At 67.9% G+C, this 55,699-nt stretch carries 55 protein-coding genes, 3 tRNA genes and 1 pseudogene (1 of these 59 cut by a window edge); 14 read left to right on the top strand and 45 right to left on the bottom strand.

Annotated features, from left to right (window positions below):
- From rplD to ACIBNA_RS00230, 14 genes are all read right to left on the bottom strand, one after another.
- On the bottom strand, positions 1–195 hold the 5' portion of the coding sequence (rplD, locus tag ACIBNA_RS00295) for a 50S ribosomal protein L4 (RefSeq protein ID WP_059424831.1). Its footprint begins 462 nt before the window's first position; the window shows 195 of its 657 coding nt (coding positions 1–195); it begins with the start codon at positions 193–195; its stop codon lies beyond the left edge, outside the window.
- A 4-nt stretch (positions 196–199) separates the two neighbouring features.
- The gene (gene rplC / locus ACIBNA_RS00290) at positions 200–844 is read right to left on the bottom strand and encodes a 50S ribosomal protein L3 (protein WP_033308969.1); all 645 of its coding nucleotides are present in this window, start codon (positions 842–844) and stop codon (positions 200–202) included.
- A gap of 17 nt (positions 845–861) precedes the next feature.
- On the bottom strand, positions 862–1,170 hold the full coding sequence (gene rpsJ, locus ACIBNA_RS00285) for a 30S ribosomal protein S10 (protein WP_003948644.1): 309 nt from the start codon (positions 1,168–1,170) through the stop codon (positions 862–864).
- A gap of 479 nt (positions 1,171–1,649) precedes the next feature.
- Positions 1,650–2,120, bottom strand: coding sequence for a hypothetical protein (locus ACIBNA_RS00280; RefSeq protein ID WP_399163063.1), 471 nt, complete (start codon positions 2,118–2,120; stop codon positions 1,650–1,652).
- A gap of 241 nt (positions 2,121–2,361) precedes the next feature.
- Positions 2,362–2,904, bottom strand: coding sequence for a barstar family protein (locus tag ACIBNA_RS00275; RefSeq protein WP_399163474.1), 543 nt, complete (start codon positions 2,902–2,904; stop codon positions 2,362–2,364).
- An 850-nt stretch (positions 2,905–3,754) separates the two neighbouring features.
- Positions 3,755–4,144, bottom strand: a complete 390-nt coding sequence (locus ACIBNA_RS00270; protein ID WP_399163062.1) for a hypothetical protein — start codon at positions 4,142–4,144, stop codon at positions 3,755–3,757.
- Complete coding sequence (locus ACIBNA_RS00265) at positions 4,141–4,890, bottom strand: hypothetical protein (protein WP_399163061.1); 750 nt, start codon at positions 4,888–4,890, stop codon at positions 4,141–4,143. The genes ACIBNA_RS00270 and ACIBNA_RS00265 overlap by 4 nt, the downstream gene beginning before the upstream one ends.
- Before the next feature lie 12 nt (positions 4,891–4,902).
- Positions 4,903–9,465: a DUF6531 domain-containing protein gene (locus ACIBNA_RS00260; RefSeq protein ID WP_399163060.1), complete on the bottom strand. Its 4,563-nt coding sequence runs from the start codon at positions 9,463–9,465 to the stop codon at positions 4,903–4,905.
- 258 nt (positions 9,466–9,723) lie between these two features.
- On the bottom strand, positions 9,724–10,191 hold the full coding sequence (locus ACIBNA_RS00255) for a hypothetical protein (protein ID WP_399163059.1): 468 nt from the start codon (positions 10,189–10,191) through the stop codon (positions 9,724–9,726).
- 11 nt (positions 10,192–10,202) lie between these two features.
- Positions 10,203–10,727, bottom strand: coding sequence for an SMI1/KNR4 family protein (locus ACIBNA_RS00250; protein WP_399163058.1), 525 nt, complete (start codon positions 10,725–10,727; stop codon positions 10,203–10,205).
- A complete protein-coding gene (locus tag ACIBNA_RS00245) occupies positions 10,642–11,136 on the bottom strand; it encodes a hypothetical protein (RefSeq protein WP_399163057.1) in 495 nt (164 codons plus the stop codon). Before ACIBNA_RS00245 ends, ACIBNA_RS00250 begins: the two co-directional genes overlap by 86 nt.
- A 55-nt stretch (positions 11,137–11,191) precedes the next feature.
- Positions 11,192–11,644 (bottom strand): hypothetical protein, encoded by a 453-nt coding sequence (locus tag ACIBNA_RS00240; protein WP_399163056.1) that lies wholly within the window; start codon positions 11,642–11,644, stop codon positions 11,192–11,194.
- A 35-nt stretch (positions 11,645–11,679) separates the two neighbouring features.
- Complete coding sequence (locus ACIBNA_RS00235; protein ID WP_399163055.1) at positions 11,680–12,327, bottom strand: hypothetical protein; 648 nt, start codon at positions 12,325–12,327, stop codon at positions 11,680–11,682.
- A gap of 48 nt (positions 12,328–12,375) precedes the next feature.
- A complete protein-coding gene (locus tag ACIBNA_RS00230) occupies positions 12,376–12,888 on the bottom strand; it encodes a hypothetical protein (protein WP_399163054.1) in 513 nt (170 codons plus the stop codon).
- Between the two features lie 135 nt (positions 12,889–13,023).
- On the opposite strand from ACIBNA_RS00230, the gene ACIBNA_RS00225 reads away from it, so the two are divergent.
- The gene (locus ACIBNA_RS00225) at positions 13,024–14,400 is read left to right on the top strand and encodes a S41 family peptidase (protein WP_399163053.1); all 1,377 of its coding nucleotides are present in this window, start codon (positions 13,024–13,026) and stop codon (positions 14,398–14,400) included.
- Here the strand turns inward: ACIBNA_RS00225 and ACIBNA_RS00220 are convergent.
- Positions 14,397–14,597, bottom strand: a complete 201-nt coding sequence (locus ACIBNA_RS00220; RefSeq protein WP_399163052.1) for a DUF397 domain-containing protein — start codon at positions 14,595–14,597, stop codon at positions 14,397–14,399. The two genes, ACIBNA_RS00225 and ACIBNA_RS00220, sit on opposite strands and share 4 nt — an antisense overlap.
- On the bottom strand, positions 14,594–15,472 hold the full coding sequence (locus ACIBNA_RS00215; protein ID WP_399163051.1) for a helix-turn-helix domain-containing protein: 879 nt from the start codon (positions 15,470–15,472) through the stop codon (positions 14,594–14,596). The genes ACIBNA_RS00220 and ACIBNA_RS00215 overlap by 4 nt, the downstream gene beginning before the upstream one ends.
- A gap of 152 nt (positions 15,473–15,624) precedes the next feature.
- On the opposite strand from ACIBNA_RS00215, the gene ACIBNA_RS00210 reads away from it, so the two are divergent.
- The 3 genes from ACIBNA_RS00210 to ACIBNA_RS00200 all read left to right on the top strand — a co-directional run bounded on the left by ACIBNA_RS00210 (position 15,625) and on the right by ACIBNA_RS00200 (position 17,825).
- Positions 15,625–16,035, top strand: coding sequence for an ATP-binding protein (locus ACIBNA_RS00210; RefSeq protein WP_399163050.1), 411 nt, complete (start codon positions 15,625–15,627; stop codon positions 16,033–16,035).
- A 271-nt stretch (positions 16,036–16,306) separates the two neighbouring features.
- Positions 16,307–17,164: a helix-turn-helix domain-containing protein gene (locus ACIBNA_RS00205; protein ID WP_399163049.1), complete on the top strand. Its 858-nt coding sequence runs from the start codon at positions 16,307–16,309 to the stop codon at positions 17,162–17,164.
- Between the two features lie 49 nt (positions 17,165–17,213).
- Entirely contained in the window at positions 17,214–17,825 is a 612-nt protein-coding gene (locus tag ACIBNA_RS00200; RefSeq protein WP_399163048.1) for a Uma2 family endonuclease, read from the top strand.
- A 495-nt stretch (positions 17,826–18,320) separates the two neighbouring features.
- Here ACIBNA_RS00200 and tuf read toward each other — a convergent pair whose 3' ends face one another.
- The 16 genes from tuf to ACIBNA_RS00120 form a co-directional block, all read right to left on the bottom strand.
- Complete coding sequence (gene tuf / locus ACIBNA_RS00195) at positions 18,321–19,514, bottom strand: elongation factor Tu (RefSeq protein WP_030839706.1); 1,194 nt, start codon at positions 19,512–19,514, stop codon at positions 18,321–18,323.
- A gap of 156 nt (positions 19,515–19,670) precedes the next feature.
- Positions 19,671–21,797: an elongation factor G gene (gene fusA / locus ACIBNA_RS00190; protein WP_399163047.1), complete on the bottom strand. Its 2,127-nt coding sequence runs from the start codon at positions 21,795–21,797 to the stop codon at positions 19,671–19,673.
- A gap of 39 nt (positions 21,798–21,836) precedes the next feature.
- Complete coding sequence (gene rpsG, locus ACIBNA_RS00185; protein ID WP_003998848.1) at positions 21,837–22,307, bottom strand: 30S ribosomal protein S7; 471 nt, start codon at positions 22,305–22,307, stop codon at positions 21,837–21,839.
- 2 nt (positions 22,308–22,309) lie between these two features.
- Positions 22,310–22,681: a 30S ribosomal protein S12 gene (gene rpsL, locus ACIBNA_RS00180; protein WP_003948652.1), complete on the bottom strand. Its 372-nt coding sequence runs from the start codon at positions 22,679–22,681 to the stop codon at positions 22,310–22,312.
- A 338-nt stretch (positions 22,682–23,019) separates the two neighbouring features.
- Positions 23,020–23,550 carry a DUF1707 and DUF4190 domain-containing protein gene (locus tag ACIBNA_RS00175; RefSeq protein WP_399163046.1) on the bottom strand — a complete coding sequence of 177 codons (531 nt, stop codon included), beginning with the start codon at positions 23,548–23,550 and terminating at the stop codon, positions 23,020–23,022.
- Between the two features lie 139 nt (positions 23,551–23,689).
- Positions 23,690–27,589: a DNA-directed RNA polymerase subunit beta' gene (locus ACIBNA_RS00170; RefSeq protein ID WP_399163045.1), complete on the bottom strand. Its 3,900-nt coding sequence runs from the start codon at positions 27,587–27,589 to the stop codon at positions 23,690–23,692.
- A 94-nt stretch (positions 27,590–27,683) separates the two neighbouring features.
- Positions 27,684–31,169, bottom strand: coding sequence for a DNA-directed RNA polymerase subunit beta (gene rpoB / locus ACIBNA_RS00165; protein ID WP_399163044.1), 3,486 nt, complete (start codon positions 31,167–31,169; stop codon positions 27,684–27,686).
- Between the two features lie 574 nt (positions 31,170–31,743).
- On the bottom strand, positions 31,744–32,133 hold the full coding sequence (gene rplL, locus ACIBNA_RS00160; RefSeq protein ID WP_399163043.1) for a 50S ribosomal protein L7/L12: 390 nt from the start codon (positions 32,131–32,133) through the stop codon (positions 31,744–31,746).
- Positions 32,134–32,247: 114 nt separating this feature from the next.
- Positions 32,248–32,778 carry a 50S ribosomal protein L10 gene (rplJ, locus tag ACIBNA_RS00155; RefSeq protein WP_274818423.1) on the bottom strand — a complete coding sequence of 177 codons (531 nt, stop codon included), beginning with the start codon at positions 32,776–32,778 and terminating at the stop codon, positions 32,248–32,250.
- A 294-nt stretch (positions 32,779–33,072) separates the two neighbouring features.
- On the bottom strand, positions 33,073–33,900 hold the full coding sequence (locus ACIBNA_RS00150; RefSeq protein WP_399163042.1) for a DUF1396 domain-containing protein: 828 nt from the start codon (positions 33,898–33,900) through the stop codon (positions 33,073–33,075).
- A gap of 93 nt (positions 33,901–33,993) precedes the next feature.
- On the bottom strand, positions 33,994–34,851 hold the full coding sequence (locus ACIBNA_RS00145) for a hypothetical protein (RefSeq protein ID WP_399163041.1): 858 nt from the start codon (positions 34,849–34,851) through the stop codon (positions 33,994–33,996).
- Between the two features lie 129 nt (positions 34,852–34,980).
- The gene (gene rplA / locus ACIBNA_RS00140) at positions 34,981–35,706 is read right to left on the bottom strand and encodes a 50S ribosomal protein L1 (protein ID WP_399163040.1); all 726 of its coding nucleotides are present in this window, start codon (positions 35,704–35,706) and stop codon (positions 34,981–34,983) included.
- Positions 35,707–35,782: 76 nt separating this feature from the next.
- Positions 35,783–36,217, bottom strand: coding sequence for a 50S ribosomal protein L11 (gene rplK, locus ACIBNA_RS00135; protein WP_006130605.1), 435 nt, complete (start codon positions 36,215–36,217; stop codon positions 35,783–35,785).
- 163 nt (positions 36,218–36,380) lie between these two features.
- Entirely contained in the window at positions 36,381–37,205 is an 825-nt protein-coding gene (gene nusG, locus ACIBNA_RS00130) for a transcription termination/antitermination protein NusG (RefSeq protein ID WP_274818417.1), read from the bottom strand.
- Positions 37,206–37,285: 80 nt separating this feature from the next.
- Positions 37,286–37,570: a preprotein translocase subunit SecE gene (secE, locus tag ACIBNA_RS00125; protein ID WP_399163039.1), complete on the bottom strand. Its 285-nt coding sequence runs from the start codon at positions 37,568–37,570 to the stop codon at positions 37,286–37,288.
- Between the two features lie 108 nt (positions 37,571–37,678).
- A tRNA-Trp gene (locus ACIBNA_RS00120) sits at positions 37,679–37,751 on the bottom strand.
- A gap of 306 nt (positions 37,752–38,057) precedes the next feature.
- On the opposite strand from ACIBNA_RS00120, the gene ACIBNA_RS00115 reads away from it, so the two are divergent.
- On the top strand, positions 38,058–39,284 hold the full coding sequence (locus ACIBNA_RS00115; protein WP_274818414.1) for a pyridoxal phosphate-dependent aminotransferase: 1,227 nt from the start codon (positions 38,058–38,060) through the stop codon (positions 39,282–39,284).
- Positions 39,285–39,418: 134 nt separating this feature from the next.
- The gene (locus ACIBNA_RS00110) at positions 39,419–40,450 is read left to right on the top strand and encodes an adenosine deaminase (protein WP_399163038.1); all 1,032 of its coding nucleotides are present in this window, start codon (positions 39,419–39,421) and stop codon (positions 40,448–40,450) included.
- Positions 40,451–40,762: 312 nt separating this feature from the next.
- Here the strand turns inward: ACIBNA_RS00110 and ACIBNA_RS00105 are convergent, their stop codons facing one another.
- Positions 40,763–41,353 carry a TetR/AcrR family transcriptional regulator gene (locus ACIBNA_RS00105; RefSeq protein ID WP_399163037.1) on the bottom strand — a complete coding sequence of 197 codons (591 nt, stop codon included), beginning with the start codon at positions 41,351–41,353 and terminating at the stop codon, positions 40,763–40,765.
- Between the two features lie 105 nt (positions 41,354–41,458).
- Between ACIBNA_RS00105 and ACIBNA_RS00100 the strand changes: the two genes are divergently transcribed.
- Entirely contained in the window at positions 41,459–42,091 is a 633-nt protein-coding gene (locus ACIBNA_RS00100) for an NAD(P)-dependent oxidoreductase (RefSeq protein WP_399163036.1), read from the top strand.
- Here the strand turns inward: ACIBNA_RS00100 and ACIBNA_RS00095 are convergent.
- The 9 genes from ACIBNA_RS00095 to ACIBNA_RS00055 form a co-directional block, all read right to left on the bottom strand.
- A complete protein-coding gene (locus ACIBNA_RS00095) occupies positions 42,088–43,143 on the bottom strand; it encodes a UDP-N-acetylmuramate dehydrogenase (RefSeq protein WP_399163035.1) in 1,056 nt (351 codons plus the stop codon). The genes ACIBNA_RS00100 and ACIBNA_RS00095 overlap by 4 nt on opposite strands.
- Positions 43,144–43,238: 95 nt before the next feature.
- The gene (locus ACIBNA_RS00090) at positions 43,239–43,619 is read right to left on the bottom strand and encodes a DUF3291 domain-containing protein (RefSeq protein WP_399163034.1); all 381 of its coding nucleotides are present in this window, start codon (positions 43,617–43,619) and stop codon (positions 43,239–43,241) included.
- A 100-nt stretch (positions 43,620–43,719) separates the two neighbouring features.
- On the bottom strand, positions 43,720–45,156 hold the full coding sequence (locus ACIBNA_RS00085; protein WP_399163033.1) for an MFS transporter: 1,437 nt from the start codon (positions 45,154–45,156) through the stop codon (positions 43,720–43,722).
- Positions 45,157–45,246: 90 nt separating this feature from the next.
- The gene (locus ACIBNA_RS00080; protein WP_399163032.1) at positions 45,247–45,801 is read right to left on the bottom strand and encodes a TetR/AcrR family transcriptional regulator; all 555 of its coding nucleotides are present in this window, start codon (positions 45,799–45,801) and stop codon (positions 45,247–45,249) included.
- 125 nt (positions 45,802–45,926) lie between these two features.
- Positions 45,927–46,355, bottom strand: coding sequence for a MaoC family dehydratase (locus ACIBNA_RS00075; protein WP_399163473.1), 429 nt, complete (start codon positions 46,353–46,355; stop codon positions 45,927–45,929).
- A gap of 8 nt (positions 46,356–46,363) precedes the next feature.
- A complete protein-coding gene (locus tag ACIBNA_RS00070) occupies positions 46,364–46,816 on the bottom strand; it encodes a MaoC family dehydratase N-terminal domain-containing protein (RefSeq protein ID WP_399163031.1) in 453 nt (150 codons plus the stop codon).
- 100 nt (positions 46,817–46,916) lie between these two features.
- The gene (gene rpmG, locus ACIBNA_RS00065) at positions 46,917–47,081 is read right to left on the bottom strand and encodes a 50S ribosomal protein L33 (protein WP_003948671.1); all 165 of its coding nucleotides are present in this window, start codon (positions 47,079–47,081) and stop codon (positions 46,917–46,919) included.
- Positions 47,082–47,169: 88 nt separating this feature from the next.
- A tRNA-Met gene (locus ACIBNA_RS00060) sits at positions 47,170–47,242 on the bottom strand.
- A 46-nt stretch (positions 47,243–47,288) separates the two neighbouring features.
- Positions 47,289–47,361: transfer RNA gene (locus ACIBNA_RS00055), tRNA-Thr, on the bottom strand.
- 236 nt (positions 47,362–47,597) lie between these two features.
- Here ACIBNA_RS00055 and ACIBNA_RS00050 point away from each other — a divergent pair.
- A complete protein-coding gene (locus ACIBNA_RS00050) occupies positions 47,598–48,857 on the top strand; it encodes an amidohydrolase family protein (protein WP_399163030.1) in 1,260 nt (419 codons plus the stop codon).
- 78 nt (positions 48,858–48,935) lie between these two features.
- A complete protein-coding gene (locus tag ACIBNA_RS00045) occupies positions 48,936–49,592 on the top strand; it encodes an NAD(P)H-binding protein (protein WP_399163029.1) in 657 nt (218 codons plus the stop codon).
- 19 nt (positions 49,593–49,611) lie between these two features.
- On the opposite strand, the gene ACIBNA_RS00040 is transcribed toward ACIBNA_RS00045, so the two are convergent.
- Entirely contained in the window at positions 49,612–49,824 is a 213-nt protein-coding gene (locus ACIBNA_RS00040; protein WP_059424760.1) for a hypothetical protein, read from the bottom strand.
- A gap of 80 nt (positions 49,825–49,904) precedes the next feature.
- Between ACIBNA_RS00040 and ACIBNA_RS00035 the strand changes: the two are divergent.
- Positions 49,905–50,235 (top strand): annotated as a pseudogene (locus ACIBNA_RS00035) (MFS transporter); the annotation flags it as partial.
- A 235-nt stretch (positions 50,236–50,470) separates the two neighbouring features.
- On the opposite strand, the gene rox reads toward ACIBNA_RS00035, so the two are convergent.
- Positions 50,471–51,901 carry a rifampin monooxygenase gene (rox, locus tag ACIBNA_RS00030; protein ID WP_399163472.1) on the bottom strand — a complete coding sequence of 477 codons (1,431 nt, stop codon included), beginning with the start codon at positions 51,899–51,901 and terminating at the stop codon, positions 50,471–50,473.
- A gap of 242 nt (positions 51,902–52,143) precedes the next feature.
- Here rox and ACIBNA_RS00025 point away from each other — a divergent pair, with 242 nt between their 5' ends.
- Complete coding sequence (locus ACIBNA_RS00025) at positions 52,144–52,638, top strand: hypothetical protein (protein ID WP_399163028.1); 495 nt, start codon at positions 52,144–52,146, stop codon at positions 52,636–52,638.
- A gap of 482 nt (positions 52,639–53,120) precedes the next feature.
- Here the strand turns inward: ACIBNA_RS00025 and ACIBNA_RS00020 are convergent, their stop codons facing one another.
- On the bottom strand, positions 53,121–53,417 hold the full coding sequence (locus ACIBNA_RS00020; protein WP_399163027.1) for a DUF1330 domain-containing protein: 297 nt from the start codon (positions 53,415–53,417) through the stop codon (positions 53,121–53,123).
- Positions 53,418–53,605: 188 nt separating this feature from the next.
- Between ACIBNA_RS00020 and ACIBNA_RS00015 the strand changes: the two genes are divergently transcribed.
- The 3 genes from ACIBNA_RS00015 (at position 53,606) to ACIBNA_RS00005 (ending at position 55,688) form a co-directional block, all read left to right on the top strand.
- Positions 53,606–54,508 (top strand): LysR substrate-binding domain-containing protein, encoded by a 903-nt coding sequence (locus ACIBNA_RS00015; protein WP_399163026.1) that lies wholly within the window; start codon positions 53,606–53,608, stop codon positions 54,506–54,508.
- A gap of 422 nt (positions 54,509–54,930) precedes the next feature.
- The gene (locus tag ACIBNA_RS00010) at positions 54,931–55,116 is read left to right on the top strand and encodes a helix-turn-helix domain-containing protein (protein WP_308884014.1); all 186 of its coding nucleotides are present in this window, start codon (positions 54,931–54,933) and stop codon (positions 55,114–55,116) included.
- A 59-nt stretch (positions 55,117–55,175) separates the two neighbouring features.
- On the top strand, positions 55,176–55,688 hold the full coding sequence (locus ACIBNA_RS00005) for a hypothetical protein (protein WP_399163025.1): 513 nt from the start codon (positions 55,176–55,178) through the stop codon (positions 55,686–55,688).
- Positions 55,689–55,699: the final 11 nt, after the last annotated feature.

Below are 55,699 nucleotides of genomic sequence, written 5' to 3'. Positions count from 1 at the left end.
CGGCTTCTTGCCACCGCCGCGGACCTCGCCACGGGTCTTGGTCTTGTGCGTGCCCTGGCGGGCAGCGGCCAGCTGTGCGACGACGACCTGGTGGATCAGCGGAATGCTGACCTTCTCAACGTCGAAGATCTCCGCGGGGAGCTCGACGGAACCGGCCTTGTCGCCCGCCGGCGAAAGGATGTCAACAGTGCTCATTACCTCAGGCCCCCTTGGCCGCGGTGCGGACCAGGACGAGGCCGCCGTTCGGACCGGGAACCGCGCCCTTGATGAGCAGCAGACCCTTCTCCGCGTCAACGGCGTGGACGGTCAGGTTCTGGGTGGTGACCCGCTCGTTGCCCATGCGACCCGCCATGCGGAGGCCCTTGAACACACGGCCCGGGGTGGCGCAGCCACCGATGGAACCGGGAGAGCGGTGCTTGCGCTGGGTGCCGTGTCCGGCGCCGAGGCCCTTGAAGTTGTGACGCTTCATGACACCGGCGAAGCCCTTGCCCTTGCTCTTGCCGGTCACGTCGACCTTGATGCCGGCCTCGAACACCTCAGCGGTGATCTCCTGGCCGAGGGTGTACTCGCTGGCGTCAGCGGTACGGATCTCGACGAGGTGGCGGCGGGGAGTGACGTCGGCCTTGGCGAAGTGGCCCTTGAGGGGCTTGTTCACCTTGCGCGGGTCGATCTCGCCGAACGCGATCTGGACGGACTCGTAGCCGTCGACGTCGTTCGTGCGGACCTGGGTGACGACGTTGGGGCCGGCCTTGACGACGGTGACCGGAACAACACGGTTGTTCGCGTCCCACACCTGCGTCATGCCGAGCTTCTCGCCCAGGATGCCCTTGATCTGCTTAGCCATCGTTCAGATCACCGGCCTCAGAGCTTGATCTCGATGTCGACACCGGCCGGGAGGTCGAGTCGCATCAGAGAGTCAACGGTCTTGGGGGTCGGGTCGAGGATGTCGATCAGGCGCTTGTGCGTGCGCATCTCGAAGTGCTCGCGCGAGTCCTTGTACTTGTGCGGCGACTTGATGACGCAGTACACGTTCTTCTCAGTGGGCAGCGGCACCGGGCCCGCGACCGACGCACCAGTACGCGTCACCGTCTCGACGATCTTCTTCGCCGAGCTGTCGATGACCTCGTGGTCGTAGGCCTTGAGCCGGATGCGGATCTTCTGTCCCGCCATGGCTACTCAGTAGTCCTGTCTCTCGTAACGCTCTGGAACCCGGTGGTTCCATGCCCTTCGTTCTCCGACCCACGCGGTCGGGCGTGTCGCACTCTCGCTGACACAGATGTCCCTTGTTCGAACATCCCTGCGGGATTGCACACGGCCCTGCCGGAACCGCGAGCCAGGGGCGGAAGGCCCACCGGGTGCCTGGCCGGTGCCGCACTGACACTTCCCGAAAGATTCCCGTACGTCCGCCCCAGCGCTGCCGTGTGGCAGTTGGGACGACGAGTACTGTGGGACTCGCTTCCGGTCCTCCCGGCGGGAGGCGCGCAGCATCAACACTCGACCGAGCAACTCGGACAGTCTGCCATACGGGGCATGGCGGACGCCAATCGAGCCGGAGAGAATACCCCGGGGGTGACGTAGGTCAAACAAGGGCTCTCACGGTCGGGCTCGTGTGCGGCGTCCCGCTCGGCCGCGACAGCTGAGATCCTCCCTCAGCGCCGCCGGCGCAGCGCCTTCCAGGCGTCACTGATCGCGTAGGTCGCCTCCAGCCGCCAGGCCTCCAGTTTGTCCCGCACCTTTGACGCGATCTTCCACCACTTGAGCCACTGCGGCAGCTGCCGGAACGGCACATGGTCGAGGGTGTCGTCGATGGCGTTCACGGCGATGCTCTTGCGGCCGGGGCCTTCCGCCCGCAGCGCGGCGTACAGCTCTGGCGTCAACGCGCCATTGAGCCGTGCCGCTGTACCGGCGGCGGTGAAAGCGAACGCGCGCTGAGCGACGTCCGGCAGCTGCGTCGCCCGGACAATCCGAGGCGACGCTTCCTCGAGCGAGCAGTTGAAGGCCAACCCGATCGCTGCTGTTCCGAGATGGTTTGCGCTCCGCTCGAAAGCGACATCCCACGCCGTCGGGTCGTCGATACCCAGTAGTCCTTCGCCGCTTTCCCAGTCCCATCTGGACGCCATGACCGGTGTTTCCTCCTCCGCCCGTCACCCGTCGCACCGGGACGGGAGCACCTTCTGCTTCTTCCTGCTGTGGACCATTCCGGCCCTGACGAGCCCGAAAGGCTTGCTCGGCCGAAGGGCCGCCGTCGACCACCTGCCGCCCGATCGCTTCGAGACGGCATTTCGGAAGCGGGATTCGATGCCCGTGCCCGTGGCTTCTCCGCGCTTGCGCAGCGCATGGCTTGGCCGGGAAGACCTGACGTCAACGCCACCCCTCGGGGCGGAGAGCGGCAGCGACGAACCTCTCGCCCGTCGTGACTGTCAGGTCAGGCTGCTCGACCCTCTGGGCGATCCTGTCGCGATCGAAAGCACGGAACTCGAAGACGAAGTGCTCGGCGATGGCCGGCCGGTCCAGGGCGAATCCATCGAGGTCCACCGCCGAATTCGCGCGGTCCGCGCCCTGGCAGAGGACGGATACGAAGAGTGGGAAGTGTTCCGCCTCCAGGAGTCGATCAGCATCGCGAATGACGCCCACGATCCCGACCCCTCCTGTCACGTCACCGCACAGGTCGTCCAGGCAGTCCACCAAAGCGTCCCAGTTCCGACCGAAATAGCCAGAAAAGCGCAAGGTCTCCGCGAACGAACGGCAGACTGCCTCCTCGGTCAGCAAGTCGCGGGAGTCGAAGTGGTAGACATGCCCGCCTGTCGCCTCCAGCTCGGACAGCTGCCGACGGAACTCCGCCTCTCTCTGCGGAACGAAGATGGCCCAGGGCTCCGCGGTCCCTCCGATATCAAAGCTCGTCATTATTGGCTGATCATCCTGCCACCAGAAGCTCCTCCAGCGCCTGGTCGTCGGCGCGGTAACCCGCCTTACCGGTCTCCGGTGCGTCTGAGTCGGGGCGAAGGATGCCCGGCAGATGGGCGCGGTGGGCTGATTTTGCTGGTCAGTCTCTACAGTGCCTCGTTCGGTAGGGCACGCCCACAGCACCGAACCCTGCCAGGAAGCGCCAGGCCGCGTCGTGGATCTCGAACTCACCGGTCTGCGGGAGGACGCCTCCCCAGGTCTCCGTGGGGACTGACCAGCCCGGGAACCAGCCGCCGGGCGCAGCACTCGGCCTGTCGCCGCAGAGACCAGCGCCGACTGACGTCCGGGCCGGTCTCCACGGTGCCCAGCGCCGCCGGAACGCATGCCTGGCCGCCGGCCCGCCAGTCCCATAGAGGAGTGACTGGGCACTCTGCACTGCCACCAAGCGGTCCAGCGCCTGGTCGGTCGTCGTGGACAGCAGTCCGCGCGGTCCCGCACGAGGTGGAGCGCCCGGTCCTCGGTGATACCCAAGAAGCCGGCGCCCTCGTCCGCCGCGCCCACGGGTAGAGGGACGCCCCCGCTCCGGACGGCCGACGAGGTGGTGATCGAGCCGGCGGGCCATCCGTACGTCACCAGGTCGCCGAACTCGGAGAGGAACCGGCGCGCGGCTTCGTGGGCGACGAAGGAGCCGCGTTCACGCAGGACCGATTCCCAGGTCTCGGTCGGCACCGAACGCCCGGGGCGCCAGCCCGCGCGGCGCAGCACTTCTTCGGTCTGCCAGGACCAGCCCCGGCCCGACCTCTGCCGAACGCTCACTCGCAGATCGTTCCGGCACCCGGCTGATGTGGCTTCACGGCCGGTCGTCCCAGGCACGTTCCCGGTCCGCGTCCCAGCGCACCCAGGGCAATGCCGTACGCCAGCCCGGTCGGCGGGCGGCCCATTCCAGCATGACAGGGATCACCAGATCGGCGCCTCCCTGGTCCGACGGCACGGTCACTTCCGCGCGATAGTGCGCGACGGCGCTTCCGTCTCGATATTCGAGCAGCAGCGTTAGATCGTCACGGAGCGCGATCTGCAGGTAGTGCTGCCCGAACTCGCCCTCCGGCACGTCGAGTCGCTCGAGCACGAGGAAGTGCCGACGCGCGTTGAGCCCGGCGAAAAGCCGCTTGATCTGCCAGTCGGAAGGGTCGTCCCAGACCTCATCGTCGGCCACGGTGACCCGCAGGCGGGGCTGCGTCATCGCAGGGACTGCTCCACGAATGACAACATGTCAGAAATGGCGAGAGCGTCCGGACCGCTGCCCTGCGTCTCTTCGGCGAGAGTCCAGGTTCGCTCCGAGTCCCACTCGATACGGAAAACGCGCCCTCGGAAGTTTTCGAACCGGACGAAACTGCCCGGCGCGCCTTCAAGTAGTTTGATCTCCCGGTACAGCGTAGTCTCCGCTGCGAGGATTCCGTCCGGGCCGTCAGTTCCCCCCTTAGTGACCGTGTTGTCGTACCAAAGCCTGAGAAACGGCACGGGTTCCCTGTTGAGATTGGCCGGCGAGAGGAACCGGATGAAACTCTCCCGTGCGTCTTCGAGTGAGTAGCGGCTCGGGTCCGCAAATTCACATGCATAGCCGGGAAAGACTGCCCATGTGACCTGCTGGAGCTCGGGCTGCTGAACTTCATGGTAGCGATGAACCCCGGGCCGTGCGGCCGCGAGGACTTCGAAGTCTCGCCCGGGGTGACGAAAGCCTTGGAGAGTGCTCAGCAGCGCACCTTTTTCCAGCAACAGCGAACTGTTTTCGCGTGCAGCCTGGAGAAGCGCACCCACCAGTTCCTGGTCGTACGTGTCGCGAGCATTCACCTGGAAGAGATGGCGCCCATCAGCACTAAGAGCTGCAGCGAAGTCCAGGCCTGGCACAGGGGACCAGTGCCAGGCATCAGGGATCCCCTCGAACTCCTCCACCCCGGGAAATGCCGAAACTACAGCAGCCGGATCCATGTTGACCTCCCCTTATGCGCCCTTGCATGAATAGTTAGGCCCGGTGTCCTGACGGTACCTGGGGGCGCGCGCACCATCCCGGCCATTGTCCGCCCGCGTCATGGGCTCCATGTCGGTCGTGTCATTATACCAAGCCTCACGTTCCGGATAATTCGTGTTGTAACCCGTCTCATTCCAGTGTTCGACAACTCGCGGATTGTGGTCATAAGTAAGGATCTTCGAATCCGCCGGAATTACTTCACCCGCATTGTTTCGCCATGTGAGCTGATCCCGTGGAATGCGGTTACCATTCTGATCGAGAGGCCAACCACCCGCTGCACGGCCCTCGTCGGTGAACCGGCTGACCATGTCCTCGTGCGTCTCGTCCCAGTACTTGTGGGGGTATTCCGAAGATCGGTTGTGGCGAGTCTCCGGGGCATCGGGATCCCGTACCCACCTTCCGTTTCCGCCGCGTGGCTGCGCCAGGCCGAGCGGATCGATGAAGCAGAACGGGTTCGGGACGTATCCGTAGTGATTCGGCTGCGGGGCAAGACCCAACGGGTCGGGGGTGAGATAGCGGCCGTTGTCGGGATCGTAGTAACGGGCGTGGTTGTAGTTCCAGCCGGTCTCGGCGTCGGCGTACTGGCCGGGGAACCGCAGTGGGCAGTCGGTCGGCGTGTCGGAGCCCACATTTGCTGGGCGTTGCTCCAGCTCTCGGCCCCACAGCTCGGTCCTGCGATGCCACGCCACGGCGCCCTCGGCGTCGACGAGTTCCGTGGGAGCTCCGACTGTGTCCGTGACCACGCCGTTGAATCGGACGCCGTCCGCCCCTCGATGTATCTGCGTCAGCGGGCGATGCGTGCCGGAAAAGTAGTCCCAAGTCGTCGCTTCTCCACAGCTGTTGATCTGCTCGGCGAGGCGCGTGCCGTCCCAGGTGAACCGCGTTTCCTCGACCACCGTGCCGTCGGCCCCCAACCGCACCTTGGCGCGGCGCCGTCCCGTGGGGTCGTAGCGGTAGCGCCAGTGGTCGCCGTCTGGCGTGACAGCAGCGGTGAGCCTGTCCTGCGCGTCCCAGGCGTAGGTGGCAACGCGCTTCTGCCCGTTCAGGAGCCGCTTGACGGCACGGACGGGCCGCCCCCGCTGGTCGTACTCGTAGCTGGTACGGCCGGATCGACGAAGCCGCGTCCCGGCGTACTCACGCGTGGTCGGCCGATCCCCCGAAGAGGGCGCGGTCGACTCTTGGATGTTACCGAGAGCGTCGTATGCGTAGTTCTCCGTCCAGTCCCGCGCGTGTACCGCTGTGACGCGGCCAACTGCGTCGAGGTCGAACCTGCGCTGTCCCGTGGTGAGTTCGCTGATTCCGGAGAGCAGACCATCCGGCCTGTAGGAGTAAGTGCGATTCTGCAGGAGCTCTCGGCCGCGGCCTCCGGTACCGCGTAGCTCCTGTCCGACCAAGTGCCCGCGCTCGTCCCAAGTCTGAGTGAGTGAGGCGAACGACCCGAACTTCCGGATCCGCTCCCGTCCGAGGGCGTCGAAACCGAAGGTGACCGTCTGCCCTCCCGCTTGCAGGGAGGCAGGGCGGCCAACAGCGTCATAGCTCCAAGTCGAGGTGATTCCGCTGGGCGTGCGGCGTGCCGTTCGACGGCCCAGCGCGTCATAGGCGTAGGTCGTCTCAGCACCGTCCAGTACCTCGCGCACCAAGCGTCCCGAGGAGTTGTAGGCACACTCCAGGGTGCTTGTGTCGCTCACCGCTCGAACCAGCCGCCCGGCCGGGTCGTAGGTGAAGCGCGACACCTGGTCGCCCGTGTGCTGTTCGACCATCCTGCCGAGTTCGTCGCGCAGGAAGATGGTCTCCTGGCCGTCGCCATCCGTACGACGAGCCAGGCGGCCGGCCGCATCGTAGGAGTAGGTGAGCGAGCGCCCTTCGAAATCAGTTTCGGCGATCAGGCGGTTGGTGGAGTCGTACAGGTACTTCCAAACCTGGCCCCGAGGGTTGATGACCTCGGTCAGGTTCACTTCGGAGTCATACGTGAACCGGTACTCGCTGCCGCTGCGGTCGATGCGGCTGGTCGGCTGGTGGAAGGGGCCGGTCTCGATGAGGGACCGCCTGCCGAGCTGGTCCGTGTGGGCGACCAGATCTCCTTCGCCGTCCCATTCCCAGCTTTCCCGGGAACCGTCGGCAGCGAGTCGCCACGCCGGCTGCCCCTCGACAGTCCACCCCATGACCTCGACCCGACCTTCGGCATCGACGACCCTCACCACGCGGCCGAAGGCGTCGCGTTCAGCGTGGGTCGTGTGTCCGAGAGCGTCGGTCTCTCGGACCGAGAGTCCGGCTGCATTGCACTCGATACGGGTCACATGACCGAGGACATCGGTGACCGCGGTGGTACGCCCTTGCTCGTCGTAGCTGTACTGGCGTGAGTTTCCCGATGGGTCGACGATCTTCAGCCTGTTTCCACACCTGTCGAAAGACTGCTCCCACAGGGCCCCGTCCGCCTCGACCAGACGAATGGGAAGATCGAGATCGTCGTACTCAGCCGTCGTTCGGAGACCATCGGGACGCGTGACGGCCACGAGGTTGCCGCGCGAGTCGTACTCAAAAGTGGTGGTATGGCCCAGCGCGTCCGTATAGGACAGCGGCCGGTTGTATCGGTCCCACTCCGTGCGAACCGCTTGGCCCGACGGATCGATCATTTCCGTACGTTGCAGGAACTCGTTGTACCGGTGGACCGTTGTGTGCCCGAGGGCATTCGTATAGCGAGTCTCGCGGGCATCGGTGTCGTAGGAAATGGCGCAGTTGAGGAAGCCCTCTGCCCCCTCACCTCGTATGCACCTGTCCTGGTCGTCGTAGGTGTAGCGATACCAGGATCCCTTGCGGTCGGTCCACGAAGTGACACGTCCCCGATCGTCATAGGTGAGCCGGTAGGGCAGGTCGCTCGAGTTGTAGATCTCGGCGAGGTGCCCGTCGGAGTTGTAGCCGTAACGCAGCAGTGTGACCCCGTCGGCTCCGGCCTGCGGGTCACGCAGTCGCAGCTGGGTGATGCGGGCGCCGTCGGTGACCACGTGCAGGTGGTAGCCGCCCGAGTGGCGTACGGCTACCGGGACACCACGCTCATCGCGGTCGATGTCTATCCGATGCCCGTTGCGGTCGGTCACTGCGGCGAGAGGGAGAGTGAAAACCTCTGCAGTGGGCGGCGGTTGGACGGTCGACGTGAAGTGACGCGTGCGCCCTGTGGCCGGGTCGGTGATGCGGATCGGGGAGCCGGGCTCGCCGTCCCAGTCGAGGGGCCAGCGGGGTCCTTCGAGTGGGACTACCGACTCCCCGGGGGCGGGGACCGGATAGAGGAGCACCATCCCGTCCTCAGCGGCAAACAGGACGCCCCCGCCGTCGAGTTCCAGTCGCTCGTCCAGTGTCGAGGCCCAGGAGGGACCGAACCACTGCCCCGAGGCGTAGGTCGACAGATGGGTGCGGCGCACGATCAGCGGCAGGAGACCTGGCAGCTCGACATCGGTGTGCTCCATCAGCATCTCGCCGGAGACCATGTCGACCGGGTCGCCACCCTTGCACCGGCCCTCCGCCGGTTTACTCTTGGCCAGGGCGTCGTCCGCCTCTCTGCGCAGACCGCTCTTGAGCCCCTTGGCCATGGCCTTGAGACCGCCCTTGCCCAGCGCCTTCATGCCCTTTGCGAGTTTGCCGAGGGTGGTCAGGCCCTTCATGCCGGGTATGCAGTCCATCGCGGCGAAAGCCACATCCAGCAACCCGGCTTGGCCTTTGGAGTACTTGTAGAGCGTGTCGGCAAGGACGACGAGTCCCGCTACCACCACGATCGCGGCCAGGATCGGCCCCCCGATGATCATCGCCACGATCCCGACGACCGCCACGACGACCTTGCACACCGCGACGATCGTGTCCCAGTTGTCGACGAACCAGTCGCCGACCTCCTCCCACCACGACCGATTCTGAATACCCGCATCCGAAGCCTCGTCGATCTTCGACTTCGCCTCACGAGCCGCCTCATCACGCATCTTGCGCGCGTCCTCGGCCATCTTCTTCGCCGCCGCCAGCGCGTCCTGCGCGTCGGAGACGTCCGACTGGGCCTTGGACTGGGCCGACTTGGCGTGCTGCACATCCCGCGTCGCCGCGCGGACCTTCGCCTCATCCGGCTTGTCCGCATCCGACTTACTGCCCGTCGGATCGTCCTTGTACTTGTCCGCCTCCTTGCCGGCCCGCGTCACCCACGAGTCCGCCGAAGTCAGACGAGACTGAGCCGTAGAGAGACTGTCCCGGGCCTCACGGCCCTTGCGCAGCGCCTTGTCCGCCAGCGACTGCGCCCGCTCCAGCTTCGGCCAGAAGTCCGCCAGCGCGTCCCCGCACATCTCGTAGGACTTCTTCAGCTTCTTGAGGTTCTTCGGGACATCCGCGAAGTCCTCCTTGAAGACATCCGCCGACTTGCCCGCCCACTCCAGAAGCGTCCCCTCCCCCGCCATGCCCTTGACCAGACGCAGCGCCTCGGAGACGTCATCGGCGAAGTCATGCAAATGCTTCGCGAGCGTGCGCACCCGCTGCGGATCACCAGGCGTCGGATCCTTGTCCAAGTCCAGGACATGCCAGTCCGAAGGCCTGTGCCCCGCCATACCGCAACCCCCGTCACGCGCACACCAACGTCAACAACCGTATGCACACGTGAACTTACAGGGCACAGTCGTTCGAGGTAAACGCGAGGTCCGACACCACGAACGGTCCCTGTGCGCGACTCGCCGCCAGGACGCGCGCTAAGAGAAACCGTCGCGCGGCATCGCAGGCCGTGAAGTGAAGCCGTATGGGCGCAGATCCAGGCTTGGAAAGGATCAGTGTCAGGAACGACGCCCGCGCCCAGCCCGCCACGCCTCCCCTACGGCGTCCACGGACCACAGCCACCAGCCCTCCAGCTTGTTCCGCACCGTCGCCTTCACCCACCGCCACTTGAACCACGGCGGCAGCTTGCGGAACGGCACGAAGCTCAGCGTGTCGTTGATGGCGTCCTCGGCCAGGCCCTTGGGCCCCTCCACGCGCAGCACCGCGTACAGCTCCGGCGTCAGCTCCCGGTTGAGTCGCGCTGCGGTACCCGCGGCAGTGAAGGCGTATCCCCGCTGCTCGGGGTGCGGCAACTGCGTCGCCCTCACGATCCGAGGCGAGGCCTCCTCCAGTGAACACTGGAGCGCCAACCCGATCGCCGCTGTACCGAGACGACTCTCACCGCGCTCCCACGCGGCATCCCACTCGGCGGGGTCGTCGATGCCCAGCAGGCCCTTGCCGTTTTCCCAGTCACGATCCGACGCCATGAGCAGTATCCCTACCGATACCAATCCTCGCCGTCGCTCTCCAACGCGCTGCGCACATAGTGCTCGAGGCTCGGCGCCACGAGAATTCTGCTGTCCGTCTCATGGTCCCAGACGAACACCTCGTGGCGCTCGGGTCGCCGGACGAAGGCGAACTGGTCTCCCTCGCCGTTGCCTCCGAAGAACATGAGCGAATCGAACTCCCTGTACAGGGACTTGTACTGTTCGTCGTTGCGAAACGCGAGATTGTCGCCGAGGATCCGCTCGGCAGACCAGATGACGTCGGTGCCGTATTCATCGGCCAGCCCATTGATCTCGAGAAGAAAGGCGCGGAGGTCACCCGGGAGCGGCTGGCACAGGACCGATTCGATGCGGTCGAGGGCACCGGGGTCTACGGGGTCACGGGGTTCCGCCGAGGGGAACGCTTCGACGAGCTCGCGCCACATACACCCGTCACCCGGGCGGCCCTCGCCATATACCTTGAACGCTTTCTTGAAGGACTGCGGGCTTGAGTCGTCCACCGGGTTGTCCATGTCCATCAGGGGGGAGGTTGATCTCGACCACGGAGATCTGCCGCTCGACGTGGTGAGCATTCCACTCCTCGACTGCGCGGAAAGAGCGCGACGCCGCGAAATAGGCGGGTTGAATGTGCGCGTATGCGGCCTGGACTTTCCAGTCTCCCTGGGCGTCCCTGGTCATGGGCCTGCCGGGCGGCACGATGATGAGGTTGTGCCAGCCGTCGCCCCGCCGGTTCTCCAGGATCTGTGCCTCTTCGGCGCCAGGGCGTCCGCCGTACCGTTCGGGGGCGAAGACTCCGGCCATGAGTACTGCGTCGACCGGAGTCTCGGCCCGCAGTCCCTGCTGGCAGATGGCGTCTCCGCAGTCCTCGAAGACGCGCTGCCACCTGTCCAGCGTGTCGGTCTTCCGCGAGGTGATCACCAGGCGCACAGCGGCGGATTCCCTGCTCAAGGAATCGGCATGCCAGGGCCCGCCTCCACTGTCATCACACCCTGTGGAGAAAGTCCCTGACCTCATCGACTGTCGTCTGCCACTCGGAGATTTCATGTCCCTCTTCCGCAACCGTGGATCGAGGTTCGACGAAGCGCCAGGGCTCGTCGGGATCGAAATCCTCATCGAGCCCTTCGAGGAAAATGATCGAATCCTGAACGTAGACGAGGTCCTGTGACCTGTAGAGGGGCCAGCAGAAAACGAAGTTGCTGGTCGACGGATCAGTGATGGATGAAATGAGGCAGGAGGTAGCGTCATCCCTGCGTTCCAGAACTCTCAGGGCCTGGGACCAGCTGGCCCGGTACTTCTCCACACTCCAGTAAGTCAGGTCCATGGGAAAGCTCTCTTCGAATTCCCGTACCGTGATACGGCCAACGGCGCCACCACCGGCCTCGCTTCCGGCCGGCGGCGAAACCGAGACCACCCGGATGGAGAAGGCGTCACTCATCGACAATGTCCCGCCCTTCCTCATGAAGAGGAAGGTCAGCCCGTGAAGCGGAACGTCGACGTGATCGCGTCGAAGATGTCGAAGAAGGAGTCCGCGAGGTCGAGAACCTGGCTGCTGCCGGCGACCAGGGCCACCTTGCCATCCTGGCCCGGCACGGGGATGTACGTCTGCATCAGCACAGCCCGGATCGTGCGGTTGAGCGCGTCGCCGGGTACGGCGATGTCCTCGATGCCGTACGTCCGCGCCGCCGGGCCGACTCCGGGGATGTCGACGGTCGTCACCTTCCGCCAGGAGTCCCCCTCCCTCTTGGCCTCCTTGACCGCGAGCTGACTCGCGATGACGGACGGGTCGTTCGACAGCGGCTCACCGCGCTCGTTGCGGCCGCCCACCAGGGAAACGGTCACCGAGCCCGTGATCGGCGTGTCCCCGCCGAAGCTCTCCGCCATGCAGCCGCAGTACATCGCGCCCGACTTCCAGGCGTCCGCCGCGGCCTTCTTGAGGAAGTCGACGTACGTGTCGCGGTACTGCTCCAACTCCGGCCGCTGCCGCACCCGTTCGTTCACCATCCGCCGGATCGAGTCGTCCCGCGACTCCGGCCGTACGTCGAACTCCCACCACGACTCCGGCACCTTGATCCGGAAACCGCCCCTCTCGACGGTCAGTGCCTCCATGTAGCGGGCCATGACGCCGGCCTCCCCGTTCGCTCGATCACTCGTGCGCACATCGTGCCACTACTCCTCCAGCGTCCAGAACGGTGAGTCCTTCGGCGGGGCCGGTCGCACAGGGAGCGTGCTGAAGTCGATGTCCGCGTCGGCGAGTGGGTCTCCGACCGGAAGGCGGTGTCGGTGATCCGGGTAGTAGGTCCCGTACGCCCAGTACTCCGGCGGTTCGTGGCCCATCAACTCCACACCCCAGGCGGCCGACTCCCGCGTCCCGTACAACGCGTTGATCCTCGCAACCGCCTCCGCCCGGGAGATACCGATCCGCTCCACCAGCACGTCCGCCATCTCACGGAAGTACGCGAGCATCTCCTCGTCGAGCGGAAGCACGAACTCCGTGCCCGTCGTGCCGGCCGTGGGACACGCCCCGTACTCGACGAGCCAGCGCAGGCGCCTGACTTCCGCCACCAGTCGCGGCACCGCTTCCCTGGCCCTGGCGGCGAATACGGGGTCCGGGGTCGCGGCTGCACACAGTCCCTCGATCGCGTCCAGGTCGAGGTCGTCGTGGTCCGGTTCTGAAGTCATGCTCCAGTGTTACGGCCCGGCAGCGGCGAACCGGCCGGGGGCTGCCCCCACCCCCGTCCACCAGCCCACCGGATGGCCCGTCCCCACTCCCCCAGACACCGTGGTGACCCACGACCACGAAAACGGGGACCCCTCATGCGTACCGTCACAGCCTCCGCCCTCATCCTCGCCCTCGCCGCAGCCGCGGCCGCGCCCGCAGTCGCCACACCCGGCAAGCCGAGTACCGACGGCCTCTGGCGCATGGACGGCTACGGCACCGTCCTCTCTCTCGACGGCGACGCCCTCCAGGAGTTCCAGACGACATCGGTCAGCTGCCTCAAGGGCGACACCGCCCGGCGCACCGGCGCGGGCGCGTACACGAACGCGTACGGCACCGTACTGACCATCCGCTCCGGCTCGAACCACAACCGCGCCTCCCTCGGCGCCGACAGCTCCGTCGGCCACCGCACCCTGCGGCGGATCCACGCCCTCCCCGCCGACTGCACACGCCCCACCCCGAAGGATCCCCGCACAGCCTTCGACGTCTTGTGGCACTCCTTCGCCGAGAACTACCCCTTCTTCGCCGCGAAGGGCGTCGACTGGCAGGACGTCCGAGACCGGTACCGGCCGAAGGTGCGCAAGAACACCACCCGCAAGGAGCTCTTCGGGATCTTCAGCGACATGGTGCGGCCCCTCTACGACGCCCATGTCGCCGTCCAGGACGGGGAGCGAGTCTTCGCCCAGATGCGGCCGGGCACCGAACTGCCTTCCCCGCAACTGGACGCCAAGGTCAAGAAGTTCGTCCTCGACCGCGACCTCAAGGACGCCCCGTACCGCCAGGACTTCGCCAACGGCCGCATCACCTACGCCGACCTGCCCGGCAGCGCCGACCAGGGCTACCTCCGCATCTCCGGCTTCGCCGGCTACACCCCCGAGAACGCCCCGTACGGCGCCCACCTCGCCGAACTCGACAAGGCCCTGGACACCATCCTCACCAAGGACCGCACCCAACGGCTCAAAGGACTGATCACCGACCTGCGCATCAACGGCGGCGGCTCCGACGCCCTCGGCATCCACATCGCCGAGCGCCTGACGGACAAGTCCTACGTCGCCTACGCCAAGCGCGCCCGCAACCACCCCACCGACCCGGGCCGGCACACCCGCCCCGAGCCCATCCGGGTCGTCCCGGCCGACGGGCCCCGCTACACCGGCCCCATCGCCGTACTCACCGGAGGCTCCACCGTCAGCGCGGGCGAGACCTTCACCCAGGCCCTCATGGACCGGCCGGGCCGCACCATCCGCATCGGCCAGCCCACGCAGGGCGTCTTCTCGGACGTCATGGAACGCAATCTGCCCAACGGCATGACCGCCTTCCTCCCGAACGAGGAGTTCCTCAACCGCTCCGGCGACACCTACGACGGCACGGGCATCCCGCCCCACCTGACCGAACCGGTCTTCACCAAGGAGGAGTTCGCCAAGAAGCGCGACTCGGCTTTCGACCGTGCGGTGAGCGTCCTTCGGAACGACGGCTAGACGGAGCCCAGGAAGTCCGACCAGGCCTCCGGCGCGAGGGCGAGTCGGGGGCCTGCGGTGTGCTTGGAGTCGCGGACATGCACAGTGCGGGGCACTATCGCGATTTCGACGCAGGAGTTGCCGTCCGTGCCACTGCTGTAGCTGCTCTTGAACCAAGTCAGTTCGGAGGTGTCCCCGGCAGAAGCGTTGCGGATCATGTTTCTCCCAGCACTTGCTCGATGAAGGCCAGCGACTCCCGCGGTGGGAGCGCCTGCGCTCGGATGGTGCCATACCGCAGCTCAAGGATGCGGAGCTGCTTCGGATCGGTGGTCGGCCGCCCGCTGAACGCACCGTCGGAACGCCCCACCGCCGAACCGTCCGGGAACTTCAGCAGCTCGATCTTGCCGTCCACCCCTGGGTGGGCATCCGTGTTCGTCGGCATGATCTGAAGTGTGACGTTACGCAACCGCCCCACCTCCAGCAGGTGTTCGAGCTGCTGTCGCCACACCATTGTGCCCCCGACCCGTCGGCGCAGCACCGCCTCCTCCAGGACGTAGTGCACCGACGGGGCCGGATCGCGTTCGAAGACCGACTGCCGGGCCATCCGGGCGGCCACCATCCGTTCCACATCGTCCGGCGAATACGGGGGCTGCGCCGCCTCGAACAAGGCACGCGCATGCTCCGGCGTCTGCAACAGCCCGTGGACGCTGTTGCACTCATACACCCCGATCTCAACCGCCTGCCCCTCCAACTTGGCCAGCTCCCGAACTTTCTTGGGATACCGGACCCTCTTCACGTCCTCCCACGTCGCCGCAATCAGCCCACCCGCCCCCAGCACCTCATCAGCCCTGACCAGATAGTCCTGCCGAGGGATCCGCTTCCCGCCCTCGATCTTGTAGACCATGTCCTCGCCGTACCCGACCGCCGTCCCGAACTCGGCGGCCCGCATCCCCACCGCCTCCCGCCGCAGCTTCAGCTGCCGCCCGACGGTGGCGATGACCGCGACGCCCCACTCGTCGTCCGGATCCACCTCCCAACCCGGCTCGTCCGCCTCGCCCTTGAGCCGACCCGCGTCCGCCTCGACCGCCGTCATCCCGCACCCTTCCGTCGTACGACCGTGCCCAACGCCCTACCCGTACGCCTGATCCCGACAGCCCGGACATGACTGGACAAGCTCCGGACAGTTACCGTACGCACCCGCTGAGTCACTGTTCACAGTAAGCACGGACCGCCACGCTGAGTGACGTGAAACAGAAAACCACCGAAGTCGCCACCCTCATCCGCAACTTCAGCATCCAGCTGTCCCCCACCCCACGCGGCGCCCGCCTGGCCCGTCTCCTGGCCACCGAACAACTGCGCTCCTGGGGCCTGCCGTTGGACCCGGCGGCGCAGCTCATCGCGGAGCTGTCGACCAACGCCGCGACCCATGGCCGCATCCCGGGACGCGACTTCCGCCTGCTCCTCTACGTCGTATCCGACACCCTCCGCATCGAGGTCACGGACACCCGCGACGACCGGCTGCCGACACCACAACTCCCCACCCCGGAGTCCGAGTCCGGCCGCGGCCTGCTCCTCGTCGACGCACTCGCCGACCGCTGGGGCGTCACCCCGGGCCTGCCACCACGCAAGACCGTCTGGGCCGAACTCACCCTCTGACCCCCGAAGCACCGGGTCCCAACACCTCGCGCCCCGGTGCCGCAGGCGGTCTTCCTCAAGGACCATGACGAGGAAAGAACCCCACCGAGCCCCACCCCTCCCGCCCAGGCCGCCGCCTCACTCACGCGAGTGAACATCGCCAACTCAGCTGGATTCGGGAGCCATTGCCTGCCCTACGCTCAGCGCAACACACCGCAGACATGCGACGGCCCTCGCCGGGACGGCAATCCCAGTGCGAGGGCCTGACCACCGAGGAAGAGAGAGCTTCCCGATGGATACGCAGAACCCTAACGTGCCCACGCACGCCCACACCCCCGTAACCGGCAAGAGCCACCTGAACCGACGCCCCCACACCGGCCTGGTTCACGACAACACCCGCCACACCACCCGCTTCACGGTGATCGGCAACCACCTCGCCCAGCACCCGGAGCTGTCGCTGCTCGCGATCAGGCTCGGCACGCACATCCAGTCGCTCCCAGCAGGAGCCCGAGTCGACATCAAGTCCCTCACCGCCCGCTTCCCGGAGGGCACGAACCGTATCGCCGCGGCTCTGCGCGAGCTGGAGGCCCACGGCTACCTGCGGCGAGAGCGCGAACGCGTCCCCGACGGCCGGATCATCACCCGCACGATCTCCTGCAACCAGCCCGGCCGGCATGCGGCCGACACCCACACCCCGGTACGGCGAGCGCACGCGCCGGGGAAACGGACCCCCGCAAAGCCTCTCCCCGCGGTACCGCACCCCGCTTCCCCCTCCCCCACCCTGCTCCAGCAGGCCACGGACCTCCTCGCGGACCTCCGCCGCCACGACTCCCGCTTGCTCCTCTCCGCCCGCGACACCGCACACCTCGCCCCCGGCGTCGCCGCATGGCTCGAACGCGACGTCACCCCTGCCGCCGTACGCCAGGCCCTGACCACCGCCCTCCCACCCGAGGACCTCCGCCGCCCGGCCGCCCTCCTGGCCCACCGCCTCGCAGCCCAGCTACCGCCACCGCCCCCGTTCCGCGCCGCTACGCCCCCGCCGCCCGCCCCTCACCGATTCCAGACCTGCGACGGCTGCGACCGCGCCTTCCGCGCACAGGCCCCCGGCCACTGCCGCGAGTGCCGATCAAGTCTCCTGGAGGCCGCATAGCATGAGAGCGACGATCCTTGCCCCTGGGCACAGACGAGGAGCGAGCGCCATGACCACCGCCTCGGAGAACGAGCAGCAGGGCGCCTCCCACCGGTATCGGGCCATGCGGGACTTCGTCCAGACCACGGACGACTCCCTACCCGGCAAGTTCGAGGTCACCAAGGAAGGAATCGTCCACGACATGATGGCGCCCGTGGGCCCGCACGAGCTGACCACCCTGCACCTGCGCAGACGCCTCGAAAAGGTGATGCCGGAGGAGATCGTGGCCCACACAGGCGAACCCGATGTGGAGGACGAGTCCGAGGGCATCATGCGCCGCCCCGACGTGATGGTGATCGCCCTGGAGGACATGGACGTCCCGGGTTCCTTCGACCCCCGCACACTGGTCGCCGCCATCGAGGTCGTCTCCCGCTCCAACCCGGACAACGACTGGGTCACCAAGATGCGCGACTACCCCATCATGGGCATCCCGGTCTACGCCCTCTTCGACCCCCGCACCGGCACCGGCACCGTCCTCACCGACATCCACCACACCCCTGACGGCCCTCGGTACGCCACGCGCAAGGACTTCGTCTACGGCGAAGACGTGACCATCGCCGACTGGACGATCGCGACGGAGGGCCTGCCCCTGTACCGGGACAGCGGCGCCCCGCAGGAGTGAGCCGGTAGAGGCGCCGCTCAGGCTCCCTGCCCATGGCACGCACCACCCCACCGCGCCCTGTCGACGTCACAGCCCACTTCCCTGAACTGACACCACTCGCCCGGACCTCCGTGCGACTGCACCCCGCGCCGGTGCGCCCACCATCGCCGACAGCTCGATCGGCGGCCCGCTGCTGTGGCCGGCCGACGAACCGTGGCCGACCTGACCGGACCACTCCGGCCCCTGGCGACGCGGCCTCGTGCCCGACGACGTACGACTCCGCCGGCGCATCCTGGACGATGCGTGGAGCAGGCCCCGGGCTGACGGTGCGGACTTGCTGACGCCGGACGGCAGCGACGTGTTGCAGATGCTGTGGTGCGCGGCCGACCATGCCGGGGACTACCTGCCGCGCACCGTGTCAATGACCAACAAACAGCAAAAGGGCCCGCACGACCGAAGTCGTACGAGCCCCTTCGAGCCACTCAGGTCAGTCGACCCTCAAGCCAGTCCGAAGACTTACTTGTTGATCTTGGTGACCTGGCCGGCGCCCACGGTCCGGCCACCCTCACGGATGGCGAACTTCAGGCCCTCCTCCATGGCGACGGGCTGGATGAGCTCCACCTTCATCTCGGTGTTGTCACCCGGCATGACCATCTCGGTGCCCTCGGGGAGGGTCACGACGCCGGTCACGTCCGTCGTACGGAAGTAGAACTGCGGGCGGTAGTTGTTGAAGAACGGCGTGTGGCGGCCACCCTCGTCCTTGGACAGGATGTAGGCCTGCGCCTCGAACTCGGTGTGCGGGGTGACCGAGCCCGGCTTGATGATGACCTGGCCGCGCTCGACGTCCTCGCGCTTGATGCCACGGAGGAGCAGACCGACGTTCTCACCGGCCTGGCCCTCGTCGAGCAGCTTGCGGAACATCTCGATGCCGGTGACCGTGGTGGTGGTCTTCTCCTGCTTGATGCCCACGATGTCAACGGTCTCGTTGACCTTGAGGACACCACGCTCGATACGGCCGGTGACGACCGTACCGCGACCGGTGATCGTGAAGACGTCCTCGATCGGCATGAGGAACGGCTTGTCGACGTCACGCTCGGGCTGCGGGATGTTCTCGTCCACGGCCTTCATGAGCTCGAGGACGGAGTTGCCCCACTCCTTGTCGCCCTCGAGGGCCTTGAGCGCCGAGACCTTGACGACCGGCAGGTCGTCGCCCGGGAACTCGTACTCGGAGAGGAGCTCACGGACCTCGAGCTCGACGAGCTCCAGGATCTCCTCGTCGTCCACCATGTCGGCCTTGTTCAGGGCGACGACGATGTACGGAACGCCGACCTGGCGGGCCAGGAGCACGTGCTCCTTGGTCTGCGGCATCGGGCCGTCGGTGGCGGCGACCACGAGGATGGCGCCGTCCATCTGCGCCGCACCCGTGATCATGTTCTTGATGTAGTCCGCGTGACCGGGGCAGTCGACGTGGGCGTAGTGACGCGTCTCGGTCTGGTACTCGACGTGCGCGATGGAGATGGTGATACCGCGCTGGCGCTCCTCAGGAGCCTTGTCGATCTGGTCGAAGGCCGAGGCCTCGTTCAGGTCCGGGTACGCGTCGTGCAGCACCTTGGTAATGGCGGCCGTGAGGGTCGTCTTACCGTGGTCGATGTGACCGATGGTGCCGATGTTGACGTGCGGCTTAGTCCGCTCGAACTTCGCCTTCGCCACTGGGGTCCTCCTGTGGAGTGGTTCTGGTACGCCTTACTCATCGGCGCCAGGTGATCTTTGCTGGAAAGCCCGGGCCCCGGGGCATTCTCACCACGATTGCGGCGGAATGCCCCTCAAGGCTCCGGAGTCAAGCCTACGGCGTGTAGACGCGGTGCGTTACTCGCCCTTGGCCTTCGCGATGATCTCCTCGGCGACGTTCCGGGGAACCTCGGCGTAGGAGTCGAACTGCATGGAGTAGCTGGCACGGCCGGACGTCTTGCTGCGCAGGTCGCCGACGTAGCCGAACATCTCCGAAAGGGGCACGAGGCCCTTCACGACGCGGGCACCGGCCCGCTCCTCCATGGCCTGGATCTGACCACGGCGGGAGTTGATGTCGCCGATGACCTCACCCATGTAGTCCTCGGGCGTGGTGACCTCGACGGCCATCATCGGCTCGAGCAGCACGGGGCTGGCCTTGCGCGCGGCCTCCTTGAAGGCCTGCGAACCGGCGATCTTGAACGCGAGCTCGGAGGAGTCGACCTCGTGGTAGGCACCGTCGAGCAGCGTCACGCGGACACCGGTCATCTCGTAACCGGCGAGGATGCCGAACTGCATGGCCTCCTGCGCACCGGCGTCCACCGAAGGAATGTACTCCTTCGGCACACGGCCACCGGTCACCTTGTTGATGAACTCGTAAGAGGCGTCGCCGCCCTCGATCGGCTCGACCGCGATGATGACGCGGGCGAACTGGCCGGTACCACCCGTCTGCTTCTTGTGGGTGAACTCGACCTTCTCGACGGCCTTGCGAATGGTCTCGCGGTACGCGACCTGCGGCTTGCCGACGTTGGCCTCGACCTTGAACTCACGGCGCATACGGTCGACCAGCACCTCGAGGTGCAGCTCGCCCATGCCGCCGATGATGGTCTGGCCGGTCTCCTCGTCCGAGTGGACCTGGAAGGACGGGTCCTCCTCGGCCAGGCGCTGGATCGCGACGCCGAGCTTCTCCTGATCGCCCTTCGACTTGGGCTCGATGGCGACCTGGATGACCGGAGCCGGGAAGTCCATGGACTCCAGGATGACCGGGCTCTTGTCGTCGGACAGCGTCTCACCGGTGGTGGTCTGCTTCAGGCCCATGACGGCGACGATGTCGCCGGCGCCCACCGACTCGATCTCCTCACGCTTGTTCGCGTGCATGCGGTAGATCTTGCCGATGCGCTCCTTCTTGCCCTTCACGGAGTTCAGCACCTGGGTGCCGGAGTGCAGGCGGCCCGAGTAGACCCGGACGAAGGTGAGCTTGCCGAGGTGCGGGTCGCTCATGATCTTGAACGCGAGCGCGGCGAGGGGCTCCTCGTCCGACGGCTTGCGCACGATGACCTGCTCCGGGTCCTTGACGTCGTGGCCCTCGATGGCCTCGACGTCGAGCGGGGTGGGCAGGTAGCGCACGACCGCGTCGAGCAGGGGCTGGACGCCCTTGTTCTTGAACGCGGTGCCGCAGAACACGGGGGTGACGGTGGTGCCGCCGCCCTTGCCGGACGCGATGGTGATGCGACGGATCGCGGCGTAGAGCTGCTCCACGGTGGGCTCGGTGCCCTCCAGGTACAGCTCCATCAGCTCTTCGTCGTTCTCGGCGACGGCCTCGAGCAGCTTGCCGCGGTACTCCTCGGCAGCCTCGGCGTGGGTGTCCGGGATGTCGACGGTGTCGTACATCTCACCCTTGGTCGCCTCGGCCGACCAGACCAGGGCCTTCATCGTCACGAGGTCGATGACGCCCTTGAAGTCCGCCTCGGCACCGATCGGCAGCTGCATGACCAGAGGCTGCGCGCCCAGGCGGTCGGAGATCATGTCGACGCAGCGGTGGAACTCGGCACCCGTGCGGTCGAGCTTGTTGACGAAGCAGATACGCGGAACGCCGTAGCGGTCCGCCTGACGCCACACCGTCTCGGACTGGGGCTCAACACCGGCGACACCGTCGAACACCGTCACGGCACCGTCGAGCACGCGCAGGGAGCGCTCCACCTCGACGGTGAAGTCGACGTGACCCGGGGTGTCGATGATGTTGATGGTGTAGTCGTTGTCCTCAAGCGGCCAGTGACAGGTGGTGGCAGCAGAGGTGATCGTGATGCCACGCTCCTGCTCCTGCTCCATCCAGTCCATGGTGGCAGCGCCGTCGTGGACCTCACCGATCTTGTACGAAACGCCGGTGTAGAACAGGATCCGCTCGGTGGTGGTCGTCTTGCCCGCGTCGATGTGGGCCATGATCCCGATGTTGCGGACCCTGGCCAGGTCAAGTGAAGTGGTAGCCATAAGGCTTCAGTCTTCTCTCGGTCTCGATGTGGGTAGCGACTACCAGCGGTAGTGCGCGAAGGCCTTGTTGGACTCGGCCATCTTGTGGGTGTCCTCGCGCTTCTTCACGGCCGCACCGAGGCCGTTGGAGGCATCGAGAAGCTCGTTGAGGAGACGCTCGGTCATGGTCTTCTCGCGACGGGCGCGGGAGTAACCGACGAGCCAGCGCAGCGCCAGGGTGTTGGCACGGCCGGGCTTGACCTCGACCGGGACCTGGTAGGTGGCGCCACCGACACGGCGGGACTTGACCTCGAGGGTCGGCTTGATGTTCTCGAGAGCGCGCTTCAGCGTGATGACCGGGTCGTTGCCGGTCTTCTCGCGCAGGCCCTCCATGGCGCCGTAGACGATGCGCTCGGCGGTGGAGCGCTTGCCGTTCAGCAGCACCTTGTTGATCAGGGAGGTCACCAGAGGAGAACCGTAGACCGGGTCGATGATGACCGGGCGCTTCGGGGCGGGGCCCTTACGAGGCATTCTTACTTCTCCTTCTTGGCGCCGTAGCGGCTGCGGGCCTGCTTGCGGTTCTTGACACCCTGAGTGTCGAGCGAGCCGCGGATGATCTTGTAGCGAACACCCGGCAGGTCCTTCACACGGCCGCCGCGCACGAGCACGATGGAGTGCTCCTGCAGGTTGTGTCCCTCACCCGGAATGTAAGCGGTGACCTCGATCCCGCTGGTCAGACGCACACGCGCGACCTTACGCAGGGCCGAGTTCGGCTTCTTCGGGGTGGTCGTGAACACACGCGTGCAGACGCCACGACGCTGAGGGGAACCCTCGAGTGCGGGCGTCTTGTTCTTCTCGACCTTGTCCTGCCGGCCCTTGCGGACCAGCTGCTGGATCGTAGGCACTACTTCTCCGGTTTCTGTGTGCCGATGGTGAAGCTAACCTGGAACGTCGCCGACCCACGCGGTCGGGTGTGTCGAATCCCGCGGACTCCCGCCGCCAGGCAGAAATAAGCGCAGATTACGGTGGCCGGTGTCAGCTCGCTGTGCGGTTGATGGCACGCACGAGAGCCAGGGCACACCCCAGGCACAAGGTCTGAGCGTACCTATCGCATTCGCTGCGGTCAAAACAAATGGGTGCCGCCCGCATCACCATGCGGGACATGTCAAGAGCCCCGGCCGTTGTCGATCTTCAATTCGAATGACGGCTATCCGATTTGTGCATGTTTCTTGCTGCCGGATCGTCACCCGGCCACGATGGACACCACCGTCAGCAACACCAGGACGAGTGCCCAGCCCACCGTGGACAACCACCCGAGTACGAGACCGGTCAGCGCGAGCCCGTCCCCCAGCTCTCCCCGGCTGCGGATCTCGGCCCGCGCCACGTGCCCCAGCACCACGGCCGGAATCCCGGTCAGCCCCATGGTCGGCACACACAGCAGCCCGCACACGCCGGCCGCCACCGCCTTCCCGTTCGTCTGCGGCCGCGGCACGGGCAGGAACGTCCGCGGCACGGGCACGACCCCGGCAGATTGCGGCACAGGCCCCAGAGGCAGATCGGCGACGAGCACCGCCAGCTCCCCCACGGTCCGCGCCGCATACGCCCGCGCCACCCGCTTCTCGAACTCGTCGTGCTCCATCCGCCCCTCGCCGTACCCGGCTCTGAGCACGTCCACGGCCCGCTCACGGTCGGCATGCGAGGCGAGCATCGACGGGCCACTGGAGCCCTGCCAGGGCTGCCAGGGCTGCCAGGACGGATAGGGCGGCTGGGACACGTAAGGCACCTCCCCCGGACGCCGGAGTCCCTCCATGATGCGCCCTGACGGCCCTCCTGGCACCGGCGCGTCCCCGCGGACACGCCGAAAGGCGGCCACCCCGAGAGGTGACCGCCCTTCAGTGCTTCAGACGTACGCCTTACTGGTTGTACGGACCGTAGTCGTAGTCCTCCAGCGGCACGGCCTGGCCGGAGCCCGTGCCGAACGGCGAGTAGTCGATGTCGTCGTAGCCGACGGCCGAGTACATAGCGGCCTTGGCCTCCTCGGTCGGCTCGACCCGGATGTTGCGGTAGCGGGACAGACCCGTACCGGCCGGGATGAGCTTACCGATGATGACGTTCTCCTTGAGGCCGATGAGGCTGTCGGACTTGGCGTTGATCGCCGCGTCCGTCAGGACTCGGGTCGTCTCCTGGAAGGAGGCGGCCGACAGCCAGGATTCCGTCGCCAGCGAGGCCTTGGTGATGCCCATGAGCTGCGGACGGCCGGAGGCCGGGTGACCGCCCTCCTGGACCACACGACGGTTCTCGGTCTCGAACTTCGAGCGCTCGACCAGCTCGCCGGGCAGCAGCTCGGCGTCGCCGGACTCGATGATCGTCACGCGGCGCAGCATCTGCCGGATGATGATCTCGATGTGCTTGTCGTGGATCGACACACCCTGCGAGTTGTAGACCTTCTGGACCTCGCCGACCAGGTGGACCTGGACGGCACGCTGGCCCAGGATGCGCAGCACGTCGTGCGGGTTGGTGGCACCCACGGTGAGCTTCTGGCCCACCTCGACGTGCTCGCCCTCGCTGACCAGGAGTCGGGCGCGCTTCGAGATCGGGAACGCCGTCTCGTCGCTGCCGTCGTCCGGCGTGATGACCAGCTTCTTGGTCTTCTCGGTCTCCTCGATCCGGACGCGGCCGGAGGCCTCGGAGATCGGGGCGACACCCTTCGGGGTACGGGCCTCGAAGAGCTCGACGACACGCGGCAGACCCTGGGTGATGTCGTCACCGGCCACACCACCGGTGTGGAAGGTACGCATCGTCAGCTGGGTACCGGGCTCACCGATGGACTGGGCGGCGATGATGCCGACCGCCTCACCGATGTCGACCAGCTTGCCGGTGGCCAGCGAACGGCCGTAGCACATCGCGCAGGTGCCGACGGCGGACTCGCAGGTCAGGACCGAGCGGGTCTTGACCTCCTCGACGCCGTGGCGGACCAGCTCGTCGATGAGCACGTCGCCGAGGTCGGTACCGGCCGGGGCCAGCACCTTGCCGTCGACCACGATGTCCTCGGCGAGGCAGCGCGCGTACACGGACGTCTCGACGTCCTCCGCCTTGAGCAGCGTGCCCTCGGCGTTCCGGCCGGCGATCTTCAGACGCAGACCGCGCTCGGTGCCGCAGTCCTCCTCGCGAATGATGACGTCCTGGGAGACGTCGACCAGACGACGGGTGAGGTAACCGGAGTCGGCGGTACGCAGAGCGGTGTCCGCCAGACCCTTACGGGCACCGTGCGTGGAGATGAAGTACTCCAGCACGGACAGGCCCTCACGGAAGGAGGCCTTGATGGGACGCGGGATCGTCTCGTTCTTCGCGTTCGACACCAGACCACGCATACCGGCGATCTGACGCATCTGCATCATGTTGCCTCGTGCGCCCGAGTTCACCATCATGAAGATCGGGTTGGTCTTCGGGAAGTTGTCGTTCATCGCCTCGGCGACCTCGTTGGTCGCCTTGGTCCAGATCGCGATGAGCTCCTGCGTGCGCTCGTCCTTGGTGATCAGACCGCGCTCGTACTGCTTCTGGACCTTCTCGTCCTGCGCCTCGTAGCCCTTGACGATCTCCTTCTTCGCCTCGGGAACGACGACGTCGGAGATGGCCACGGTGACGCCGGAACGGGTCGCCCAGAAGAAGCCGGCCGCCTTCAGGTTGTCGAGCGTCGCCGCCACGATGACCTTCGGGTAGCGCTCGGCGAGGTCGTTGACGATCTCGGAGAGCTGCTTCTTGCCGACCTCGTAGTCGACGAACGGGTAGTCCTCGGGCAGCAGCTCGTTGAAGAGCGCACGGCCCAGGGTGGTGTTCAGCCGGAAGCTGTCACCCTGCTGCCACTCGGGCTCACCCTCCTCGCGCGCCGGCGGGGTCCAGCCACGCGGCGGGATGGTGCCGACCGGGAAGCGGACGTCGATCCTCGACTGGAGCGACAGCTCGCCCGCGTCGAAGGCCATGATCGCCTCGGCGACCGAGGCGAAGGAACGGCCCTCGCCCTTGAGCTCGCGCATCTCGCCGTCGGTGGTGAGGAAGAACAGACCGAGGACCATGTCCTGGGTCGGCATCGTCACCGGACGGCCGTCGGCGGGCTTGAGGATGTTGTTCGAGGACAGCATCAGGATGCGGGCCTCGGCCTGCGCCTCCGCGGACAGCGGCAGGTGCACGGCCATCTGGTCACCGTCGAAGTCCGCGTTGAACGCGGTGCACACGAGCGGGTGGATCTGAATGGCCTTGCCCTCGACCAGCTGCGGCTCGAAGGCCTGGATGCCGAGGCGGTGCAGCGTGGGCGCACGGTTCAGCAGAACCGGGTGCTCCGCGATGACCTCTTCCAGCACGTCGTACACGACCGTGCGGCCGCGCTCGACCATGCGCTTGGCGCTCTTGATGTTCTGCGCGTGGTTCAGGTCGACCAGGCGCTTCATCACGAACGGCTTGAAGAGCTCCAGCGCCATCGCCTTCGGCAGACCGCACTGGTGCAGCTTCAGCTGCGGACCGACGACGATCACGGAACGCGCGGAGTAGTCCACACGCTTACCGAGCAGGTTCTGACGGAAGCGACCCTGCTTACCCTTCAGCATGTCGCTGAGGGACTTCAGCGGGCGGTTACCGGGACCGGTGACCGGGCGACCACGACGGCCGTTGTCGAACAGCGCGTCGACGGCCTCCTGGAGCATGCGCTTCTCGTTGTTCACGATGATCTCGGGCGCGCCGAGGTCGAGAAGCCGCTTCAGTCGGTTGTTCCGGTTGATCACACGGCGGTACAGGTCGTTCAGGTCGGAGGTCGCGAAGCGGCCACCGTCCAGCTGCACCATCGGACGCAGGTCCGGCGGGATGACCGGCACGCAGTCGAGCACCATGCCCTTGGGGCTGTTGGACGTCTGCAGGAACGCGGAGACGACCTTCAGGCGCTTGAGCGCACGGGTCTTCTTCTGGCCCTTGCCGGTCCGGATGATCTCGCGGAGGCGCTCGGCCTCCTCGTCGAGGTCGAAGGACTCCAGGCGCTTCTGCAGCGCCGCGGCACCCATCGAGCCGTCGAAGTACGTGCCGAAGCGGTCACGCAGCTCGCGGTAGAGCAGCTCGTCGCCCTCCAGGTCCTGGACCTTGAGGTTCTTGAAGCGGTTCCACACCTCGTCGAGACGGTCGATCTCGCGCTGCGCACGGTCGCGCAGCTGCTTCATCTCACGCTCGGCACCCTCGCGCACCTTGCGGCGCACGTCGGCCTTGGCGCCCTCGGCCTCCAGCTCGGCCAGGTCGGTCTCGAGCTTCTTGGCCCGGGCCTCCAGGTCGGCGTCGCGGCGCTGCTCGATCTGCTGGCGCTCGACGGAGACGTGGGCCTCCAGCGAGGGCAGGTCGCGGGTGCGGCGCTCCTCGTCGACGTACGTGATCATGTACGCCGCGAAGTAGATGACCTTCTCCAGGTCCTTCGGGGCGAGGTCGAGCAGGTAACCCAGCCGCGACGGGACGCCCTTGAAGTACCAGATGTGCGTGACGGGCGCGGCGAGCTCGATGTGGCCCATCCGCTCACGGCGCACCTTGGCGCGCGTGACCTCGACGCCACAGCGCTCACAGATGATGCCCTTGAAGCGGACACGCTTGTACTTGCCGCAGTAGCACTCCCAGTCCCGGGTCGGACCGAAGATCTTCTCGCAGAAGAGTCCGTCCTTTTCGGGCTTGAGCGTGCGGTAGTTGATCGTCTCGGGCTTCTTGACCTCGCCGTGGCTCCACTGACGGATGTCGTCAGCGGTGGCCAGACCGATCCGGAGCTCGTCGAAGAAGTTGACGTCGAGCACTATGCGTCAATCCCTCTCAGGGTTGTAAGTCATGGGGTCTGATACGGGGGTCCTGGGGCCGGCGGCCTTCATGACGAAGGCCGCCGAACTCCCGTCAGACCTCTTCGACGCTGCTCGGCTCACGCCGGGACAGGTCGATGCCAAGCTCCTCCGCAGCGCGGAAGACGTCCTCGTCGGTGTCGCGCATCTCGATGGACATGCCGTCCGAGGACAGCACCTCCACGTTGAGGCACAGGGACTGCATCTCCTTGATGAGCACCTTGAAGGACTCGGGGATGCCGGGCTCGGGGATGTTCTCGCCCTTGACGATGGCCTCGTAGACCTTCACGCGGCCGGTGACGTCGTCGGACTTGATGGTCAGCAGCTCCTGGAGGGCGTACGCGGCGCCGTAAGCCTCCAGCGCCCACACCTCCATCTCACCGAAGCGCTGGCCACCGAACTGGGCCTTACCACCCAGCGGCTGCTGGGTGATCATCGAGTACGGGCCGGTCGAACGGGCGTGCAGCTTGTCGTCGACCAGGTGGTGCAGCTTGAGGATGTACATGTAGCCGACCGAGATCGGCTCCGGGAACGGCTCACCGGAGCGGCCGTCGAACAGCCGCGCCTTGCCGGACGGGAGCACCATGCGCTCGCCGTCGCGGTTCGGGATGGTGTGGTTCAGCAGACCGGCCAGCTCGTCCTCGCGGGCACCGTCGAAGACCGGCGTCGCGACGTTGGTCCGCGGCGGGACCTGGTCGGCGTCGATGGCCTGCAGGCGCTGCGCCCAGTCCTCCGCCAGGCCGGAGACGTCCCAGCCCTGGCTGGCGAGCCAGCCGAGGTGGATCTCCAGGACCTGTCCCGGGTTCATTCGGGACGGGACACCCAGCGGGTTGAGGATGATGTCGACCGGGGTGCCGTCCTCCAGGAACGGCATGTCCTCGATCGGCAGGATCTTGGAGATGACGCCCTTGTTGCCGTGGCGGCCGGCGAGCTTGTCACCGTCGGTGATCTTGCGCTTCTGCGCGACGTAGACGCGCACCAGCTGGTTCACACCGGGGGGAAGCTCGTCGCCCTCCTCGCGGTCGAAGACGCGCACGCCGATGACCTTGCCGGTCTCGCCGTGCGGCACCTTCAGCGAGGTGTCACGGACCTCACGGGCCTTCTCACCGAAGATCGCGCGCAGCAGGCGCTCCTCCGGCGTCAGCTCGGTCTCACCCTTGGGCGTGACCTTGCCGACGAGGATGTCACCGGCGATGACCTCGGCACCGATGCGGATGATGCCGCGCTCGTCGAGGTCGGCGAGGACCTCCTCGGAGACGTTCGGGATGTCCCGCGTGATCTCCTCGGGGCCGAGCTTGGTGTCACGGGCGTCGACCTCGTGCTCCTCGATGTGGATCGAGGAGAGGACGTCGTCCTGCACGAGGCGCTGCGACAGGATGATCGCGTCCTCGTAGTTGTGACCCTCCCACGGCATGAACGCCACGAGCAGGTTCTTGCCCAGCGCCATCTCGCCGTTCTGGGTGGCCGGACCGTCGGCCAGGACCTGGCCCTCGATGATCCGGTCGCCCTCGGCCACGATGACCTTCTGGTTGACCGAGGTGCCCTGGTTGGAACGGGCGAACTTGGCCAGGCGGTACGTGATGTACGTGCCGTCGTCGTTGGCGGTGGTGATGTAGTCCGCGGAGACCTCCTGGACCACACCGGCCTTCTCGGCCTTGACCACGTCGCCGGCGTCGACCGCGGAGCGGTACTCCATGCCGGTGCCGACGAGCGGGGACTCGGACTTAATCAGCGGCACGGCCTGACGCATCATGTTCGCGCCCATGAGGGCACGGTTGGCGTCGTCGTGCTCGAGGAAGGGGATCATGGCGGTCGCGACCGACACCATCTGGCGCGGCGAGACGTCCATGTAGTCCACGTCTTCGCCGCCGACGTAGTCGACCTCGCCGCCCTTACGGCGGACCAGCACGCGGGCCTCGGCGAAGCGGAGTTCGTCCGTCAGCGGCGCGTTGGCCTGCGCGATGACGAAGCGGTCCTCCTCGTCGGCCGTGAGGTAGTCGACCTGGTCGGTGACCTGGCCCTCGAACACCTTGCGGTACGGGGTCTCGACAAAACCGAAGGCGTTCACGCGACCGTAGGTGGCGAGCGAGCCGATCAGACCGATGTTCGGGCCTTCAGGGGTCTCGATCGGGCACATGCGGCCGTAGTGCGAGGGGTGCACGTCACGGACCTCGAAGCCGGCCCGCTCACGGGACAGACCACCCGGGCCGAGCGCGGACAGACGCCGCTTGTGCGTCAGACCCGACAGCGGGTTGTTCTGGTCCATGAACTGGGACAGCTGGCTGGTGCCGAAGAACTCCTTGATGGAGGCGACGACCGGCCGGATGTTGATCAGGGTCTGCGGCGTGATCGCCTCGACGTCCTGGGTCGTCATCCGCTCGCGGACGACACGCTCCATACGCGCCAGACCCGTACGGACCTGGTTCTGGATGAGCTCGCCGACGCTGCGCAGGCGGCGGTTGCCGAAGTGATCGATGTCGTCGGTCTCGACGACCACGGACGTGCCGTTGTCACCGACCGTCTCGGTCTCGCCGGCGTGCAGCTTCACCAGGTACTTGATCGTCGCGATGATGTCCTCGACGGTCAGGATCCCTGCGTCCAGCGGGGTGTCCGTACCCAGCTTCTTGTTGACCTTGTAGCGGCCGACCTTGGCCAGGTCGTAGCGCTTGGGGTTGAAGTAGAGGTTCTCGAGCAGCGTCTGCGCGGCCTCACGCGTCGGGGGCTCGCCCGGGCGCAGCTTGCGGTAGATGTCGAGCAGCGCGTCATCCTGGCCCTGGGTGTGGTCCTTCTCCAGGGTGGCGCGCATGGACTCGTACTCGCCGAACTCCTCGAGGATCTGCTCGGTGGTCCAGCCGAGCGCCTTGAGCAGGACGGTGACGGACTGCTTGCGCTTGCGGTCGATGCGGACACCGACCATGTCGCGCTTGTCGATCTCCATCTCCAGCCAGGCACCCCGGGACGGGATGATCTTGGCGGAGAAGATGTCCTTGTCGGACGTCTTGTCGATGGAGGAGTCGAAGTAGACACCCGGCGAGCGGACGAGCTGCGACACCACGACACGCTCGGTGCCGTTGATGACGAAGGTGCCCTTGTTCGTCATGAGCGGGAAGTCGCCCATGAAGACCGTCTGGGACTTGATCTCGCCGGTCTCGTTGTTCGTGAACTCGGCGGTGACGAAGAGCGGGGCCGCGTACGTGAAGTCGCGCTCCTTGCACTCGTCGATCGAGTTCTTCGGCGGCTCGAAGCGGTGGTCGCGGAAGGTCAGCGACATCGACCCGCTGAAGTCCTCGATCGGGGAGATCTCCTCGAAGATCTCCTCGAGCCCGGACTTGGTGGGGACGTCCTGACCGTTCTCGAGAGCCTCCTCGACCCGACTCTGCCAGGCGGTGTTGCCGAGCAGCCAGTCGAAGCTCTCGGTCTGCAGCGCGAGCAGGTTCGGAACCTCGAGAGGCTCCTTGATCTTTGCAAAAGAGATGCGCAGCGGGGCAGTGCTGGCGGCGTTGTTCGTATTCGCGGTCGAGGCGTTGCGCGAGGCGGCCAAGAGGGGGTCCTTCCGAGGGCTCGGACTCACTACGCGCGTACCGGCCCCTCTCCCGTACACAGAGACAAGCTATGTCGGTCCGGCCGAAAAGCCAGGTCAGACAGGTCTTGTCGTCGATGCTCGGGCGAGGGCAGACCCCTGGTGACGGGCAGGGGACAGCTAACAGGCAGCGCAAAGGGTCAGTGTAGCCACCCGGCACACTGATGTCCAGTGCGGGTTCTGAAACCCGTGTTCACCCTCGTTGTTCCACTCCTGCGACAAGGCGCTGCCCTCAACGCACGTTGATACTGCCCTCTTCGTCGCCGATCCATACCTCGGATTCGGATCCTTGTGGCGACGCGTCCTGAGAATTGCGCGCTGCGTGCGGTTCGTCAAGGCCCCCCTGCCCGAACCGGGGCCCGCCCAGAGACACGACGAAGATCACCATACCCCCCGCCACAGAGGGTGCAAGGCAACCGTGGCCGGACCCCGGAAACGCCGAAGAGCGACCACCCGGATGGATGATCGCTCTTGAGCGCTTACGCGTTACACGCCCAGTGGGACGCGTCGTGGATCCTGGCGGATCCGGGAGGTCTTACTTGACCTCGACGGAGGCACCGGCGCCCTCGAGGGACTCCTTGGCCTTGTCGGCGGCCTCCTTGTTGACCTTCTCCAGGACCGGCTTCGGCGCACCGTCGACCAGGTCCTTGGCCTCCTTCAGGCCGAGGGAGGTCAGCTCACGCACGACCTTGATGACCTGGATCTTCTTGTCGCCGGCACCCGTGAGGACGACGTCGAACTCGTCCTTCTCCTCCGGGACCTCGGCGCCCGGGCCGGCCTGGCCCGGACCGGCCATCATGACCGGGGCGGCCGCGGCGGCGGTGACGTCGAACTTGTCCTCGAAGGCCTTCACGAACTCGGAGAGCTCGATGAGGGTCATCTCCTCGAACTGCGCGAGCAGGTCTTCCTGGCTGAGCTTCGCCATGATGGCGGTCCTTCCACTAATTCGGCAGGTGCCGGATGTACATGTGAGGCGGGCGTACGTCTGGCCCGCTACGGCCTCCGCGTTCAGGCAGCGGCGGCCGGGATGCGAGCCGAGTTACTCGGCACCGCCCTGCTCGTCCTGCTTGGCACGGAGCGCGTCCACGGTGCGGACGAGCTTCGACGGCAGCGCCTGGAAGACAGAGGCAGCCTGGGACTGCTTGCCCTTCATGGCACCGGCCAGCTTGGAGAGCAGAACCTCGCGGGACTCGAGGTCCGCAAGCTTCTTGATCTCATCGGCGGACAACGCCTTGCCGTCAAGGACGCCGCCCTTGATGACGAGATTCGGGTTGTCCTTGGCGAAGTCACGCAGACCCTTCGCCGCCTCGACCGGGTCACCGGTCACGAAGGCGACGGCCGACGAACCCGTGAAGAGGTCGTCGATCGAGGTGATCCCGGCCTCATTGGCCGCAATCTTGGTCAGGGTGTTCTTCGCCACACGGTAGTTAGCGTTCTCACCGAGTGAACGACGCAGCTGCTGGAGCTGCGAGACGGTGAGACCGGTGTACGCGGTGACGACGGCGCCGTTCGAGTTGCGGAACTTGTCCCGCATCTCCTCGACGGCATCGACCTTGTCAGGCCTCGCCATGAGCCTCGGCCTCCTTCCGGGTGATTCGGACCGCGCGGACCCGAAGGAGGACTGGGGAAAACGAAACGCCCCGGCGCAGGCGCACGGGGCGTAGCTCGACCGGTCGCACGCACGCACGGGGCGGCGGACTCCGGGAGCTTCTCCAAGTGTCACCTGCGCGGGTCGTCCGCCGTTCAGCGGATCCTTCGGCCACCGCGCCCTCATTCGAGCGCGCGGTAACGACCAGCGGTCTTTGGCTTCTGTAGGAGGATACGGGAACGGATCGCTGTCAAGCAAATCCGCCCGTACGACGGATCAGCTCGCGTCGAGCTCCTTGAACAGCTCGGCGAGGTCGGCGACGTCCTTGGCCGGCGGGGCCGTGACGTTCACCGGCTTGTTGTAGTCGAGGAAGGTGATGGTCATGTCGAGCGGGCCCTTGTCGGCCTCGCCCTTCATCCGGAACTGCTTGGTGCGGTCGTCGCCGTCGATCCACGTGTCCATCGTGAACTTCTCGACGCCCATTTTCTCGTACTGCTTGATGCTCTTCTCACGGTTCTCGCGGATGCTCGCGTCCTTGCCCTTCAGGGAGGCGCGGAGCTCGGCGAGGGTGAACGTGCCCGTGTAGTGGGTCGTCTCGACGCCCTCGACCTTCTCGGTGCCGACCTTCTTCACGTCCTTGGCGCTCGTGAGGAAGGTGGACTCCGCCGCCGGATTCTGCTCGGCCTGGCTCGGGGACCCCGGCTGGTCCAGCTCCTTGCCGGCGTCGGAGCCGGACAGGTCGAACTTCATCCAGGTCTTGCCGTCCATCTCCTTGGCCATCTCGGCTCCCCCACCGAGGTACATGGCCTTGTCGACGAGGCGGATCTCCACGGTCTCGGCGGCTCCCTGGACGGCCGCCGTCATCTTCATGCTCATGGCGATCGTGGGCTTCAGGCGCATCGAAGCCTCGCCCTTGACCTTGCCGGACTCCGGCGACGTACCGCTCATGCTGTACCGGACGGACGTGATGTCCTCCGTGTTCTTCGCCGCCTTGGCGACGGCGGCCGCGGGCGTCATCTCAGGCGACTGCTCAAAACCGCAGCCGACCGCACCGGCGGCGAGAAGCAGAGCGCCCAGCCCGGCGACAGGTATGAGTGTCTTCATTGATTCCCCCCAAGGAATACATGCTTGCTGCACAGCAAGGCCGTGAGCGTATCCCAGAGGGGCACAAGTGATCTATGCGAATTCAGGGGGACCTCAGGACGTACCGGACTTCTTCCGCATCAGGTCCTCGAAGTCCCCGGTGTCGGACAACGGGGGCCGCTGGGCCCGGACCCGCACGCCGTAGTCGCCGTAGTGCGCGGTCTGGGTCATCAGGCCCGTGGTCATCCGCGCCTTCTCCACCTTCTTGACGAGCAGGTTCCGCTCGTCGATCCAGATGTCGACGGTCTCGGTGGTGACACCGGCCTCGGTGAGCTGCTTCTTCAGGGCGGCGTCGGTGACGTCCGCGGCGGTCACGGTGCCGGAGTAGTGCGTGGCGGGACGGCCGCGCACGGACTCCTCGCCGACCTTTCTCACGTCCCCGGAGGCCAGCAGGAGCTTCACGGACTGGTTCGGCGTGGTGCTGCGCATCCGGTCGCCGAGGTGGGCGCCGGAGCCACCGGCGAGGGCTTCCAGGTCCTCGTAGGCGTACCGGATCCAGTGCTTGCCGCCAGCCTGCCGGGCGAACTTCTCGCCCATGCGCGCGTAGTAGGCGTCAGGCAGGTAGCGGGCCTCCATGGAAGTGCTGCCGAGCCGGCGCATGGTGTCGGCCAGGGTTCCGCCGGTGTATGTGATGGTCAGGGTGCCGGTGATGCCGTCGCGCCAGCCGAGGATGCCGTCGGCCGTCATGGACATCAGCGAGCCCATGGTCGTCGTGGACTCGACCCGGGCGGACTCGGCCCGCTGGGTGGCGCGCTCGGCGGAGCGCAGGGCCGCGACGGACCTGCCGTGCGCGACGCGGTCGTCCTTGCCGGGGCCGTCGGAGGAGTCCGGGGAGGTGCAGGCGGCCACCCCCGTCAACGCGGTCGCCACCGCGAGCCCCAGGCCCACGCGGCGCACGGTCGTGCCCTGCATACGTCCCCCCCGTTCGCATCCGGTTCCCGCACGTTAACCCAGGCCACCGGCGTACGTACCGGAAAAGGGAACGGGCCCCGCACCTGTGAGAGGTGCGGGGCCCGTGACCGGTTGGGTGAGCCGTCAGGCTCAGACCGCGGCCGGGTCCTCCTCGACGAGGAGGTTGCGGGTGCGGTTCGGGTCGACCGGAATGCCGGGGCCCATCGTGGTGGTGATGGCGGCCTTCTTGATGTACCGGCCCTTGGCGGCGGACGGCTTCAGGCGGAGGATCTCCTCCAGCGCGGCGCCGTAGTTCTCCACCAGCTTGGTGTCGTCGAAGGACGACTTGCCGATGATGAAGTGCAGGTTCGCGTGCTTGTCGACACGGAACTCGATCTTGCCGCCCTTGATCTCGGTGACGGCCTTGGTGACGTCGGGGGTGACGGTGCCGGTCTTCGGGTTCGGCATCAGACCACGCGGGCCGAGCACGCGGCCGAGACGGCCGACCTTGCCCATGAGGTCCGGGGTGGCGACGACGGCGTCGAAGTCCAGACGGCCCTTCGACACCTCGTCGATCAGCTCGTCGGCGCCGACGATGTCGGCGCCCGCGGCACGCGCGGCCTCGGCACGGTCGCCGGTCGCGAAGACCAGGACCCGGGCGGTCTTACCGGTGCCGTGCGGGAGGTTCACGGTGCCACGGACCATCTGGTCGGCCTTGCGCGGGTCGACACCCAGACGGAAGGCGACCTCGACGGTGCCGTCGAACTTGGTCGTGGAGGTCTCCTTGGCGAGACGGACGGCCTCGAGCGGGGCGTACAGCTTCTCCCGGTCGATCTTGGCGTCCGCAGCGCGAAGGGACTTGCTGCGCTTGCTCACTACTGCTCCTGGGGATTCTTAGGAGTCGTGGTCCGGGCCGAGCAGGCCCTGCCACTTCTGCTGATGGGGTTGGGGCTCAGCCCTCGACCGTGACGCCCATGGAACGGGCGGTGCCGGCGATGATCTTCTCGGCGGCGTCCAGGTCGTTGGCGTTGAGGTCGGGCATCTTGGTGGTGGCGATCTCGCGGACCTGGTCACGCGTGATCTTCGCGACCTTGGTCTTGTGCGGCTCGCCGGAGCCCTTCTCCACGCCCGCGGCCTTGAGGATCATCTTCGCGGCCGGCGGGGTCTTGGTGATGAAGGTGAAGGAACGGTCCTCGTAGACCGTGATCTCCACCGGGATCACCCAGCCACGCTGCGACTCGGTCGCGGCGTTGTAGGCCTTGCAGAACTCCATGATGTTGACGCCGTGCTGGCCCAGCGCGGGGCCGACCGGCGGGGCCGGGTTGGCGGCACCGGCCTGGATCTGGAGCTTGATGAGCCCCGTGACCTTCTTCTTCTTGGGAGGCATGTGCTCTCTCCGGGTCCTAGTGAGAGTTTTCCACCGTCCAATCCGGATCATCCGGATGGAGGCATACCGCACAACGATAACGGGTATCCATGTGCGGCCAAAAACCGAGCAGGTCAGGCAGACTCCAGGAGCCCGTCTGACCTGCTCGGAAGCCGGGGTGTTGCTAGTTCTTCTGGATCTGGTCGAAGGAGAGCTCGACCGGCGTCTCGCGGCCGAAGATCTCCACGAGGCCCTTGACCTTCTTCGAGTCCGGGTTGATCTCGTTGATGGTCGCCTGGAGCGTGGCGAACGGGCCGTCGGTGACGGTGACCGAGTCGCCGACCTCGAAGTCCAGCACCTGGACCTCGACCTTGCGCTGCGGAGCCGGCTTGCCCTCGGCCTCGGCGGCCTCGCGGGCGGCCTTCTCCTCGGCCTCGGGGGCGAGCATCTTGACGATCTCGTCCAGCGTCAGCGGGTACGGGTCGTAGGCGTTGCCCACGAAGCCGGTGACACCGGGGGTGTTGCGGACGACGCCCCAGGACTCGTTCGTCAGGTCCATGCGGACGAGGACGTAGCCCGGGAGCTTGTTCTGCTTGATCGTCTTGCGGTCGCCGTTCTTGATCTGGACGACCTCTTCCTGCGGCACCTCGGCCTGGAAGATGTAGTCCTCGACGTTCAGCGAGACGGCGCGCTGCTCCAGGTTGGTCTTCACGCGGTTCTCGTAGCCGGCGTAGGTGTGGATGACGTACCACTCGCCGGGCAGGACCCGCAGTTCCTCGCGGAGCTTCTCGATCGGGTCGCGGTCGTCCTCGGGCTCTTCCTCGGACTCTTCCGCGGCCTCTGCACCGGCTTCGGTCTCCGCCTCGGCGGCGTCGTCAGCGACGGCGTCGGCAGCCTCGACCTCGGCGGAGGCCTCGGTGTCCTCGCTGTCCGCGCCCTCGACGGCGTCGAGCTCGTCCTCGACGGACTCGACAGGCTCGATGGCGTCGTTCACGTTCGGGTCAGACACGGTGGCTGCTTCTTCCTGGATACATAGGGGTGGAACATGCGAAAGGAGCGCCGGGTACCTCGGCGCTCTTCGCTGGCGGCTCAGCCGAACACGTACTTGGCGGCGTGGCTGAGTCCATAGTCAATCACGGTGACCAGGCCGATCATGATGACCACGAAGATGATCACCACGGTCGTGTACGTCGTGAGCTGGTTGCGGGTCGGCCAGACGACCTTGCGCAGCTCCGCGACGATCTGGCGGTAGAAGAGGGCAAGCCGCTTCAGCGGGCCCTTCTTGCCGCGCTTACCGCCCTTGCGGCCCTTCTTGGACTCCGGCGCCTCGTCCTGGGCATCAGGCATGTCGATGGAGCCCACGGCGTCCGTCACTCGTCCTCACCTGATTCCGGGTCGTGGCCGTGCCGCGCCCGGTCTGAGCCGCACGGCGGTGCATTGCTGTACGTACATGCGCACACATCCTGGCGAAGGTGTGTGTAGCAGGGCCGGAGGGACTTGAACCCCCAACCGCTGGTTTTGGAGACCAGTGCTCTACCAATTGAGCTACGACCCTTTGTGTGTCCCCCAACGTACCGCATCCGTCCGGATGCCTGGTGTGCACCGAACGGGCGCGGCCTGGTGAAGGCCAACGAGGTGAGAGTGTACGTGGTCTGCGGCCGGTCGTCGAACAGAAAGGGCTCCCGGAAGGCCTCGTTGGCGGAAGATCGCCTGCGGAGCGGGATGCGGACGGCCGGGCTCCGGCTGAGGATCGCCCAGGCCGTGCGGCCGATCCGGACTGTTGTTCAGGGGTTTGCCCGGCGTTGTTCAGTCTGTGAAACCCACGTGCCACGCACGTTTCCGGTCTGAAACGATGGGGCCCATGAGCGCTGCAACCCCTCCCACCGAGCGCCGGGTCTCCGCCCGAGTCGGCGCGATCTCCGAGTCCGCCACCCTCGCCGTGGACGCCAAGGCCAAGGCCCTCAAGGCCGCCGGGCGGCCGGTGATCGGCTTCGGCGCAGGTGAACCCGACTTCCCGACCCCGGACTACATCGTCGAGGCCGCGATCGAGGCCTGCAAGAACCCGAAGTTCCACCGCTACACGCCGGCCGGCGGCCTGCCCGAGCTGAAGGCCGCCATCGCCGCGAAGACGCTGCGCGACTCCGGCTACGAGGTCGACGCGTCGCAGATCCTCGTCACCAACGGTGGCAAGCAGGCCATCTACGAGGCCTTCGCCGCGATCCTCGACCCGGGCGACGAGGTCATCGTGCCCGCGCCGTACTGGACGACGTACCCCGAGTCGATCCGGCTGGCCGGGGGCGTCCCGGTGGAGGTCGTCGCCGACGAGACCACCGGCTACCGGGTGACCGTCGAGCAGCTGGAGGCGGCCCGTACGGAGAAGACGAAGGTCGTCCTGTTCGTCTCGCCGTCGAACCCGACCGGCGCGGTCTACAGCGAGCAGGAGACCGAGGCCATCGGTCACTGGGCCGTCGAGCACGGTCTGTGGGTGCTGACCGACGAGATCTACGAGCACCTGGTCTACGGCGACGCCTCCGCCGTGTCGCTGCCGGCGGTGCTGCCCGAGCTGCGCGACAAGTGCATCGTGGTGAACGGTGTCGCGAAGACGTACGCGATGACCGGCTGGCGGGTCGGGTGGGTCATCGGCCCGAAGGACGTGGTCAAGGCCGCGACGAACCTCCAGTCGCACGCCACATCGAACGTGTCCAACGTGGCCCAGGCCGCCGCGCTGGCCGCCGTCTCCGGTGACCTGGTCGCCGTGGCGAAGATGCGCGAGGCGTTCGACCGGCGTCGCAAGACCATCGTGCGGATGCTGAACGAGATCGACGGTGTGGTGTGCCCCGAGCCGGAGGGCGCGTTCTACGCGTACCCGTCGGTGAAGGCGCTGGTCGGCAAGGAGATCCGGGGCCGGCGGCCCAAGGACACGGTGGAGCTGGCCGCGCTGATCCTGGAGGAGGCCGAGGTCGCGGTGGTGCCCGGTGAGGCGTTCGGTACGCCCGGGTATCTGCGGCTGTCGTACGCGCTGGGTGACGAGGATCTCGTCGAGGGTGTGAGCCGGATGCAGAAGTTGCTGGCGGAGGCCAGGGACTGACTACTCACGTGAGTGGTTGGAGCGGGCCGTTCCCCTTTCGGGGAGCGGTCCGCTTTCTCGTGTGGGAGTGCGAGCAAGACCACGTTCGGGGAAACCGCTACCGGGACGGCTGAGACGTACGGCAGGATCCTGGAATGGAGCGTGTACGTGATGTCTCTGAACTGCCGAAAGCCCATCTGCACCTGCACTTCACCGGGTCGATGCGGCCCACGACCGTGCTGGAACTGGCCGACAAGCACGGGGTGCGCCTGCCCGACGCGCTGACCGAGGCGCTGGTCGGCGGGGAGCCGCCGAGACTGCGGGCGACGGACGAGCGGGGCTGGTTCCGCTTTCAGCGGCTGTACGACGCGGCGCGCTCGTGTCTGCGGGAGCCGGAGGACATCCAGCGGCTGGTACGGGAGGCCGCGGAGGAGGACCTGCGGGACGGGTCGGGGTGGCTGGAGATCCAGGTCGATCCGACGTCGTACGCGCCGCGGCTGGGCGGGTTGATCCCGGCGCTGGAGGTCATCCTGGACGCGGTGGAGACGACGTCGCGGGAGACCGGGCTCGGTATGCGGGTGCTGGTCGCGGCGAACCGGATGAAGCACCCGTTGGACGCGCGCACCCTGGCGCGGCTGGCTGTGCGGTACGCGGACCGGGGGGTCGTCGGGTTCGGGCTGTCGAACGACGAGCGGCGGGGCATGGCGCGGGACTTCGACCGGGCGTTCGCGATCGCGCGGGAGGCCGGGCTGCTGTCGGCGCCGCACGGGGGTGAGCTGGCGGGTGCCTCGTCGGTGCGGGACTGTCTGGACGACCTGGGGGCGGACCGGGTGGGGCACGGCGTGCGGGCGGCGGAGAATCCGCGACTGCTTCGGCAGCTGGCCGAGCGGGGTGTGACGTGCGAGGTGTGTCCGGCGTCGAACGTGGCGCTGGGGGTGTACGAGAAGCCGGAGGACGTGCCGTTGCGGACGTTGTTCGAGGCGGGTGTCCCGATGGCGCTGGGCGCGGACGATCCCCTGCTCTTCGGCTCCCGCCTGGCGGCGCAGTACGAGATCGCGCGGCGGCATCACGGGTTCACGGACGAGGAACTGGCGGAGGTGGCGCGGCAGTCGATAAGGGGGTCGGCGGCGCCGGAGGACGTGAAGAGGAAGCTGCTGGCCGGGGTGGACGACTGGTTGCTGTCATAGCGCCCACCGGGGTGGTGGTGGGTCGGCGGCTGCGGGCGCGTCGTGGCTGACCCGGCGCCGTCGCCGCCCTTGCTGTGGGTGCGGGCGCGTCTCGGCTGAGCCGCCGCAGGCCGCCGCGCTGTGGGCCGGCGGTCCCGCCTGGCTGCGGGCAGTCGTGCCGCTGGGGCGATGGGGGTCCCCCCTGCTCATGGGGGTTCCCCTCTTAGAGCGAAGCCGAGAGCTTGGGGGAGGGTGGGCGCAGCGGCACCCCGCCACGCCGGGCTGCGGACCCACCCCGCCCCAGCCACAACGCCGAGCACGTGGAAGCGCCGGTCAGTCGGTGATGCCGGCCAGCAGCGTGCGGGCCAGCCTCGCGGCGAACGTGTCCACGGAGGGCCGGCCTTCCGCCGTCGCGTCGTACGCGAACGCCCGCTGCGCACACGCCCCCATCAGCAGCGAGGCCGCCGCGAAGGTGTCCGCATCCGCCCTGATCCGCCCGGCGTCCTGTTCCGCCCGCAGATACGCGGCCAACCCCTCGATCGGCAGATGCGGCCCCTTCCCCATCTCCCGCATCGCCTCGTCATGCCGCCGCTTCAACTGGGTCTCGGCATACAGCGACGCCGCGATCGGAAAGCTCTGCTCGTAGAACAGGGCCGCCTGCCGGGCGATCTCCGTGAGGTTCGCCTCCAGCGCGCCCCGGCCCGGCTCGGCGGCCAGCCCGTGCAGCAGCGGTGCCATCTGTGGCAGCCGTTCCGTGAGGACGCGGATGAACAGTTCCTCCTTGCTCGCGAAGTGCTTGTACAGCGCGGCCTCGGAGCAACCGGCGGCCCGGGCGATCTCCTTCGTCGTGGCGCGGGCGAGTCCGACGGTCAGCATCAACTGGTGCGCGGCGTCCAGGACGCGCTCCCGGGCCGGTGGCTGCATGGCTGCTTCCTCAAGCGCTTGACGGGTGGGTGAGCACTTACTCACCCTAGGGGAGGCAGTGGAGGTGAGTAAGTACTCACCCACCTATCGACAGGGGAAGTTCGCATGAAACTGACCGTTTTCGGTGCCACCGGCGGCGTCGGGCAGGAGATCGTGCGGCAGGCGCTGGGAGCGGGTCACCAGGTCACGGCCGTCGTACGCGATCCCGCCCGGCTGACCGTGACCGGCCCGGGACTGGACGTGTTCCGCGCGGACCTGGCCGATGCGCAGGCGGTGCGTCCGGCGGTGGCCGGGCGGGATGCCGTGCTGTCGGGGCTCGGTGCCCGCAGCCGCAAGCACGCCGGAGACGCGACTCGGCTGACGCGCACGGTGCTGGGCGCCATGGAGGCGGAGGAGGTTCCGCGGCTGCTGGCGATCAGCGCCGCCCCGATCGGGCCCGTGCCCGAGGGCGACGGAGCGCTCGACCGTGTCGCACGCGGCGTCGTCTCCGGGATCTTCAAGGACGTCTACGCCGACCTGCGCGCGATGGAGGCGGAGATCGCCCGCAGCGCCACCGACTGGACCGTGGTGCGGCCACCGAGGCTGCTGAACCGGCCGGTCAGCGGGGTGTACCGGGCGGTCGTCGGGGGGACCCCGCCGAAGGGCCGCTCTCTGGGACGCGCCGACGTGGCACACGCGATGCTGGGGATGGTCGACGACGCGGCCACCGTGAAGCAGGGCGTGGGGCTCGCCTACTAGAGGCTGACCCCGACCGTCACCGGCTCGTTGACCAGCGTGATCCCGAAGGCCTCGCGGACGCCGGCCACGACCTCACGAGCCAGGGCGAGCAGGTCCTCCGTGGTCGCGGTGCCCCGGTTGGTGAGGGCCAGGGTGTGCTTCGTGGAGATGCGGGCCGGTCCGTCGCCGTAGCCCTTGGTGAAGCCGGACTTGTCGATCAGCCAGGCCGCGGAGGTCTTGGTGTGGCCCTCCCCCGCCGGGTACGCGGGCGGCTCCACGCCCTCGCCGAGGCGCTCACGCACACGCGCGCGGAACGTGGCGAAGTCGGCGTCCGTGAGGATCGGGTTGGTGAAGAAGGAGCCGGCCGACCAGGTGTCGTGGTCCTCGGGGTCCAGGACCATGCCCTTGCCGGCGCGCAGCTTGAGCACGGTGTCACGGGCCGAGGCGAGCGGGACCCGGTCGCCCGGTCCGACGCCGAGGGCACGGGCCGTCTCGGCGTACCTGAGGGGGGCCGAGAGGCCGTCGGCGTCCTCCAGGGAGAAGCGGACGCGCAGGACCACGTAGCGCTCCGGGTGGGATTTGAAGCGGCTGTGGCGGTAGGAGAAGGCGCAGTCCCCGTTGGCCAGGGTGACCGTCTCGCCGGTCCGGCGGTCGTAGGCGACGACCTCGGTGATCGTCGAGGAGACTTCCTGGCCGTACGCCCCGACGTTCTGGATGGGGGTCGCGCCCGCCGAGCCGGGGATGCCGGCCAGGCACTCGATGCCGGCCAGGCCCGCCTCCACCGTGCGGGCGACGGCGTCGGTCCACACCTCGCCGGCGGCCAGCTCCAGCCGCGTGCCGTCGAGGGAGTAGCCCTTGGTGGCGATGACGAGGGCGGTGCCCTCGAAGCCCTTGTCGCCGATGACCAGGTTCGACCCGCCTCCGATGAGCAGCAGCGGGGTGCCCGCCTCGTCGGCTTCGCGTACGACGGCGATCACCTCGTCGTCCGTAGTCGCGGTGACCAGCCGGGTCGCGGGGCCGCCCAGCCGGAAGGTGGTCAGCGGGGCGAGGGGGGCGTCGTGGAGTTCCTGCACGGGCTCAAGAGTACGAGACGGCACTGGCAGGCTCCGGCACGCGTGTGTGCGGCCCACGTCCGGGAGACGAGGGCCGCACGCGCGCGTGGTGTCGCTCAGGACAGGCGGCGCAGCGCCTCGGACCAGGAGAGCGGGAGGTCGTCGCTCCTCGCCTGCCATGTGGTGAAGGTCGCGTCCGCCATCTGCGGGGCCAGGCCCCGGGCGGCAGGCCTGTGGGCGCCCGAGCGGGTGAAGTCGTCGAGCGCTGCCTTCGACTCCCACGCGGACAGCGTCCAGAAGGTCCGCCGCAACGGCTTCGCTTTCCGGGTCGCTCCGTAGACGCCGGGGCTGCGGCGCACCTGCCGCCAGACCGCGGGCGTACCGGCGAGGAACTTGAGCGCTCCCCACAGGGTGCGGGTCTCGAACCGGGAGGCGAAGACGTGCACCTCGGTGTCGCGGGGCGGGGTGTTCGGGACGGTCCAGGGAAGGGTGGGCATGGCCGCTCCTCCTTCGGGTCGTCGTCGGGGTCGTTCCGGTCGTCGGGTAGACCGGGCTGCGGGATCTGCTGGGTGTGTCGGGGTCCTTCCGGTCTCGGGATCAGTGGGCAGCCGTCTCCAGCACGGGTGCCGGTTCGGCCGGGGCGGCCTGTCGCTCGGCGCGTCGCCGGCTCGGGATCAGCAGGGCCGCGACGCCCGCGAGGGCGACCAGCGCGGAGCCCGTCACCAGCGCGGGGCGCATGCCGTCGACGAAGGTCTGGCCGGTCTCGTACCCGCCCTGTGCCGCGAAGATCGACGCCATGACGGCGATGCCGAGCGCTCCGCCCACCTCGCGCAGGGCGTTGTTGGCGCCGGAGGCGATGCCCTGCTCCTGGGGCCGGACGCTGGACATCACCAGGTGCGAGGCGGGGGCGAAGAACAGGGCCATGCCGATGCCGCTGACGATCAGGGCGGGCAGCTGGGCGGCGTAGGAGGCGTCCACCGTGGCCACCACCGACATGCAGCCCAGGCCCAGGGCCTGGAGGAACAGGCCCGCGGCGACGACCGGGCGGCCGCCGATGCGGTCGGCGAGAATGCCGGCGATCGGGGCGACCAGCATCGGCATGCCGGTCCAGGGCAGCATCCTGAGGCCCGCCTCGGTGGGCGAGTAGCCGAGGACGCCCTGCATGTACTGGCTGAGGAGGAAGATCGAGCCGAACATGCCGAGGAACATCAGCAGGCTCGCCGCGTTGATGCCGGAGAAGGCCCGGGAGCGGAAGAGCCTCATCGGGAGCATGGGGTTCTTGGCGCGCGTGCTGTAGAGGACGAACCCGGCGAGCAGCGCGGAGCCCGCGAACAGGCCCGTCAGGACCAGCGAGCCGGTCCAGCCGTCGCCGGGGCCGCGGACCAGGCCGTAGACGATGCCGAAGAGGCCGCCGCTGGCGAGCAGGGTGCCGGGGACGTCGAGCGGGGCGCCGGTGCCGTGGGACTCGGCGAGACGCAGCCGGGCGAGCGGCAGCAGGGCCAGACCGAGCGGGACGTTCAGCCAGAAGATCCACTGCCAGGAGATGTGTTCGGTGAGGGTGCCGCCGACCAGCGGCCCGGAGGCGACGGCGAGTCCGTTGACGGCTCCCCAGATGCCGTACGCCATGCCGCGCTTGGCGGCGGTCACGGCCGCGGTGAGCAGGGTGAGCGTCAGCGGCATCATCACGGCCGCGCCGGCGCCCTGGACCGCGCGGGCGGCGATGAGGGAGTCGATGCCGGGCGCCATGGCCGCGGCGGCGGAGGCGCCGGTGAAGACGGTGAGCCCGGCGATGAAGAGCCGGCGGCGGCCGAACCGGTCGCCGAGGGCCGCGCCGAACATCAGCAGGACCGCGAAGGTGAGCGTGTAGGCGCTCACGGTCCATTCCAGGTCGTGCAGGCCCCCGCCGAGGTCCTCGCGGATGGAGGGCAGGGCGGTGGTGACGACGAGGTTGTCGAGAGCCGCCATGAATCCGGCGACGCTGGTGATGACGAGGGCCCAGGCGGCCCGTCCGCGACGTGCGGTCTGCTGTGACATCGCTCCCCCAGGGATGTTTCGCTTGATCGATTAGTTATTGATTACTAACTTTCGCGCACATGAAAAGGCGCAGCATCCTGGCCCTTGTCGTCAGTTGCCGGGCGCGGACGGATTCAGTCCCGCCCAGACCCGGTGGTCGGCCGGGAAGCCCATGGCCACGAGGCAGTTGATGAGCATTCCCTGCGCGATGAAGGTCGTCGTCTTGTCGACGTCGGCCCCCAGCGGCAGGTGGACGGTGTCCCACAACCGCATCCAGCCGGCGCGCACGGCCTCGCCGAACTCGTGATCCCCCTCCTCTTCGGCGGCCGCCACGGCGAGGTACATCTGCATCTGCATCATCAGCCGGTCGGGCTGTTCGGAGATGGTCTCGATGTACGCACCACCCATGGCATGGAGAGCCTCGTCACCCTCGAGTCCCTCGGCAGCCTCCGCGAACGTCCGGATGGTGTCCTCGACACACCGCTCCGCCGCCGCCAGGAAGATCGCCTTCTTGCCCGGGAAGAGCCGGAAGAGATACGGCTGCGAGACGCCGACCCGCCGGGCGATCGCCTCGGTCGACGTGCCGTGGTAGCCGCCGCGCGCGAACTCGGTCGTCGCCGCGCGGATGACGCTCTCACGCCTCTCTTCTGCACTCATCCTGACCATGCAAGAAAGTTAGTACTCAATCACTAACTACGTCAAGCGGGTGCCGGTGCTCGCATACGGGTAAGGGGCGCCCCGCAATGGAGAGCGCCCCTTACCCGACATCTGCCGTCTGCCCGTCTGCCGTCTCAGGCCAGCCGCACGACCGCACGCGACATACCCAGCACCTTCTGCCCGGCGCTCGTCGCCGTCAGGTCCACGCGGACGGTGTTGTCGTCGAGCTTGGCCGCGACCTTGCCACCGACCTCGATCACGGCGCCCTGGTCGTCGTTCGGGACGACGACGGGCTTGGTGAAGCGGACGCCGTACTCGACGACCGCGCCCGGGTCGCCGGCCCAGTCGGTGACCACGCGGATCGCCTCGGCCATGGTGAACATGCCGTGCGCGATGACGTCCGGCAGGCCGACCTCCTTGGCGAACTTCTCGTTCCAGTGGATCGGGTTGAAGTCGCCGGAGGCGCCCGCGTACTGGACGAGGGTCGCGCGGGTCACGGGGAAGGTCTGCGCGGGCAGTTCCGTGCCGACCGCGACGTCGGAGTAGGAGATCTTCGCCGTCATGGGATCGCTCACGCCTCCTCGGCCGCGCGGGCCACGAGCTTGGTCCAGGCGGTCACGACGTGCTCGCCGGCCTCGTCGTGGACCTCGCCGCGGATGTCCAGGATGTCGTTGCCCGCCAGGGACTTGATCGCCTCGATGGTGGAGGTGACCGTGAGCCGGTCGCCGGCGCGGACCGGGCGGCGGTAGGTGAACTTCTGGTCGCCGTGCACCACGCGGCTGTAGTCCAGGCCGAGCCGGGGATCACGGACGACCTGCCCGGCGGCCTTGAAGGTGATCGAGAAGACGAAGGTCGGCGGTGCGATCACATCGGGGTGGCCGAGCGCCTTGGCGGCCTCCGCGTCCGTGTACGCCGGGTTGGTGTCCCCGACCGCCTCGGCGAACTCACGGATCTTCTCCCGACCCACCTCGTAGGGCTCGGTGGGCGGGTACGTCCGCCCCACGAAGGACTGGTCGAGCGCCATGGCCCGGCACCTCCTGGTTGCGCTACTGAACGGTACGGGTCACTCAACGACGCGAGGCCGCCCCCGATCACTCGGGAACGGCCTCGCGTACGAGCCTGATTTATCGCGTTTCGCGGTGCGCGGTGTGCGCGTTGCAACGCGGGCAGTGCTTCTTCATCTCAAGACGGTCCGGGTTGTTACGCCGGTTCTTCTTGGTGATGTAGTTCCGCTCCTTGCACTCCACGCAGGCCAGCGTGATCTTCGGGCGGACGTCGGTGGCAGCCACGTGAGTGCTCCTTGACGAACGGGTTGACTGTATTAACGCAAGAAGAGTAGCCGATCGAAGGACCGACCCCGCAATCGGCTACTGAGAGTAGCGGTGACCGGACTTGAACCGGTGACACAGCGATTATGAGCCGCTTGCTCTACCGACTGAGCTACACCGCTTTGATGCAGTCGGGCCCCGCCTTGCGGCGGGAACCGTTCACACCAGAGCCCCAAAACGGAATCGAACCGTTGACCTTCTCCTTACCATGGAGACGCTCTGCCGACTGAGCTATTGGGGCGAGCGATGAAGACATTACACGCTCCGCCGCCGTTCGCCCAAATCCGTTTCGGGCACCCGTCCGGGACGCGCGCACCGTCCTCCCGGCAGCCTCGTGCGTGCCTCGCGTCCCGTACGACGGGCCACGCCGGTACGACTATTGCGCTCCTCCCCGCGACGGGCGGGAGGCCGTCCTAGGCTCGACTCACTCTGAGTGATCATGCGTCCTCGCGTGCGCAGCCGAGCCCCAGGAGCGCGATGCCCGACAGCCAGCCGCAGCCACCGCCGCCCCCGTCGTCCTCGCCGGGTCCGGCCGACCCGTCGTCGCTGCTGCTGTCCGGGGCGCGGCTCACCGACGGCCGGACCGTGGACGTACGGCTGGGCGGCGGGCGTATCGAGGCGGTCGGCACGGCCGGCAGCCTGGCGGCGGGCGGCACGCGCGCGTGCGGGGCGCGGGTGGATCTAGGCGGCTATCTGCTGCTGCCGGCCCCGGCCGAGCCGCACGCCCACGCCGACACGGCGTTGTCGGCCGACGCCGAGGGCCCGGTCTCGTACGAACCCCAGGACGTCCAGCGCCGGGCGACCGAGGCCGCGCTGCTCCAGCTCGGGCACGGGGCGACGGCGGTGCGGGCCCATGTGCGCGTGGGGGACGTCCAGGGGCTGGGCGCGCTGGCGGCCGTGTTGCAGGCGCGGCGGGCGCTGCGGGGGCTGGCCGAGCTGACGACGGTGGCGATGCCCCGGGTGCTGACCGGGGTGGCCGGGGCGGACGGGCTGGCTGTGCTGCGGGACGCGATGAAGATGGGCGCCTCGGTGGTGGGCGGCCGGCCGGATCTCGACCCGGATCCGGCGGGGTACGTGGAGGCGGTCCTGGAGGTGGCCTCCGAGCACGGCTGTCCCGTCGACCTGCACACGGACGCCGGGGATCCGGCGCGGCTGGCCCGGCTCGCGGCGATGGCGGGCGGGCTGCGCCCCGGGGTGACCCTCAGCCCGTGCGGCGATCTCGGCCGACTGCCCTCCGAGGTGGCCTCGCGGACCGCGGACCAACTGGCGGCGGCCGGGGTGACGGTGGTGTGCCTGCCGCAGGGCGGCTGCGGTGGCGTGGACCGGCGGGGGGCGGCTCCGGTACGGCTGCTGCGGGCGGCCGGGGTGCGGGTGGCCGCAGGGAGCGGGGCACTGCGGGACGTGTCGAACCCCGTGGGGCGCGGCGACCCGCTGGAGGCGGCGTTCCTGCTGGCCTCGCGCTACGGCCTCTCGCCCGAGGAGGCGTACGACGCGGTGAGCTCCTCGGCGCGGGCGGTGCTGGGGCTGCCGGAGGTGCGGGTGGAGGCGGGTTTCCCGGCCGAGTTGCTCGCGGTGCGCGGGGACCGGCTGGCGGGGGCGCTCTCGCTGGCGTACAGCCGGGTGGTGGTGCACCGGGGGCGCGTGGTGGCGCGGACCAGCGCGGTGCGGGAGTTCTGCAGTTCGGCGGCTTCTGCGGAGCTGGGGCTGCCGCGGCAGGGGCGGGGGCAGTTGTCGTAGGGCGCGGGGCGGGTGGGGCGTCGGGGTGTGGCTGAAGTCGTGCGGCGGACGGTGCTGTCCGGGCGTACGGTCGAAGGCATGCGTACTGTCATCGCTGGTGGTCATGGTCAGATCGCGCTGCGGCTCGAGCGGCTGCTCGCCGCGCGCGGAGACGAGGGCGCGGGGATCATCCGCAAGGCCGAACAAGCCGACGATCTGCGGGAGGCCGGTGCCGAACCGGTCGTGCTCGACCTGGAGTCGGCGTCCGTGGACGAGGTCGCGCAGCGGCTCAGGGGTGCCGACGCGGCGGTGTTCGCGGCGGGCGCGGGCCCGGGCAGCGGGGCGGCCCGCAAGGACACGGTGGACAAGGCCGCGGCGGTTCTCTTCGCGGACGCGGCGGTGCAGGCGGGCGTGCGGCGCTTCGTGATCGTGTCGTCCATGGGCGCCGATCCGCAGCACCAGGGCGACGAGATCTTCGACGTCTACCTGCGCGCCAAGGGGGAGGCGGACGCGTACGTGCGCGGCCTGGACGCCCTGGACTGGACGATTCTGCGCCCCGGTCAGCTCACCGACGACGCCGGCACCGGCCTGGTACGCCTGGAGGCGCACACGGGCCGCGGGCCGATTCCGCGCGACGACGTGGCCGCCGTGCTGGCGGAGCTGGTGGACACCCCCGCGACGGCCGGCCTCACTCTTGAGCTGATCAGCGGGCCGGCTCCGGTGTCCGTGGCGGTGAAGGCGGTGGCGGGGAACTGACGGCGCCGGGGAACCGTTCCTAGAACAGGGGCAGTTGGCCCGGGAAGTCGGGGACCGCGTAGCCGTCCAGGGAGGGCTGTTCCGGGCCGAGCCGGGCCTGGCGGCGGGAGCCCGGGCATGAGGTGAGCTCGCCGTGTTCCCGGGCGCCGGGCGGGTCGTGGCGCGCGTACCGCCCGGCGACGACGGCGATCTCGCGACGGCACTCGGGACAGGTTCTGCGACGGGAGGACATGGAGCCAGTGTGCCGCGCGGGCGACTCGCGTACGCCTGTCCCCCACTCCGTGGTTCCACACCCCCGTGGTCTCCTCCCTGCGCCCGCCGGCCCAGGTGGTCGAGGTCGGCGCGGCCGGGACCACCCGCGTCGAGCTGGAGCTGCGGCCCGGCGCGCAGGTGCGGGGCACGGTGCGCGGAGGGGGCGCTGCGCTGAGCGACGCGCGGGTGACCCTGATGGACGCGGCGGGCAACGTGGTCGCTGGTCGCCACGACGCGGAGCGGCGTCGACGGGCGTACGCCTTCTGTCGACGTGGACACCGGTGCGTACACGGTCATCGCGACGGGCCACCCGCCGAAGACGGCGTTGGTGACGGTCTCGGGCACCGGCGTGGACGACCACGACATCGAACGCGCCCACGCCGCCGAGTAGGCCGCCACCCTGTCGGGCCACGCCGACGTGCGAGGCGGCAGGCGCCTGGTCGGGTCAGGCAGGACGCGCTCAGCCAGGTGCCACGCCGCATAATCTCGGCAGCCGGCCGAGCAGTCCTGCCCGGAGGCCGCCGCCTCATCCGGTCACAGGACCGCTCAGCCGGTTGCCCGCCGAGTCAACTCGGCAGTCGGCCGGGCAAGTCCTGCGAGAAGCCCGCCGGTCGCGCCGGACCCGCTCAGCCCGTTGTCGCCGCGCCGAACCACCGCGGCAGCCGGTCGAGCAGTTCCCGCTGGTCCTCGCCTACCCACGCCACGTGGCCGTCCGGCCGCAGGAGCACCGCGGGGACGTCCAGTTCCTCGCTGACGTCGACGACGTGGTCGACCCGGTCCGCCCAGCCCGCCGTCGACAGCCGGCCGGTCTGGTCGAGCAGCAGTCCGCGGCCCCCGCGCATCAGCTCGTAGAGGCGACCCCGCTTTAGCGTCACGTCCCGCAGGCGCCGGCCGAGGAGTTCGTGGCCCTCGCCGAAGTCGTAGCGGACCGAGATCGCGGTGATCTTCTCGATCAGGTACCGGTTCACCTCCTCGAGGTCCATCAGCTCCTCGACCAGCCGGCGCACGGCCCTCGGCCCCGGCTCGGAGCTCAGCAGCTCGGTCTGCGCGCGGGTGTTGTCCAGCACGGCGGCGGCCACCGGGCGCCGTTCGGTGTGGTAGCTGTCCAGCAGCCCCTCCGGTGCCCAGCCGCGCACTTCGGCGGCCAGCTTCCAGCCGAGGTTGAACGCGTCCTGGATGCCGAGGTTGAGCCCCTGCCCGCCGGTCGGCGGATGGATGTGCGCGGCGTCGCCGGCGAGCAGCACCCGGCCGACGCGGTAGCGCTCGGCCAGCCGGGTGGCGTCGCCGAAGCGGGACAGCCAGCGCGGCGAGTGCACGCCGAAGTCGGTGCCGGCGAAGTGCCGCAGCCGCTGCTTGAACTCCTCCAGGGTCGGCGGCACCGTCCGGTCCTCGGTCACCCCCTCGGCAGGCACGATGACGCGGTACCGCCCGTCCCCGAGGGGCATGGTCCCGAACCGCCACTGCGTCTTGCGGACTTCGGCCACCGCGGCCGCCAGCTCCTCCGGCGGCACGCCCACCTCCATCTCGCCCAGCAGCGTCTCGATCCTGGCGGGTTCGCCGGGGAAGCCCACGCCGAGCAGCTTGCGCACGGTGCTGCGGCCGCCGTCGCAGGCCACGAGGTAGCGCGAGCGCAGCCGCGTGCCGTCGGCCAGCTCCGCGGTCACACCGTCGTCGTCCTGGCTCAGTCCCACCAGCTCGCAGCCGCGCCGGATCTCGGCGCCGAGCTCGGCGGCGTGCTCGGTCAGCAGGCGCTCGGTGACGCTCTGCGGGATGCCGAGCACGTACGAATGCGCGGTGTCCATCCGGGCGGGCCACGTCTTGCCGATCCCGGCGAAGAACCCGCCCGTCTCGTACTTCTGGCCGAGCGGCAGGAACCGCTCCAGCAGACCGCGCTGGTCCATCAGCTCGATGCTGCGCACATGGATGCCGAGCGCGCGGGACTGCCCGGTCGGTTCGGCCAGCTTCTCCAGCACGACCACGTGCACCCCGTGCAGCCGCAGCTCGCCGGCCAGCATCATCCCGGTCGGTCCCCCGCCGACCACGATCACGTCCAACAACACAGCCCCCAATTTCCGCGATTTCGGCTTCGGCCGGTGATTCTGCGGGGCGAGGGGGGCCTTGCCGCAAGGCCCCCCTCGTGCTATAAGTTGAGAGTGGCAAGGAGAGATGACCTCCTTGCCCTTTCTTATTCTCCCCCTTTCCTATTTTCTTCTTTCTTGCTTTCTGCAACCTGTCCGTCTTTTCGCGTGAGCGGGTGTCCCCTTCGCATCGGCGCACCAGGTCCCAGATGATCGCCCCCATGGGATCTCATGTCTCCGAGGTGGCACTTCCGCCTCTTTTCTGCCCTCTGGAATCCGCCCTTCACCCGCGTGTCCGGCAGGTCGAGAAACGCGCCGTGGAGTGGATCGGCAGCAGCGGTATGTGCGCCTCCGAAGAGGAAAAGGCCTGGGTCGTCGCCACGCACAGCACCGATTTCTACGGCCGGTTCGCCCCGGTCGCCGACGACGACCGGCTGCTGGCGACGGCCCTGTGGGTGTACTGGGGTTTCGGCTTCGACGACGCGCGCTGCGACCAGGGACCGCTCAGCACGCGCCCGGCGCAGTTCAACGCACTGGCCTGCCACGTGCAACGGGCGTGCGAGACCGATACGGCGATCGGGGAGGACCGGTACATCGGTGCTCTGCAGGACATCATGCGCCGCTTCCGGTCACTCGCCACGCCCACGCAGGTGGCCCGGTTCACACGCGTAGCTAGTTTGGAAGATCGCGTATGCAGATCGGGACTCAGCTGGTGAGACGTTGACGTGCGGGTTCTCGGGCTTCTCGCCTCTGTTCCCCGTTGTTCCCCGCCGTGCACTGCTCGATCGGGCACGTTAGGGGCACGGGCCTCGGCGCGACCGCGTGGTGATCCATGATCCGCCTAAGTCGGTGACGCACATCATGCGGTGGGCCGGCACGACAGGCTCGCTTGGCAGCGGATCGATTCCACGGACCCGTACGGCGACGATATCCGTGACGATGGGGGATTGGGTCGGGAGCTTGGTCAAACGCCAGCGGAAGGGCTCTGGGACGTCCCGGGCGTTCATTAGGCAAGTCGGTTGTCGGGCAATGATGTGTCGGCTGCCCCGAACTCCGCTTCGCGGCCCGCCCGACAGGGATCAGGCCGTCGACGACGAACTGGGACGCGGGGCATGGCTTCGAACTCGTCTCGTGAGTCGTCGTTCAGCACCGCGTGCGTATCAGGTGACGGATGCTCAGCGATGGCTGGGCCCGCCGGTCAGTCGATGCCGTCGATGATGCGGAAGTCTCGCTCGACGCCGTCGGGGAGGGCCACCAGCGCCTTCTGGTATGCCTCGCTCTCGTATGCCGCGACGGCCTGTTCAAAGCTGTCGAACTCGATCAGAACGACGCGTTGCGTGATTCCGGCCTCGTGGGCGACGACTCGACCGCCAAGGAGGGACAGGACGCGCCCGCCCCCAGCCTGGACAGCCGGACCGGCCAGCTCGTTGTAGGCAGTCAGCCTCTCAGGGTCGGAAATGGCGGGGTAGACACTGACCCAGTAGCCCTTAGCCATGGAAACCTCCTGTGTTCGGCCGGACACGTCCGACTTCGAATTGACACTCAGATCGATCGATCCCGGCGACGGGTACTGCGGTCAGTTGAATCGCCATATGCGCAGGTTAGGGCTTGATGTGCGGCCGAGGGAAAGACCGGTACGGGATAGACTCAGAACGGATCGTTATCAATCGGCAGGGAGGGCGCGTGGCGCCGGATACGGTGAGCCTGCGGTACTTCCTGGTGCTGGCCCAGGAGTTGAACTTCACCCGCGCGGCCGCACGGATCGGTATCGCACAGCCCGCACTCAGCGCCCGGATGCGCCGATTGGAGACGGAACTCGGTACGGCCCTGCTGGTCCGCAACACGCGTAGCGTCGTATTGACCACGGCCGGTGCGGCTTTGGCGGAGTCCGCGCCGCCCGCGCTGGCGGCGCTGGACCGGGCATGGGACACCGCCCGGAGCGCGGCGGCCGGTGAACTGGGCACGCTGCGCATCGGATACAGCCTCAGTACCGGGGCCGAGACGGCACCGGCCCTGGTAGACAGGCTGATTCGCGGCAACAGCGGACTCGAGGTCGGCGCGGTCCCGATGGCGACACCGGAGATCTCCCCCGCCGTCGCCGACGGCCGCATCGATGCCGGGATCACCCGCGGTGAACAGCCGGGCCGTGGCGTGCGCCGGTTCCTGCTGCGGCGAATGCGCGTCGGGGTCCAGCTGGCGCAGCACCATCCGCTGGCCGAACACCCGGAGATCGAGATCGCCGACGCGGCCGCGTATCCGTTGCGACTCCCGGACCGTGCGGCCAACCCCGTAATCCACGATCAGCTGTCCGCACTGTTCCGAGACACCCGACCACACCCCCGATTCCACACGCCCGCAGTCTCTTTCGACATGTCTCAGCGCGACCTGCGCGACGGAGTCACCCTCGCCCCGGCCGGGGAAGCCGCGGCCACGGTACAACCGGCCGGTCTCACCTGGCGACCGCTGCGAGGCGCGCCCAGCCTGACGATCCATCTGGTCCTCCCACGCGAGCAGTCACCACTACACCGCCGCATCCGTGCCGTCGCCAAAACCCTGGCGCACGAGCTGCACTGGCTGCCGGACTGACGCGCAAGAGGTCAAGCGAAACGGGCGCCTGCGGTGGCGAGGCCGAAGACCCTGCGCCCGGCGGACTGCGAAGCGGCCCGTTCTTCACTCTCTGAGCCGCGCACCACAACAGATAGCACCCCTCTTTGTCCGAAGTAGAGAGACGCTGCGTCACCTGCGTCACCCACACCCCGTAAACGGGCGGTGACCTGCTGAAAGAGCGGTGACGCAGACGGCCCGATTCTGCGTCATCCTGCGTCACCCGATGACGGAGGTCTACATCACCGGTGACACACCCCCAGGCCCCTGCGTCACCCCGAAACCGCAGGTCAGGGGCGCGAATGACGCAGATGACGCGGGTGACACAGAAATCCGCACCTCGGACACACGCGGACCCGCTTCCCTTCACCCTGTCCGCTGGACTCTCCGAAGGAGTCCCTGCCTTGGCCCGCCCCAAGATGCTCAAGCTCCCCGAAGTCCTCGAAGAGATCGAGATGAGCCGCGCAGCCTTCTACCGCATGCGCGCCCGAGGCAAGGCCCCCAAGCTCATCAAGCTCCCGAACGGGCATATCCGGTGTCGCCGCAGCGACCTGGACGCCTGGTGGGCCACGCACGAAATCGCAGCCTGATCTCTGACCGCACCACGGGGCCCCGCCATGGCGGGGCCCCTTTCGTAGGAAGGCCCTCGATGGGGAAGACGTACGACGTTCGGATCTGGTCCGTCCGCCAGCGGAAGGACCGTGGACAGAGCTCCGCGGAGTTGCGCTGGAAGACGGGCGAGACGCCTCACTCGCAGACGTTCCGCACCAAGACACTGGCAGAGGGCCGACGCGCTGAGCTGCTGCGCGCGGCGCACGCCGGTGAGCCGTTCGACGAGTCCACCGGAGCACCGCTCTCTGAGCTGCGGCAGCGCAACGACGTGAGTTGGTACCAGCACGCCCGCGAGTACATCGAGATGAAATGGCAGCACTCACCCGGCTCCACACGCCGCACGCTCGCGGAAGCAATGGCCACCGTTACGCCCGCTCTTGTCAGGGACACCAAGGGCATGGCTGATGCCCAGACGGTACGGACGGCTCTCTATAGCTGGGCATTCAACGTGAGCCGCCGCGACCAGCCCCCGTTATGTTCTTCGCGGTCCTGCAAGAGGGCCGCTGGCCTCCGGGTCCGGCATGACTGTGTCCCCCTGTCGAACGGATGACCTGGGGGGTG

Source organism: Streptomyces sp. NPDC050164 (genome assembly GCF_044459945.1).
GTDB classification, from domain to species: domain Bacteria; phylum Actinomycetota; class Actinomycetes; order Streptomycetales; family Streptomycetaceae; genus Streptomyces; species Streptomyces coeruleorubidus_A.
The sequence above is the reverse complement of the archived record's forward strand: the minus strand, read 5'-3'. Positions and strand labels throughout refer to the sequence as shown.

Bases quoted from the DNA above. Each gene is read 5' to 3' on its own strand.
- ACIBNA_RS00265 (WP_399163061.1), bottom strand. From the start codon at position 4,890: ATGGATCCGGCTGCTGTAGTTTCGGCATTTCCCGGGGTGGAGGAGTTC.
- ACIBNA_RS00255 (WP_399163059.1), bottom strand. From the start codon at position 10,191: ATGGCGTCGGATCGTGACTGGGAAAACGGCAAGGGCCTGCTGGGCATC.
- rpsJ (WP_003948644.1), bottom strand. From the start codon at position 1,170: ATGGCGGGACAGAAGATCCGCATCCGGCTCAAGGCCTACGACCACGAG.
- ACIBNA_RS00235 (WP_399163055.1), bottom strand. From the start codon at position 12,327: ATGGCCCGCTACATGGAGGCACTGACCGTCGAGAGGGGCGGTTTCCGG.
- rpsG (WP_003998848.1), bottom strand. From the start codon at position 22,307: ATGCCTCGTAAGGGCCCCGCCCCGAAGCGCCCGGTCATCATCGACCCG.
- ACIBNA_RS00215 (WP_399163051.1), bottom strand. From the start codon at position 15,472: ATGACGGCGGTCGAGGCGGACGCGGGTCGGCTCAAGGGCGAGGCGGAC.
- ACIBNA_RS00005 (WP_399163025.1), top strand. From the start codon at position 55,176: ATGGGGAAGACGTACGACGTTCGGATCTGGTCCGTCCGCCAGCGGAAG.
- ACIBNA_RS00100 (WP_399163036.1), top strand. From the start codon at position 41,459: ATGAAACTGACCGTTTTCGGTGCCACCGGCGGCGTCGGGCAGGAGATC.
- ACIBNA_RS00050 (WP_399163030.1), top strand. From the start codon at position 47,598: ATGCCCGACAGCCAGCCGCAGCCACCGCCGCCCCCGTCGTCCTCGCCG.
- ACIBNA_RS00080 (WP_399163032.1), bottom strand. From the start codon at position 45,801: ATGGTCAGGATGAGTGCAGAAGAGAGGCGTGAGAGCGTCATCCGCGCG.
- ACIBNA_RS00085 (WP_399163033.1), bottom strand. From the start codon at position 45,156: ATGTCACAGCAGACCGCACGTCGCGGACGGGCCGCCTGGGCCCTCGTC.
- ACIBNA_RS00025 (WP_399163028.1), top strand. From the start codon at position 52,144: ATGGGATCTCATGTCTCCGAGGTGGCACTTCCGCCTCTTTTCTGCCCT.
- ACIBNA_RS00200 (WP_399163048.1), top strand. From the start codon at position 17,214: ATGACCACCGCCTCGGAGAACGAGCAGCAGGGCGCCTCCCACCGGTAT.
- ACIBNA_RS00270 (WP_399163062.1), bottom strand. From the start codon at position 4,144: ATGACGCAGCCCCGCCTGCGGGTCACCGTGGCCGACGATGAGGTCTGG.
- ACIBNA_RS00145 (WP_399163041.1), bottom strand. From the start codon at position 34,851: ATGCAGGGCACGACCGTGCGCCGCGTGGGCCTGGGGCTCGCGGTGGCG.
- ACIBNA_RS00110 (WP_399163038.1), top strand. From the start codon at position 39,419: ATGGAGCGTGTACGTGATGTCTCTGAACTGCCGAAAGCCCATCTGCAC.
- ACIBNA_RS00275 (WP_399163474.1), bottom strand. From the start codon at position 2,904: ATGACGAGCTTTGATATCGGAGGGACCGCGGAGCCCTGGGCCATCTTC.
- ACIBNA_RS00220 (WP_399163052.1), bottom strand. From the start codon at position 14,597: ATGATCCGCAACGCTTCTGCCGGGGACACCTCCGAACTGACTTGGTTC.
- ACIBNA_RS00225 (WP_399163053.1), top strand. From the start codon at position 13,024: ATGCGTACCGTCACAGCCTCCGCCCTCATCCTCGCCCTCGCCGCAGCC.
- rplC (WP_033308969.1), bottom strand. From the start codon at position 844: ATGGCTAAGCAGATCAAGGGCATCCTGGGCGAGAAGCTCGGCATGACG.
- ACIBNA_RS00205 (WP_399163049.1), top strand. From the start codon at position 16,307: ATGGATACGCAGAACCCTAACGTGCCCACGCACGCCCACACCCCCGTA.
- rplL (WP_399163043.1), bottom strand. From the start codon at position 32,133: ATGGCGAAGCTCAGCCAGGAAGACCTGCTCGCGCAGTTCGAGGAGATG.
- ACIBNA_RS00040 (WP_059424760.1), bottom strand. From the start codon at position 49,824: ATGTCCTCCCGTCGCAGAACCTGTCCCGAGTGCCGTCGCGAGATCGCC.
- ACIBNA_RS00115 (WP_274818414.1), top strand. From the start codon at position 38,058: ATGAGCGCTGCAACCCCTCCCACCGAGCGCCGGGTCTCCGCCCGAGTC.
- fusA (WP_399163047.1), bottom strand. From the start codon at position 21,797: ATGGCTACCACTTCACTTGACCTGGCCAGGGTCCGCAACATCGGGATC.
- ACIBNA_RS00075 (WP_399163473.1), bottom strand. From the start codon at position 46,355: ATGACGGCGAAGATCTCCTACTCCGACGTCGCGGTCGGCACGGAACTG.
- ACIBNA_RS00280 (WP_399163063.1), bottom strand. From the start codon at position 2,120: ATGGCGTCCAGATGGGACTGGGAAAGCGGCGAAGGACTACTGGGTATC.
- ACIBNA_RS00105 (WP_399163037.1), bottom strand. From the start codon at position 41,353: ATGCAGCCACCGGCCCGGGAGCGCGTCCTGGACGCCGCGCACCAGTTG.
- ACIBNA_RS00090 (WP_399163034.1), bottom strand. From the start codon at position 43,619: ATGCCCACCCTTCCCTGGACCGTCCCGAACACCCCGCCCCGCGACACC.
- ACIBNA_RS00150 (WP_399163042.1), bottom strand. From the start codon at position 33,900: ATGAAGACACTCATACCTGTCGCCGGGCTGGGCGCTCTGCTTCTCGCC.
- rplK (WP_006130605.1), bottom strand. From the start codon at position 36,217: ATGCCTCCCAAGAAGAAGAAGGTCACGGGGCTCATCAAGCTCCAGATC.
- ACIBNA_RS00250 (WP_399163058.1), bottom strand. From the start codon at position 10,727: ATGGACATGGACAACCCGGTGGACGACTCAAGCCCGCAGTCCTTCAAG.
- rplJ (WP_274818423.1), bottom strand. From the start codon at position 32,778: ATGGCGAGGCCTGACAAGGTCGATGCCGTCGAGGAGATGCGGGACAAG.
- ACIBNA_RS00020 (WP_399163027.1), bottom strand. From the start codon at position 53,417: ATGGCTAAGGGCTACTGGGTCAGTGTCTACCCCGCCATTTCCGACCCT.
- ACIBNA_RS00045 (WP_399163029.1), top strand. From the start codon at position 48,936: ATGCGTACTGTCATCGCTGGTGGTCATGGTCAGATCGCGCTGCGGCTC.
- ACIBNA_RS00070 (WP_399163031.1), bottom strand. From the start codon at position 46,816: ATGGCGCTCGACCAGTCCTTCGTGGGGCGGACGTACCCGCCCACCGAG.
- ACIBNA_RS00240 (WP_399163056.1), bottom strand. From the start codon at position 11,644: ATGAGTGACGCCTTCTCCATCCGGGTGGTCTCGGTTTCGCCGCCGGCC.
- ACIBNA_RS00230 (WP_399163054.1), bottom strand. From the start codon at position 12,888: ATGACTTCAGAACCGGACCACGACGACCTCGACCTGGACGCGATCGAG.